Annotated in this window: 51 protein-coding genes (1 of these 51 running past the window's edge); 30 read left to right on the forward strand and 21 right to left on the reverse strand. The window is 68.9% G+C overall.

Annotated features, from left to right (window positions below; genetic code table 11):
• Positions 1-275 precede the first annotated feature (275 nt).
• Positions 276-728 (forward strand): DUF192 domain-containing protein, encoded by a 453-nt coding sequence (locus J7I44_RS13205; RefSeq protein WP_209621661.1) that lies wholly within the window; start codon positions 276-278, stop codon positions 726-728.
• A 204-nt stretch (positions 729-932) separates the two neighbouring features.
• Here the strand turns inward: J7I44_RS13205 and J7I44_RS13210 are convergent, their stop codons facing one another.
• A complete protein-coding gene (locus tag J7I44_RS13210) occupies positions 933-1,127 on the reverse strand; it encodes a rubredoxin (protein WP_209621664.1) in 195 nt (64 codons plus the stop codon).
• A gap of 89 nt (positions 1,128-1,216) precedes the next feature.
• On the opposite strand from J7I44_RS13210, the gene thiE reads away from it, so the two are divergent.
• Both thiE and hemL read left to right on the forward strand, forming a co-directional pair.
• The gene (gene thiE, locus J7I44_RS13215) at positions 1,217-1,855 is read left to right on the forward strand and encodes a thiamine phosphate synthase (RefSeq protein ID WP_209621667.1); all 639 of its coding nucleotides are present in this window, start codon (positions 1,217-1,219) and stop codon (positions 1,853-1,855) included.
• Positions 1,852-3,141 carry a glutamate-1-semialdehyde 2,1-aminomutase gene (hemL, locus tag J7I44_RS13220; RefSeq protein WP_209621670.1) on the forward strand — a complete coding sequence of 430 codons (1,290 nt, stop codon included), beginning with the start codon at positions 1,852-1,854 and terminating at the stop codon, positions 3,139-3,141. Before thiE ends, hemL begins: the two co-directional genes overlap by 4 nt.
• A gap of 169 nt (positions 3,142-3,310) precedes the next feature.
• Here the strand turns inward: hemL and J7I44_RS13225 are convergent, their stop codons facing one another.
• Complete coding sequence (locus J7I44_RS13225) at positions 3,311-3,730, reverse strand: VOC family protein (RefSeq protein ID WP_209621673.1); 420 nt, start codon at positions 3,728-3,730, stop codon at positions 3,311-3,313.
• Complete coding sequence (locus tag J7I44_RS13230; protein ID WP_209621676.1) at positions 3,727-4,971, reverse strand: acetylornithine/succinylornithine family transaminase; 1,245 nt, start codon at positions 4,969-4,971, stop codon at positions 3,727-3,729. The genes J7I44_RS13225 and J7I44_RS13230 overlap by 4 nt, the downstream gene beginning before the upstream one ends.
• Before the next feature lie 338 nt (positions 4,972-5,309).
• On the opposite strand from J7I44_RS13230, the gene J7I44_RS13235 reads away from it, so the two are divergent.
• The 6 genes from J7I44_RS13235 (at position 5,310) to J7I44_RS13260 (ending at position 10,444) form a co-directional block, all read left to right on the forward strand.
• Complete coding sequence (locus J7I44_RS13235; RefSeq protein WP_209621679.1) at positions 5,310-5,807, forward strand: hypothetical protein; 498 nt, start codon at positions 5,310-5,312, stop codon at positions 5,805-5,807.
• A 5-nt stretch (positions 5,808-5,812) separates the two neighbouring features.
• The gene (locus tag J7I44_RS13240) at positions 5,813-6,445 is read left to right on the forward strand and encodes a hypothetical protein (RefSeq protein ID WP_209621682.1); all 633 of its coding nucleotides are present in this window, start codon (positions 5,813-5,815) and stop codon (positions 6,443-6,445) included.
• Between the two features lie 28 nt (positions 6,446-6,473).
• Positions 6,474-7,469 carry a hypothetical protein gene (locus J7I44_RS13245; protein WP_209621685.1) on the forward strand — a complete coding sequence of 332 codons (996 nt, stop codon included), beginning with the start codon at positions 6,474-6,476 and terminating at the stop codon, positions 7,467-7,469.
• 119 nt (positions 7,470-7,588) lie between these two features.
• Positions 7,589-8,290, forward strand: coding sequence for a C39 family peptidase (locus tag J7I44_RS13250; RefSeq protein ID WP_209621688.1), 702 nt, complete (start codon positions 7,589-7,591; stop codon positions 8,288-8,290).
• Between the two features lie 13 nt (positions 8,291-8,303).
• Entirely contained in the window at positions 8,304-9,077 is a 774-nt protein-coding gene (locus J7I44_RS13255; protein WP_209621691.1) for a hypothetical protein, read from the forward strand.
• 47 nt (positions 9,078-9,124) lie between these two features.
• Entirely contained in the window at positions 9,125-10,444 is a 1,320-nt protein-coding gene (locus J7I44_RS13260) for a transporter family protein (RefSeq protein ID WP_209621694.1), read from the forward strand.
• A gap of 41 nt (positions 10,445-10,485) precedes the next feature.
• Here J7I44_RS13260 and J7I44_RS13265 read toward each other — a convergent pair whose 3' ends face one another.
• Complete coding sequence (locus J7I44_RS13265) at positions 10,486-11,832, reverse strand: sigma-54 dependent transcriptional regulator (RefSeq protein ID WP_245188179.1); 1,347 nt, start codon at positions 11,830-11,832, stop codon at positions 10,486-10,488.
• 143 nt (positions 11,833-11,975) lie between these two features.
• Entirely contained in the window at positions 11,976-12,797 is an 822-nt protein-coding gene (locus tag J7I44_RS13270; RefSeq protein ID WP_209621699.1) for an SDR family oxidoreductase, read from the reverse strand.
• 128 nt (positions 12,798-12,925) lie between these two features.
• Between J7I44_RS13270 and J7I44_RS13275 the strand changes: the two genes are divergently transcribed.
• The gene (locus J7I44_RS13275; protein WP_209621702.1) at positions 12,926-13,849 is read left to right on the forward strand and encodes an ABC transporter ATP-binding protein; all 924 of its coding nucleotides are present in this window, start codon (positions 12,926-12,928) and stop codon (positions 13,847-13,849) included.
• A complete protein-coding gene (locus tag J7I44_RS13280) occupies positions 13,846-15,249 on the forward strand; it encodes a hypothetical protein (RefSeq protein ID WP_209621705.1) in 1,404 nt (467 codons plus the stop codon). The genes J7I44_RS13275 and J7I44_RS13280 overlap by 4 nt, the downstream gene beginning before the upstream one ends.
• A 37-nt stretch (positions 15,250-15,286) precedes the next feature.
• On the opposite strand, the gene mpl is transcribed toward J7I44_RS13280, so the two are convergent.
• Positions 15,287-16,642, reverse strand: coding sequence for a UDP-N-acetylmuramate:L-alanyl-gamma-D-glutamyl-meso-diaminopimelate ligase (mpl, locus tag J7I44_RS13285; protein ID WP_209621708.1), 1,356 nt, complete (start codon positions 16,640-16,642; stop codon positions 15,287-15,289).
• A 155-nt stretch (positions 16,643-16,797) separates the two neighbouring features.
• A complete protein-coding gene (locus J7I44_RS13290) occupies positions 16,798-17,382 on the reverse strand; it encodes an adenylate kinase (protein ID WP_209621711.1) in 585 nt (194 codons plus the stop codon).
• Positions 17,383-17,554: 172 nt separating this feature from the next.
• Here J7I44_RS13290 and J7I44_RS13295 point away from each other — a divergent pair, with 172 nt between their 5' ends.
• From J7I44_RS13295 to ppa, 6 genes are all read left to right on the forward strand, one after another.
• Positions 17,555-18,817 (forward strand): 6-phosphofructokinase, encoded by a 1,263-nt coding sequence (locus tag J7I44_RS13295; RefSeq protein ID WP_209621713.1) that lies wholly within the window; start codon positions 17,555-17,557, stop codon positions 18,815-18,817.
• Between the two features lie 129 nt (positions 18,818-18,946).
• Entirely contained in the window at positions 18,947-19,258 is a 312-nt protein-coding gene (locus J7I44_RS13300) for an RcnB family protein (protein WP_209621716.1), read from the forward strand.
• A 361-nt stretch (positions 19,259-19,619) separates the two neighbouring features.
• On the forward strand, positions 19,620-21,644 hold the full coding sequence (locus tag J7I44_RS13305; protein ID WP_245188182.1) for a sodium-translocating pyrophosphatase: 2,025 nt from the start codon (positions 19,620-19,622) through the stop codon (positions 21,642-21,644).
• Between the two features lie 303 nt (positions 21,645-21,947).
• On the forward strand, positions 21,948-24,062 hold the full coding sequence (locus tag J7I44_RS13310) for a prolyl oligopeptidase family serine peptidase (protein ID WP_209621722.1): 2,115 nt from the start codon (positions 21,948-21,950) through the stop codon (positions 24,060-24,062).
• A 46-nt stretch (positions 24,063-24,108) separates the two neighbouring features.
• Positions 24,109-24,939 carry a 2OG-Fe(II) oxygenase gene (locus J7I44_RS13315; RefSeq protein WP_209621725.1) on the forward strand — a complete coding sequence of 277 codons (831 nt, stop codon included), beginning with the start codon at positions 24,109-24,111 and terminating at the stop codon, positions 24,937-24,939.
• 306 nt (positions 24,940-25,245) lie between these two features.
• Positions 25,246-25,779, forward strand: coding sequence for an inorganic diphosphatase (gene ppa, locus J7I44_RS13320; protein ID WP_209621728.1), 534 nt, complete (start codon positions 25,246-25,248; stop codon positions 25,777-25,779).
• A 187-nt stretch (positions 25,780-25,966) separates the two neighbouring features.
• Here the strand turns inward: ppa and J7I44_RS13325 are convergent, their stop codons facing one another.
• The gene (locus J7I44_RS13325) at positions 25,967-26,584 is read right to left on the reverse strand and encodes a ferritin-like domain-containing protein (RefSeq protein ID WP_209621731.1); all 618 of its coding nucleotides are present in this window, start codon (positions 26,582-26,584) and stop codon (positions 25,967-25,969) included.
• A 93-nt stretch (positions 26,585-26,677) separates the two neighbouring features.
• Positions 26,678-27,328, reverse strand: coding sequence for a TetR/AcrR family transcriptional regulator (locus tag J7I44_RS13330; protein ID WP_209621733.1), 651 nt, complete (start codon positions 27,326-27,328; stop codon positions 26,678-26,680).
• 353 nt (positions 27,329-27,681) lie between these two features.
• Between J7I44_RS13330 and J7I44_RS13335 the strand changes: the two genes are divergently transcribed.
• Positions 27,682-28,341: a protein-L-isoaspartate O-methyltransferase family protein gene (locus J7I44_RS13335; RefSeq protein ID WP_209621736.1), complete on the forward strand. Its 660-nt coding sequence runs from the start codon at positions 27,682-27,684 to the stop codon at positions 28,339-28,341.
• Positions 28,342-28,370: 29 nt separating this feature from the next.
• Positions 28,371-29,711, forward strand: a complete 1,341-nt coding sequence (locus J7I44_RS13340) for a TolC family outer membrane protein (RefSeq protein ID WP_209621738.1) — start codon at positions 28,371-28,373, stop codon at positions 29,709-29,711.
• 50 nt (positions 29,712-29,761) lie between these two features.
• On the opposite strand, the gene waaA is transcribed toward J7I44_RS13340, so the two are convergent.
• Positions 29,762-31,024 (reverse strand): lipid IV(A) 3-deoxy-D-manno-octulosonic acid transferase, encoded by a 1,263-nt coding sequence (gene waaA, locus J7I44_RS13345; RefSeq protein WP_209621740.1) that lies wholly within the window; start codon positions 31,022-31,024, stop codon positions 29,762-29,764.
• Between the two features lie 407 nt (positions 31,025-31,431).
• On the opposite strand from waaA, the gene lpxL reads away from it, so the two are divergent.
• Positions 31,432-32,343, forward strand: coding sequence for an LpxL/LpxP family Kdo(2)-lipid IV(A) lauroyl/palmitoleoyl acyltransferase (gene lpxL, locus J7I44_RS13350; protein WP_209621742.1), 912 nt, complete (start codon positions 31,432-31,434; stop codon positions 32,341-32,343).
• Here the strand turns inward: lpxL and J7I44_RS13355 are convergent.
• The 4 genes from J7I44_RS13355 to J7I44_RS13370 all read right to left on the reverse strand — a co-directional run bounded on the left by J7I44_RS13355 (position 32,334) and on the right by J7I44_RS13370 (position 35,894).
• On the reverse strand, positions 32,334-33,113 hold the full coding sequence (locus tag J7I44_RS13355; protein WP_209621744.1) for a glycosyltransferase family 2 protein: 780 nt from the start codon (positions 33,111-33,113) through the stop codon (positions 32,334-32,336). The two genes, lpxL and J7I44_RS13355, sit on opposite strands and share 10 nt — an antisense overlap.
• Positions 33,106-34,392 carry an O-antigen ligase family protein gene (locus J7I44_RS13360; protein ID WP_209621745.1) on the reverse strand — a complete coding sequence of 429 codons (1,287 nt, stop codon included), beginning with the start codon at positions 34,390-34,392 and terminating at the stop codon, positions 33,106-33,108. The genes J7I44_RS13355 and J7I44_RS13360 overlap by 8 nt, the downstream gene beginning before the upstream one ends.
• 83 nt (positions 34,393-34,475) lie before the next feature.
• Positions 34,476-35,600 carry a glycosyltransferase gene (locus J7I44_RS13365; RefSeq protein ID WP_209621748.1) on the reverse strand — a complete coding sequence of 375 codons (1,125 nt, stop codon included), beginning with the start codon at positions 35,598-35,600 and terminating at the stop codon, positions 34,476-34,478.
• Between the two features lie 87 nt (positions 35,601-35,687).
• Positions 35,688-35,894: a zinc-finger domain-containing protein gene (locus J7I44_RS13370; RefSeq protein ID WP_209621752.1), complete on the reverse strand. Its 207-nt coding sequence runs from the start codon at positions 35,892-35,894 to the stop codon at positions 35,688-35,690.
• A gap of 253 nt (positions 35,895-36,147) precedes the next feature.
• On the opposite strand from J7I44_RS13370, the gene J7I44_RS13375 reads away from it, so the two are divergent.
• On the forward strand, positions 36,148-37,410 hold the full coding sequence (locus J7I44_RS13375; RefSeq protein WP_209621754.1) for a Yip1 family protein: 1,263 nt from the start codon (positions 36,148-36,150) through the stop codon (positions 37,408-37,410).
• Between the two features lie 121 nt (positions 37,411-37,531).
• Here the strand turns inward: J7I44_RS13375 and J7I44_RS13380 are convergent, their stop codons facing one another.
• Positions 37,532-38,110, reverse strand: coding sequence for a YceI family protein (locus J7I44_RS13380; RefSeq protein WP_209621757.1), 579 nt, complete (start codon positions 38,108-38,110; stop codon positions 37,532-37,534).
• Positions 38,111-38,133: 23 nt separating this feature from the next.
• Positions 38,134-38,739 carry a malonic semialdehyde reductase gene (locus J7I44_RS13385; protein WP_209621759.1) on the reverse strand — a complete coding sequence of 202 codons (606 nt, stop codon included), beginning with the start codon at positions 38,737-38,739 and terminating at the stop codon, positions 38,134-38,136.
• A gap of 136 nt (positions 38,740-38,875) precedes the next feature.
• On the opposite strand from J7I44_RS13385, the gene J7I44_RS13390 reads away from it, so the two are divergent.
• The gene (locus J7I44_RS13390; RefSeq protein ID WP_209621764.1) at positions 38,876-39,841 is read left to right on the forward strand and encodes a mitochondrial fission ELM1 family protein; all 966 of its coding nucleotides are present in this window, start codon (positions 38,876-38,878) and stop codon (positions 39,839-39,841) included.
• Between the two features lie 217 nt (positions 39,842-40,058).
• Here J7I44_RS13390 and glnE read toward each other — a convergent pair whose 3' ends face one another.
• A complete protein-coding gene (gene glnE / locus J7I44_RS13395) occupies positions 40,059-42,902 on the reverse strand; it encodes a bifunctional [glutamate--ammonia ligase]-adenylyl-L-tyrosine phosphorylase/[glutamate--ammonia-ligase] adenylyltransferase (protein WP_209621766.1) in 2,844 nt (947 codons plus the stop codon).
• A gap of 129 nt (positions 42,903-43,031) precedes the next feature.
• Here glnE and J7I44_RS13400 point away from each other — a divergent pair, with 129 nt between their 5' ends.
• From J7I44_RS13400 to J7I44_RS13410, 3 genes are all read left to right on the forward strand, one after another.
• Positions 43,032-44,921 (forward strand): LTA synthase family protein, encoded by a 1,890-nt coding sequence (locus J7I44_RS13400; RefSeq protein ID WP_209621769.1) that lies wholly within the window; start codon positions 43,032-43,034, stop codon positions 44,919-44,921.
• A gap of 160 nt (positions 44,922-45,081) precedes the next feature.
• Entirely contained in the window at positions 45,082-45,624 is a 543-nt protein-coding gene (locus tag J7I44_RS13405) for a hypothetical protein (protein ID WP_209621773.1), read from the forward strand.
• Positions 45,625-45,832: 208 nt separating this feature from the next.
• Positions 45,833-46,168, forward strand: a complete 336-nt coding sequence (locus tag J7I44_RS13410; protein WP_209621776.1) for a hypothetical protein — start codon at positions 45,833-45,835, stop codon at positions 46,166-46,168.
• Between the two features lie 38 nt (positions 46,169-46,206).
• On the opposite strand, the gene J7I44_RS13415 is transcribed toward J7I44_RS13410, so the two are convergent.
• Together J7I44_RS13415 and J7I44_RS13420 are read right to left on the reverse strand one after the other, a co-directional pair.
• Entirely contained in the window at positions 46,207-48,051 is a 1,845-nt protein-coding gene (locus J7I44_RS13415) for an ABC transporter ATP-binding protein (protein ID WP_209621778.1), read from the reverse strand.
• 186 nt (positions 48,052-48,237) lie between these two features.
• Positions 48,238-48,564: a YciI family protein gene (locus tag J7I44_RS13420; RefSeq protein ID WP_209621780.1), complete on the reverse strand. Its 327-nt coding sequence runs from the start codon at positions 48,562-48,564 to the stop codon at positions 48,238-48,240.
• 178 nt (positions 48,565-48,742) lie between these two features.
• Between J7I44_RS13420 and J7I44_RS13425 the strand changes: the two genes are divergently transcribed.
• A complete protein-coding gene (locus tag J7I44_RS13425) occupies positions 48,743-49,372 on the forward strand; it encodes a LysE family translocator (RefSeq protein WP_209621783.1) in 630 nt (209 codons plus the stop codon).
• Positions 49,373-49,389: 17 nt separating this feature from the next.
• Positions 49,390-50,727 carry an aminotransferase-like domain-containing protein gene (locus J7I44_RS13430; RefSeq protein ID WP_209621786.1) on the forward strand — a complete coding sequence of 446 codons (1,338 nt, stop codon included), beginning with the start codon at positions 49,390-49,392 and terminating at the stop codon, positions 50,725-50,727.
• 159 nt (positions 50,728-50,886) lie between these two features.
• Here the strand turns inward: J7I44_RS13430 and groL are convergent, their stop codons facing one another.
• Positions 50,887-52,539 carry a chaperonin GroEL gene (groL, locus tag J7I44_RS13435; RefSeq protein WP_209621789.1) on the reverse strand — a complete coding sequence of 551 codons (1,653 nt, stop codon included), beginning with the start codon at positions 52,537-52,539 and terminating at the stop codon, positions 50,887-50,889.
• Between the two features lie 122 nt (positions 52,540-52,661).
• On the reverse strand, positions 52,662-52,955 hold the full coding sequence (groES, locus tag J7I44_RS13440; RefSeq protein ID WP_049623107.1) for a co-chaperone GroES: 294 nt from the start codon (positions 52,953-52,955) through the stop codon (positions 52,662-52,664).
• Positions 52,956-53,445: 490 nt separating this feature from the next.
• Here groES and cutA point away from each other — a divergent pair, with 490 nt between their 5' ends.
• From cutA to J7I44_RS13455, 3 genes are all read left to right on the forward strand, one after another.
• Positions 53,446-53,790 carry a divalent-cation tolerance protein CutA gene (cutA, locus tag J7I44_RS13445; RefSeq protein WP_209621792.1) on the forward strand — a complete coding sequence of 115 codons (345 nt, stop codon included), beginning with the start codon at positions 53,446-53,448 and terminating at the stop codon, positions 53,788-53,790.
• 59 nt (positions 53,791-53,849) lie between these two features.
• Positions 53,850-54,746 carry a DMT family transporter gene (locus J7I44_RS13450; RefSeq protein ID WP_209621795.1) on the forward strand — a complete coding sequence of 299 codons (897 nt, stop codon included), beginning with the start codon at positions 53,850-53,852 and terminating at the stop codon, positions 54,744-54,746.
• Positions 54,747-54,819: 73 nt separating this feature from the next.
• A protein-coding gene (locus tag J7I44_RS13455) for a protein-disulfide reductase DsbD family protein (protein WP_209621799.1) crosses the window boundary here: on the forward strand, positions 54,820-56,366 show its 5' portion. It continues 643 nt past the right edge of the window; the window shows 1,547 of its 2,190 coding nt (coding positions 1-1,547); it begins with the start codon at positions 54,820-54,822; its stop codon lies beyond the right edge, outside the window.

Genomic DNA, 56,366 nt, shown 5'->3' on the forward strand with positions numbered 1-56,366 from the left:
CACTTGCGACCGATTCCTCGAATCGCCCCGAGACGTTTCGTCCCGGGTGAGCCGCCCATTCTACATTTGTTTCCCTTTCCGTCAACACCCTGTGAGAAGAAATTTCGTCGCAGGCGAGAGGGAGGAGAACTCTTCGCGAGGGCGGCCTCGTCGAAGGGGTGAGAATCATAGCGCCGCTCGCGAGCGCTGTGAAGGGGGCGTGGAGCTTTTTTTGGATCCGTTCGGCTTTGGTTCAACCGCTACACTCGAACGCTCAATCCATTCCGGACCGAGCCATGAAACGACTGCCCCTGGTGTTCCTGCTGCTCACTGCCTCCGGCTGCGCGACAGCGGTACCCAAGAACGCTGCCCCCGCGGTCCAGCTGCATGGGCACCGCTTCAGCACGGAACTGGCAACGGACGATGCCAGTCGCGAACACGGCTTGATGATGCGCACGGAGCTGCCAGCGGATCACAGCATGCTGTTCGTGTTCCCGGACACCCAGCCACGCTGGTTCTGGATGAAGAACACGCTGATACCGCTGGACATCCTCTACTTCGATGCCGACCGCCAGTTGGTATCCATGCAACTGGATGTGCCACCGTGCAAGGCCGATCCCTGCCCGAGCTATCCCAGCGATGCGCCTGCGCGCTACGTGCTCGAACTGCCCGCCGGCACGGCCCGTCGCATTGGCGTCGAGCAGGGCGACGAACTGACGGTCGATGGCGACATCGGCGCGGTGCGCTGACCGGCACCCCGCTGGCAGGGCAGGCCTGCCTGGTAGGGAACCAGCCGCGACGGGTCGAGCCGTTCAAGCATGTCCCACTCGTCTTCGAACGGAATGAACTGTTTCATGCGTGCCTCCGGCGTCGGTGACGGAGACAGGAAAACAGACGGCCCGGTCCGCACGATGACGGGACCGGGCCGTTTGATGACAGGCGCGAGGCGCGTGTCAGTCTGTCTCGACCATCTCGAAGTCGTCCTTGGTCGCGCCGCAGTCGGGGCAGGTCCAGGTGTCGGGCACGTCTTCCCAGCGGGTGCCCGGTTCGATGCCCTCTTCGGGCACGCCTAGCGCTTCGTCATAGATGAAGCCGCATACCACGCACATCCACTTGCGCGTCGCGGGGGGTTTGGCGTCGGTGCTCATCGGATCGTGTCTTCGTCTGCAGTTGAATGGGCCATTCTCGCAACTCCCCCGCCGGAGCGAAAGCCGGCGACCTGACACAAGGAACCCCGATGCATCCGTTCCCCTCGCGCGGCGTGTACGCGATCACCAATGGCCCCCGCAATGATCTGCTGGATGTGACGCGCGAGGCGCTGGCCGGCGGCGCACGAATGCTGCAATACCGCGACCTGGGTCATGACCATGCCCGCCGGCATGCCGAGGCCCACGCGCTCAAGCGACTGTGCGACGAATACGGCATACCGCTGCTGATCAACGGCGACGCGGCACTCGCGCAGGCAGTCGGCGCCGCCGGCGTACACATAGGCGAAACCGCTGAAGAACTGGCCGGTGCGCGCGAACGGCTCGGCCCGCAGGCAGTCATCGGCGTGTCCTGCTTCGACTCGCTCGAACGTGCGCAGTCGATGGCGAAGGCGGGCGCCGATTACGTTTCGTTCGGCGCCTTCTTCCCGTCACCGACGCTGCCCCACGCCCGCATGGCGCCGCTGGAACTGCTGAGGCAGAGCGCCGCATTGGGGGTTCCCCGGGTGGCGATCGGCGGCATCACCCCCGAGAATGGCGTCGCGCTGGTCGCCGCCGGCGCCGACCACCTGGCGGCCATCTCGGCCGTATTCGACGCGGCCGACGTGCGCGCGGCAACCCGTCGCCTTGGCGACCTCTACCGTTTCCTTTCCGACGAGTCCCATCCATGACCACGAACCACGAACTTTTCCAACGCGCACAGCGGTTGATGCCCGGTGGCGTCAATTCGCCGGTGCGCGCCTTCAAGTCGGTCGGCGGCGAGCCGTTCTTCACCGCGCGCGCCGAGGGTGCCTACCTGTGGGACGTCGAGGGCACGCGCTACATCGACTACGTCGGTTCGTGGGGCCCGATGATCGCTGGACACAATCACCCGCATGTGCGCGAGGCCGTGGAGCGGGCGGTGCGTGATGGCCTGTCCTTCGGCACGCCCTCGCCGGCCGAGGTCACCATGGCCGAGACGATCACGCGCCTGGTGCCCTCGGTGGAAATGGTCCGCATGGTCAACTCCGGCACTGAGGCGACGATGTCGGCGATCCGGTTGGCGCGCGGCGCCACCGGACGCAGCAAGATCGTGAAGTTCGAGGGCTGCTACCACGGCCACGGCGACAGCTTCCTGGTCAAGGCCGGCTCCGGCGCGCTGACCTTCGGCGTGCCGACCTCGCCGGGCGTGCCCAAGGCCGCCGCCGATCTGACCCTCACTCTGCCCTACAACGACCTGCCGGCAGCCGAGGCCCTGTTCGCCGAGCACGGAGCCGACATCGCCGGCCTGATCATCGAGCCGGTCGCCGGCAACATGAACTGCATCCCGCCAAAGGACGGCTACCTGCCGGGGCTGCGCGAGCTGTGCACGCGCCACGGCGCACTGCTGATCTTCGATGAGGTGATGACCGGCTTCCGCGTGGCGCTTGGCGGCGCACAGGCGCATTACGGCGTGGCACCGGACCTGACCACCTTCGGCAAGGTCATCGGCGGTGGCATGCCGGTGGGTGCGTACGGCGGGCGCCGCGATCTGATGGAACAGATCGCGCCGGCTGGCCCGATCTACCAGGCGGGCACGCTGTCGGGCAATCCGGTCGCCATGGCCGCCGGGCTGGCGATGCTGGAGCTGATCCAGGCGCCCGGCTTTTACGACAATCTCGCGGCACGCACGCGGTTGCTGTGCGACGGCCTGCAGGCCGTCGCCGATGCCGAAGGCGTGCCGTTCAGCACCAACCGCGTCGGCGGCATGTTCGGCCTGTTCTTCACGGCCGAACAGGTGGCGAGCTACGCGCAGGCCACTGCGGCCGACGCGGCGCTGTTCAACCGCTTCTTCCACGGCATGCTCAAGCGCGGCGTGTACCTGGCGCCGAGCGCGTTCGAGGCGGGCTTCCTGTCCAGCGCCCACAGCGAACAGGACATTGCCGACACGCTGGAAGCCGCCCGCGGCGCGTTGCGCGAGGCCCGGCAGCACGCGTGAGCGCGGCCATCCGCTGCGTGCCGTGCGATCTGCACGGCGCGCTCGCCGATCACGATCACGGCGCTCGGATGGAGCTCCCCCGCCACATGGGGCCTGAGGTCGGCGCGCGGCGTGAAGTTGCTGACGTTGCGCCAGCCGCCGCGAACCTGCAGCCCCGCCAGAGACGCCTCTACCAGACGCCGGTGTTGGGCATCGAAACCCAGGGCTCCCGCGGCGGCAGGTGGCCTTCCTGCAGCAGCTCGATCGAGATCAGGTCAGGCGAGCGCACGAACGCCATGTGTCCGTCGCGCGGCGGGCGGTGGATCGTGTAGCCCATGTTCCTGAGGCGCTCGCAGGTGGCATAGATGTCGTCCACGCGGAATGCCAGGTGGCCAAAATTGCGCGCCGAACCGTAGTCCTCTTCCGAACCCCAGTTGAAGGTGAGCTCGATCTCGGACTCGGGACTCTCCGGCGCGGCCAGGAAGACGAGGGTGTACTTGCCTTCCGGCACCTCCTTGCGGCGCACCTCGCGCAGGCCCAGGCCCTCGCAGTAGAAGCGCAGCGACGCGTCCAGGTCGCGCACGCGGATCATGGTGTGCAGGTACTTCATGGTGTCTCTCCGGCAGGGGTGGCGAGGAAGGCGGTCAAAGCCACGCGCAGGCGCTCCAGCCCCTCCGCCAGCTCCTCGTCGGTAATGGTCAGTGGCGGCAGCAGGCGCAACACGTCCGGACCCGCCTGCAGCAACAGCACGCCATTCTCCGCGGCCATGTCGAGCATGGCCGCGGCCTTGCCACGATGCGGCTGTGCCAGCGCCGCGCCCAGCATCAGGCCGCGCCCGCGTACTTCCTCGAACAGGCCCAGATCGGCATCGATGGCCGCGAGGCCAGCACGCAGTTCGTTCGTTTGGCGCTCCACGTTCAGCAGCACCGCGGGCGAACCGAGCTTGGCCAGCGCTACGCGCGCCACGGCCGCGGCCAGCGGATTGCCGCCAAAGGTCGAGCCGTGCGCGCCCACCTGCATGACCTCGGCGACCCTGGGTCCGGCCAGCATCGCGCCGATCGGGAAGCCTGCGCCGAGCGCCTTGGCCAGGGTCACGATGTCCGGCACCACGTTGTCCTGCACGTGCGCGAACAGCGTGCCAGTGCGGCCCATGCCGCACTGGATTTCGTCCAGCACCAGCAGCGCACCATGACGGTCGCACAGTTCGCGCGCGTGCCTGAGGAAGCCGGGCGCCGCCGGGCGCACACCGCCCTCGCCCTGCACGGGTTCGACCATCACCGCGGCCACGTCACCCTGTACGAAGGCCGCCTCGAGCGCAGCCACGTCGTTGAAGTCGATGTAGCGGAAGCCTTGCGGCAGCGGCTCGTAGCCTTCCTGGTACTTCGGTTGCGCGGTCGCCGTCACGGTGGCGAGCGTGCGCCCGTGGAAGGAGCCGCGGAAGGTGACGATGGTGCGTTGCCCGGGGTCGCGTCCCTGCGCGGCCGCCCAGCGGCGGACCAGCTTGATCGCCGCTTCATTCGCCTCGGCGCCCGAGTTGCACAGGAACACCCGTTCGGCGAAGCCGGACGCCTCGACCAGCTCCTGCGCGAGCTTCAGCGGCGGCTCGGTGTAGAACACGTTGCTGCTGTGCCACAGCTTGTGCGCCTGCGCAGTGAGTGCGGCGAGCAGATCGGGATCCTGGTGACCCAGCCCATTGACCGCGATGCCGGCGCCGAAATCCACGTAGTCGCGCCCCTGCGTATCCCACAGCCGCGCGCCACGGCCATGGTCGAGCACGAGCTCGCGCGGGCGGTACACCGGCAACCAGTAGCGCCGGGCCAGATCGATCAGGGGAGCGTCGTGCGTGGACATGGCCTCTCCGGCGGCGCATGGGCGCCGTCGCAACATGCGTGGGGTGCGACCGGGGCGTCGCCCGCACATGCTAGCACTGCGGCCTTCTCGCCCTGGGCGCCTCCGCTGTAACAGCCGCACAAGGTGTATCAGTCCTGTTACACCCCGCGCGAAGCCCGGTGCGACGCGGGTTGCGCCGAACGGGGCGGCCCGGTCGCGCCGGCCGCTGTAACACCCGGCGCAGGAGCGCGCCGCAGCATGGGTGCCCGCAAACCGCACCGTAGCGCGGTTTGGCGGCGTTCCGATGGTTTGGCACGGCGCTTGCCACCAAGGCACTCACCGAAGGAACGAGCCGTGCCATGGAATCCGCAGTCGCCCCTCTCTCCCGCCTTCTCGTGCTCCGGCCGCTTGCAGCCGTGCTCGCGCTGGTCGGCCTGCCTTCGCCCAGTCAAGCGGCGGACGCGCACCGGGCGGTCGTTGCCAAGCCAGGCGACATCGTACTGATGCGCAACGTATCCACGCGCGCGGCAGTCCGCGCGGCGCCGCCGGGCATGGCCCTGATGGTGTCGCCCTCGCCGCAACCGGAGATCCTCGCCTCGCTCGGCAGCGGCGAACTTTCCGACGACGACATCGCGCAGCTGGGCGCCTCGCCCGCGCCCATCGCACAACTGCAGACGACCGTGGGCCGCGCGCTCGACGGCATGCTGGTCCGCAACGGCGGTAGCACCACGGTGGCTGGCAACGGCGTGAGCAACACCGTAGCGACTCCGATCGGCGCCGTCGGCAACGCGACCCGCGGCATCGGCGACCAGGTGCAGGGTGCGCTCGCGCAGCTGCCCTTCGGCAACGGGCATTGAGCGTCATGCGCCGTTCGACCGTGCTCGGTTTCCTTGCCGCGCTGGCGATGCTCAGCACCGGCGTCAACGCCGGTGACGACGACTACGCCGCCATGCTTGGCTACCTCACCCGCAGCAGCCTGGATGGAAACGTCCTGCAGGGCGCGCAGGGCAGCGTCGCGGTGAACCTGGCCGCGGGCGATCTCAACAGCCAGGCCAACCTGCGCGCCTTCGCCACCGGCAAGGACGCACAGGCATGGGTCGACGCGAGCCAGCGCACGCTCGGCAACCAGGCCAGTGCTCCGACGCAGGCGCAGGCCACCATCGCCGGCGACGTCCTCGCCGGCGCGCACGGACTCGTATCGATCAACCAGGCCAGCGGGACGGCGAACACGCAGCTCAATGCGGTCGCCGCGGCGCTGGCCAGCCAGGGCATACGCGAAACGACGGACGGCTCGCTGTCCGCCGTCGTTTCGGCGTCGGCAGAAGTGCAGCCGGGAACGGGCGCCGGCGTACCGGGCGAAGGCACGCGCAGCGTGTCGGTCGCCGCGGGCGCCATGCAGGGCTTCCGTGGCGTGCTGCAGCTCAACCAGACCGCGGGATCGGGCAATGCCACGGGCAACATTCTGTCGCTGTCCGTGTCGGAGCTACCGCGGTGACCACCATAAGAATCGGAGTGAGGACACCATGAACGCATCCAAGAAGACCCTGATCGCCCTGGCCGTCGCCACGCTGTTCGGCAGCCCGATGGCTTTCGCGAACAACCACGACCAGCACCATGCGCCGTTCGATTCGGCGGCGGTCGCCACGGTCGACAACAACCAGTCGGTGACCGGCAACGTCACTGCCAACGACAAGCTGAAGAACACCAGCGCCATCGATGACCGTGCGGCCGCCCAGGCCTCGGGCAACATCGGCATGAACGTGGCCTCCGGCGACAACAACGCGCAGGACAACGCTGCCGCGCTGGCAGCCACGGATGCCGACTTTGCCTTCGGCCTGGCCGATTCCGAAATCGACGTCGGCCAGACCGGCATGGGCAACGTCACCGTGAACGAGGGCGTCAAGAACGATGCCTACGTCACCGACAACGCCTTCCGCTGGGCCTCGGGCAACATTGGCGTGAACGTCGCCTCGGGCAACAACAACCAGCAGAAGAACGCGCTGGCCGCCTCGGTCGCGACCACCAAGTTCGCCCATGCCGGCGTGAGCGTCGACCAGGCCTCCTCGGGCAACATCGTCAGCAACGCCGGCCGCGTGGAGAAGTACTACGACACCACCACGGTGCACATGAGCGGCACGGTGCAGGGCTACTCGCTGGGCCTGGGCCTTGGCGGCTATGCCGGTACCACCCAGGGCGTGTCGCACGGCTACCAGGCCGGCGGCGTCGACGTGCTCGGCTATCCCATCGGCGGCTACGAAGGCGGCAGCGTGGACTTCTCGCACGGCTCCGAGCAGGGCGCGCTGGGCTTCGTCGAGGTTTCCGCCAGCGACCTGCTGGCCGACCTGTGCGGCACCGTGCAGACCGCGCGCTACGTGGTGGTCAACGCCACCAACGACGCCAGCCTGTCGGGCAACGCGTTCCAGCACGCCACCGGCAACATCGGCCTGAACGTGGCCTCCGGCACCGGCAACCTGCAGGCCAACACCCTGTCGCTCGCCGTCGCGCAGCCGAGCCCGTAACCACTTCGGCCAAGGCAGGCCAACGAGGGCGGTACCCGGCTGTCCGCAGCCGGGTTCCTATGGAACCCCCCGGTCCGTCCCCTGCGGACCGGGGGGACTTCCTCCCACTGGTGATACTCATGCGACTGACGACCCGAACCCTTCTGCTTTGCAGCCTTGCGATCGGCGCGCTGGCCTCGGCGCGCGCCGGCGAGGTGCGCTTTGGCGGCGTGCTGCCCAACGGCGGGCTGTACGTGCATCCGGTGGAGAGCATGCAGGAGGCGCGCTTCCGCAACCTGGTACGGCAGCAGACCGACTACAGCTGCGGCGCCGCCGCGCTGGCCACGATCCTGCGCTACGCCTACCACCTGGACGTGGACGAAGCGGTGGTGATCCAGGGCATGCTCGGCCTGTCCGACGAGAATCTGGTCGAGCAGCGCGGCTTCTCGCTGCTGGACATCAAGCATTACGTGGAAGCGCTGGGCATGCGCGGCCGCGGCTACCGCGTCGACGAATCGCGCCTGCGCAGCCTGCGCGTACCCGGCCTGGTGCTGATGGACGTGCGCGGCTTCCGCCATTTCGTGGTGCTCAAGCAGGTCCAGGGCGACACCGTGGAACTGGCCGACCCGATGCTCGGCAACCGCAGCCTTTCTATCGCCGACTTTCTCCAGGCGTGGCCGTCGCGGGCCGTGTTCGTGGTGATCGGCAATGACTTCGACCGCAACACGGTGCTGCTCCAGCCCGAGGGCAAGGCCAGCGCCCGCGCGCTCTACGCCCGGCAGGGACCGATCACCGACGCCGAGCTGCTGGACTTCGGCTTCAGCAACGCCGACCTGTTCTAGAGAGGCTCAAGCCATGCTTCGCCGTACCTTTCCCCTTCTCGCCACCGCGCTGCTGCTCGCTCCCGCGTTGGGCGCGCGCGCGACCGACCGTACACCGGGCGCCGGCCTGCACGAGCTGGCCGACACCGAACTGAACGCCATGCGTGGCCGCTTCACCGTCGACGACCACACCGTGGCCTGGTTCGGGGTGACCATGATTTCGACCTGGCAGACCGCCAGTGGCCAGCTGCTGCAGGGGACGTTGGCCTTTGGCATGGATTTCGGCAACGGCAAGGGCCAGCCCACGCTCACCTTCACACCCAGCGTGACCCTCACCAGGGCCGACGCACCGGTGCCGATGCCGGCCACCGGCAGCCGCAGCGTCGACGGCAGCGGGCTGGCGAACGTGGGCGGCCTGCTGCAGAGCGTGCAGGTGGCCGGCGATGGCAACCTCGCCAGCAACGTGACCCGCCTGACCCTCCGCGATGGCCACGCACCCACCGTCAGCGGCACCGGCACCGGCACCGGCACCGGCGGCGTCAGTCTCAGTGATGGCGACGCCAGTGTCGCCGTTGGCCTTGACGGCCAGTCCGCCGGCGTGCGGCTGTCCGTCGAGGGCCAGGGCACGGTGCAGCAATGGATCCGCAACGGCAGCCTCGGCCAGAGCGTGCAGCTCGCCGCGGATAGCCAGAGCGTGAGCAATCGGCTGGAGATCGACCTGGTCCGCCAGGTGTCCGCGGCCAACACGCCGCTTGCGCTGAACGTGGCGCAGGCGATCGGCCTCACCCGAGGCATCGCAGGGAACTGAAACGCGCGCCACCGCCCGGCACGCCTTCGGTCCAGGGGAGCAAACACATGCACAAGACCTTGTTAGCCACCGCGGTGGCCTGCGGGCTGTTGATCAGCCTGCCCTTCGATCTCGCCGCGCAGGAGGCACCCACGCCGCAGGACGAAGCGCAGGTGCAGACTCTGCTGGCCCAGCTGCAGGCGTTGAAAGCCAGCTACGCGCAGCAGGTACGCCAGCTGCGCGAGCTGGACATGCAGGTGCAGGCGCTGCAGGCGAAACTGGCCGGCAAGACCGCGCCCGCCGCCCTGCCCGCGCCGGGTGGCACGCCGCCGCCTGCCCAGATCGCGCAGGCCGCTACGCCGCCGCCCGACGAGGGTACCCGCGCCGGCAGCGCCGCCGAGGCCGAAGCCGCCCGCCAGGAGGCGCCCACGCGCAGCCTCAAGGACGCGCTGCAGCAGGAGCACGCGCTGTTCGACCGCAAGTTCACGCTGGAGAACAGCGTCAGCTACGCCCGCTACGACCGCAGCCAGATCACCCTCAACGGCTTCCTGGCGCTGGACGCGATCTTCCTGGGCAACATCGCCATCGAGGACGTCAAGTCCGACTCGCTCACCTACAACCTGGCCGCCCGCTACGGCGTGAGCCCCCGCCTGACGCTGAACCTGGACGTGCCCTACCTCTACCGCAAGACGGTCTATCAGAAGGGTGGCGCCGGCGGTTCGGCCGCGGCCATCGCCGAAGAGGACACCACCGGCGCGGGCCTGGGCGACCTCGGGCTGAGCGCCAACTACAAGCTGTTCGACGAAACCGGCTCGCGGCCGGATACCGTACTGACCGTCGGCATCACCGCGCCGACCGGGCAATCGCCCTACGGCATCGACTGGAAGGTGCTGCAGCGCGGGGACGACCAGTACATCAGCTTCGCCGTGCCGGAGAAGCAGCCGACCGGCAACGGCGTGTGGCAGGCCAACTTGGGACTGTCGGCGGTCAAGACCATGGACCCTGCGATCGTATTCGCCAACCTCGGCTACATCTATTCCCGGCCGCGCGACTTCGGCGACATCAACACCGATCCGGAAACCCGCAATCCGGGTTCGGTGAAGCTCGGCAATACCTACTACTTCGGCGCGGGCGTGGCGTTCGCGTTCAACGAGCGCACCAGCCTGAGCCTGTCCTTTGCCGACAAGCTCAGCGCCAAGGCCTCGCTGCGTTACAAGGGTGCGCCGTGGTCCAAGGTCATCGGTTCGGACGCCCACGCCGCGACTTTCAACATGGGCGTGACCCATGCGCTGAGCCAGCACACCACGCTGGTCACCCTGCTGGGCATCGGCCTGACGCCGGACGCACCGGACTTCAGCCTGAGCTTCAAGGTGCCGTACATGTTCTAGCCGTGGGGGGCCGGGGTCGCGCGCGACCCCGGCCAGAACACTCAGGCGCTCGAATGCGCCAGTTCGTCCAGCGCCAAGCCGTGCTTCTTGCACAGGCGATAGACCGTGACCCGCGCGATGCCGAGCCGGCGCGCGCATTCGCTGACGTTGAAACGGGTCTCGCGCAGGCATGCGACCAGCGCGTCGCGTTCGGCCGACACGCGCACGCGATCCAGCGCGGCCGGCGCATGGCCGGGTCGCCCAGGCAGGTCCAGGTCATACACGCTGATCAGGGAATCTTCGGCGACCACCGCGGCCCGCTGCACGCGATTGACCAGCTCACGCACGTTGCCCGGCCACTGGAATGCGCGCAGCGCGCGGCGGGCGGCTGCGCTGAAGGCCAGCGCACGGCAGTCGTGTTGCTGGCGGAAGGTGTCCAGGAAGTGCTGCGCCAGCAGCTCCACGTCGCTTCCGCGATCGCGCAGCGCAGGCATCTGCACGCGCAGCACGTTGAGTCGGTAGTAGAGATCCTGGCGGAAGCGGCCGGCGGCGACCGCCTTTTCCATGTCCACGTGGGTGGCGGCCAGCACGCGCACGTCCGCACGCAGGCTCTGGCTGCTGCCAACCCGCACGATCGTGCCCTCCTGCAGGAAGCGCAGCAGGCTGGTCTGTGCGTCCAGCGGCAGGTCGCCGATTTCGTCCAGAAATACGGTGCCGCCGCTGGCGCTCTCGATGTGGCCGATGCGGCGGGTGGTGGCGCCCGTGAAGGCGCCGCGTTCGTGGCCGAACAGTTCCGATTGCACCAGGTTGCCGGGCAATGCTCCGCAGTTGATTGCCACGAACGGCTGCGCCGCCCGGGGCGACAACTGGTGGATGACGCGCGCGGCCACTTCCTTGCCGGTGCCGGTCTCGCCGGTGACCAGCACCGGCAGGTCCACGGGTGCGTATTTGCGCAGGCTGATGCGCAAGGCACGCATCGCATCGCTGCTGCCGACCAGGCCGGGCATGTCCGGTTCGCTGCGCGCAGGCACACCGCCCTGGGCCAGGCGGTCAAGCGCTTCGTACAGGCGCGGGAAATCGATGGGGCTGGTGAACACCGCCATGCAGTCGCGCAGGAGCGAAGTCACGCGTGGTTCGTGGGCGGGCGTCTCCGGCGAAACCAGCGCGATCCAGGGCACGCCCGGATGCTCGGCGACCATGCCTTCCATCGCCTGGAGCGTGTCCAGGCCTCCCTGGCGCAAGTCGGCCAGTGCCACCACCACATCGCCATGGCGGGCGCCTACGCCGCTGGCCTGTACGTCGGCTACGCGCACCGGCCAGCCTGAACGAGCCAGTCCCTTGCGTTCGTCGCCGTCAGGCGTCCCAAACCAGACGACACAGCGCCTGGGTGATGCCAATGCCGCGATCATCGCCACCTCCGCCCCTGAACGGATGTCCTGTGTCGATCAGCCGGCCCCTGCCGACTGGGATGCCGCCCGTCCGGGACGGCGGACTGTGATGGATATCACAAAACCGGGTGTAAGACCTAACGACAGATGTTGTGAAGGCGAGGTCAACCCAGGAACAGGTCCGGCAGCAGCGCTGCGCCCGGCTGGACGGCATACCGGTCGAAATCGACCACGCCCTGCGCTCGCAGCACGTCTTCGTCGAGGTCGAAATGGCCACTGTACGCCCGCGCCGGACGCGTCAGGATGGCGTGGGCCGCGTCGGCGACGATGTCTGGCGTACGGCACTGCTCCGGCCGCACGCCCTCGATCATGCCGATGGCAGCGGTAGCGATCACCGTGCGCGGCCACAATGCATTGACCGCGATGCCGAGCGGGGCGAACTCCCCGCTCATGCCCAGCACACACAGGCTCATGCCCATCTTGGCGATGGTGTAGGCGGTATGCGGGGCAAACCACTTCGGATCCAGGCTCGGCGGCGGTGCCAGCATCAGCACATGCGGGTTGGCTGCGCGCTTGAGCAACGGCAGGCAGGCCTGGGTGACCAGGAACGTACCGCGCGTGTTGACCTGGTGCATCAGGTCGAAGCGCTTCATCGGCGTATCTTCCACGCCGGCCAGCCAGATCGCGCTGGCGTTGTTGACCAGGATGTCGATGCCGCCGAAGCGTTCGGCCGCCTGCGCCACTGCCGACCGCACCTGCTCTTCCTCGCGGATGTCCACCTTGAGCGCCAGCGCCTTGCCACCGGCTTCCTCCACGGCCGCCGCCGCGGTGTGGATGGTGCCTGGCAGCCGCGGGCTGGGCACCCCGCTCTTGGCGGCGATCACGATGTTGGCGCCGTCCCGCGCCGCGCGCAGCGCAATGGCCAGGCCGATGCCGCGCGAGGCGCCGGTAATGAAGAGGGTCTTGCCGGCCAGCGAGTCGTCCATAGCGGGGCGTGCCTGGTGGGGAAGCGGCAGGATACTCCGCCGGCCGCACGGGCCCGGATGACAACCATCACTGGACGGGCGAAACGCAGCCCCCCACAGTGCTCCGGTCTGGACCGGGATGATCGCCGATGGCCACGCTACTGCCTTTTCCCTCCCCTCCCACGGCGGCCACCACCCCTGCCGAGCCGGTCCTGCGTGTGCACGGCGTGCGCAAGGCCTTCGAAGGACGCGAGGTGTTGCGCGGGGTCGACTGGCAGGTGCCGGCCGGGCGCGTGATCGGCCTGCTTGGCCGCAACGGCGCCGGCAAAACCACCTTGTTGCGCTGCCTGCTCGGCCTGGCGCCGATCGACGCCGGCGCGATCGAGCTGTTCGGCGCACCGATGACCGAGCCGGGCGGCGAACGCCTGCACCGGGTCGGCTTCGTCCCGCAGAATTTCGAGCTGTTCCCGTGGATGAAGGTGCGCGCCTACCTGGACTTCACAGCCGCCTTCTACGCGCGATGGAACCACGCGCTGGCCGCACGCCTGCTGCAGGAGTGGGAGCTCGATCCGAAGCAGAAGATCGGTCGGCTGTCGCAGGGACAACGGCAGAAACTGGCCATCGTGCGCGCGATCGCGCCGGAACCGGACCTGCTGGTGCTGGACGAGCCGGTCGCCAGTCTCGACCCGCAGGCGCGGCGCGCCTTCATGGCCGAGTTGCTTGCGCTGATGCGTGGGCCGGGCAAGACGGTGATCTTCTCGACCCACATCACCGCCGACCTGGAGCGCGCCGACGCCGATATCGCGCTGCTGCGCGACGGCCACATCCAGTTCACCCGACCGCTGGCCGAGCTGAAGGCGCGCCTGTCCCATGCGGTGCTCAATCGCCCGGCCGGCTGGCCGACGGCGCCAGCGCTGCCCGGCGTGATCAAGTCACGCATCGCCGGCGCCAGCCTGCACCTGCTGCTGGAAGACGTGCCGGCCGAGCGACTGCACCAGCTTGCCAAGGACGAGGACGCCAGCCTGCGCATCGAGATGCCCACGCTGGAAGACTTGTTCGTGGAACTGGCATGAGGGCGATCGCCCAGCTCTGGCTGCTGCCGAGCCGGCAGATGCCGCTGCTGGGCGTCCTCGCCCACCTTTTGTGGCTGACGGCGATCGGCTGCCTGGTGTGGATCACGCCACATGCCGACGGTGCAGCGCTGGGCGCCGGCGTGCTGGCGATGGGCAGCTGGTTCTGGCACCTGGGACTGGCCACCACGCTGCGCGGCGCCTGCCAGCCGGAGACCTTCCTGCTGCCTGCCTTCCGCCGCCGGCTGGCGGCCTTCGGCCTGCTCGACGCGGTGACCTGGGTCGGGCTACCCGCGCTGCTGGCGCTGGCCCTGGGCGTGCCGCACGTCCCGCTGGGCGGCGCGCTGCTGCTGCTCGCCGCGGTGATGGGCTTCGCGATGGGCGTGGAACGCTGGGTGAGCCTGCTGTTCTGGCCGCTGCTGGTGCTGGCCGGCTGGATGCCGGGCCTGGCCGCAGCGATCGTGCAGGACGCGCTGCACTCCCCGCTGACGCTGCCTCTGCTGCTGCTCCTGGCCCTACTGCTGCTGCGGCTCGCGCTGCATCCGATGCTGCGCGTGGTCGACCGGCCCGCGGATACCTCGCCGCTGGAAGGGCTGAGCCTCGGACGTAGCGCCAGCGCCGACACGGCGCCGCGGCGCAGTGCGCTCGGCCGGCGCTTCGAGGGCTGGTTCGATGCGATCGCGCAGCAGGCGATGGAACGTGCGCTGGCCCGTTACCGCGAGCGGCCATCCGCCGCTCGACGCCGCACACTCGTGCGCCGCCTGCTGCTGCCGCACGACAACGCCGCGGCGATCGGACTGCGCATCACGGTCATGGCGGTGTTCGCCACGCTGTACGTGGTGGTGGCGCTGCACCGGAAGCATTTCAATGCGACCGTCGTCGGCGCCTATGCCGTGCTGATCGCGCTGGCCCGCTTCCCGCAGATCGGTCGTGGCATGCAGCGCATGCGCCCGAACCTCGCCGACCTCTATCTGACGCTGGCGCCGGCCACGCGCGCCGAGTACCAGCAGACGCTGGCCGACGCCCTGCTGGTGCTGGTGCCGATCGGGACCGTGACCGCCCTGGCCTACACCGTCCTGGGCATCGTGCTGACCCATGCCGCGCAACCGGGCCTGATGCTGCTGGTCACGCTCGTGGTGGCGACCGGCGGCGGCCTGGTGGCATTGGCGGTGCACCTGATTGGGCCGCAAAACACGGTGGGGCGGCAGCTGGTCAACGCCGCCGTGCTGATCGGCACGATGGCGACGTACTGGGCCGGCGTCTGGCTGGTCGGTGCCCTGGGCTATGTCTTCGGCGGGGGGCTGCTCGCGCTGCTCACGCTCGGCTTCGGACTGGGAACGTGGTTGGCCGCGCAGCGCGAGTATCGGCGGCGCGCGCCGTTATTCGATGCACCGCTAGCGTGACGACTTGCCCTCTGCCGGAGGAGAGGGGAGCAAGGCGTCAAACCAGCGCTTTGACGAAGCGGCGCGGCGCGTTCTCGAAACCGCCGTTGGACATGAACACCACGTGGTCGCCCGGCCGCGCCTGGGCACGCAGCGCTTCGATCAGCGCATCGACCGTCGGCGCGGTGCGGCCCCGGCCCTGCAGCGCCTCGGTCACCCGCGCGGCGTCCCATGGCAGCTCCGGGCGGTGCAGGAACACCACCGCGTCCGCGTCCGCCAGCGATGGCGCCAGGCCTGCCGCGTGCGCGCCCAGGCGCATGGAGTTGGAACGCGGCTCCAGTGCCACCAGGATGCGCGCCTTGCCTACTTTGGCCCGCAGGCCGGCGAGGGTAGTGGCGATCGCGGTGGGGTGGTGCGCGAAGTCGTCGTAGACGCACACCTCGTTCACCTCGCCCACCTGTTCCATGCGCCGCTTGACGCTCTGGAAGCTGCCGAATGCCGGCAGCAGGACGCGCGGATCGGCACCGGCCGCGCTGGCGGCAGCCAGGGCCGCCAGCGCGTTGAGCACGCTGTGGTTACCCAGCAGCGACCAGCGCACTTCGCCGATCGCCTCGCCCCAGTGTTGCACGACGAAGGCCGAACCGTCGGGTTCGACCAGCCGCGCCTGCCAGTCGCCCCGGCCGATGCCAAAGGTTTCCACGGGCGTCCAGCAGCCCATCGTGAGCACTTCGGCAAGGTTGTCGTCATGGGCATTGACGATCAGCCGGCCGTTGCCCGGCACGGTGCGGACCAGGTGATGGAACTGGCGCTGGATCGCGGCCAGGTCAGGGAAGATGTCCGCGTGGTCGTACTCGAGGTTGTTGAGGATGGCGATCCGCGGGCGGTAATGGACGAACTTCGAGCGCTTGTCGAAGAACGCCGTGTCGTACTCGTCGGCCTCGATCACGAACGGCGCGGACTTGGCGCCCAGTCGCGCGGAAACGCCGAAGTTGCCCGGTACGCCGCCAACCAGGAAGCCGGGGGCCCTGCCGGCGCTCTCGAGCAGGTGCGAGAGCAGACTGGTGGTGGTGGTCTTGCCGTGGGTACCGGCCACTGCCAGCACCTCGCGTCCGGCCAGCACGGTCTCGCCCAGCCACTGCGGGCCCGACACGTAACGCAGGCGCGCATCGAGCATGTGCTCGACTGCCGGATTGCCCCGCGTCATCGCGTTGCCCACCACGACCAGGTCCGGCGCAGGGGTCAGGTGTGCGGCCGTATAGCCGTCCATCAGGCGGATGCCCAGCGCTTCGAGCTGGGTGCTCATCGGCGGGTAGACGGCGGCGTCGGAGCCTTCGACGGTCAGGCCCAGTTCGCGCGCGAGGGCGGCGACGCCGCCCATGAAGGTGCCGCAGATGCCGAGGATGTGCAGGCGCATGTGTTCCGAAACCCTCCCTCTCGCCGGATGGGACTCCCCTCTCCCGCCGGGAGAGGGGCTGGGGGTGAGGGTACGGGGCTTGCGGGTGGGAGATTACGCTCCGGGCGCCCCCTCACCCCGGCCCTCTCCCCGGAGGGGAGAGGGAGCAGATTCCGTCAGCCGTTGGCCGCGGCCGACTCGCTTTCCAGCGCGCGCTTGATGCGGGCGGTCACGTCGTCCAGTTCGCCGACGCCATCGACGACCTGCAGTTTGCCGCGCTTGGCGTAGAAGTCTGCCACCGGGGCGGTCTGTTCGGCATACACGCCCAGGCGCTTGCGCACCGTGTCGGGGTTGTCGTCGGCGCGCTTCTCGGCCTGGAAGCGGATCTGGCAGCGGCCCACGATCGCCTCGTTGGGCACTTCGAGCTTGACCACCGCGTCCAGCGGCTGGCCGATGCGCGAGAGCAGGTGATCCAGCGCGTCGGCCTGCGCCAGGTTGCGCGGATAACCGTCCAGGATGAAGCCGTTGCGCGCGTCGTCCTGTGCCAGGCGCTCTTCGAGCATGCCCAGCAGGATGTCGTCGGAGACCAGCTGGCCGGCATCCATCACCGCCTTGGCCTTCACGCCCAGCGGCGTACCGGCGGCCACCGCGGCGCGCAGCATGTCGCCGGTGGAGATGTGCGGTACGTTGAGGTCGGCCTTCAGCCGCGCGGCCTGCGTGCCTTTGCCCGAACCGGGCGCACCGAGTAGGACGAGTCGCATAATGCTCCAGGGCGTGTGGTCCGCACGCACGCTGCGGCGGTTCGTCAGATTTCACCCAAGGGGCGTCAAAGTACCGTCTGGGACCCGGCAGCGTCAAACCGAGCCGCACCCGGATGCGCGCCAAGTCGCTGTTTCGCAAGGGCACGTGCCCGTGCCTGCCAAGGAGATCGTCATGAGTCCTGCTTCCCGTTCCGGCCGCCTGCTCTACGCCCAGTCCGGGGGCGTCACCGCGGTGATCAATGCCACCGCCGCCGGCGTGATCGAAACGGCGCGCGCGAAGGGCGTGCCCGTTTACGCGGCGCGCAACGGCATCCTGGGGGCGCTGCGCGAGGACCTGATCGACACCACGAAGGAATCGAAATCCGCGATCGCCGCCCTTCGGCATACGCCGGGGGGCGCGTTTGGCTCCTGCCGCTACAAGCTCAAGTCGCTGGAGGACAACCGCGCCGAGTACGAGCGCCTGATCGAGGTGCTGCGGGCGCACGATATTCGCTGGTTCCTCTACAACGGCGGCAACGACTCGGCCGACACCGCGCTGAAGATCTCCCAGCTGGGCAAGGCGATGGGCTACGACATCCACTGCATCGGCGTGCCCAAGACGGTGGACAACGACCTGGCGGTGACGGACTGCTGCCCCGGCTTCGGCTCGGTGGCCAAGTACACGGCGGTGTCGGTACTGGAGGCCAGCCTGGACGTCGCCTCGATGGCCGACACCTCGACCAAGGTGTTCGTGCTGGAGGTGATGGGCCGCCACGCCGGCTGGATCGCCGCCGCCGCGGGCCTGGCCGGCGAGGGCCCGGACGCGCCCCCGCACGTCATCCTGTTTCCGGAGAACGTGTTTGACGAGGCGGCGTTCCTGGCCAAGGTGAAGGCCACGGTCGAGCGCGTGGGCTGGTGCACGGTGGTCGCCTCCGAGGGCGTGCGCGACGCCGCCGGGCGCTTCCTTGCCGAAGGCGGCACGCGCGACGCCTTCGGCCACGCGCAACTGGGCGGCGCCGCGTCGGTGCTGGCGCAACTGGTCAAGGACAAGCTCAAGTACAAGGTGCACTGGGCGCTGCCGGACTACCTGCAACGCTCGGCCCGCCACCTCGCCTCGGCCACCGACGCCTTGCAGGCCTACGCGGTGGGCCGCGCGGCGGTGGAGTTCGCGCTGGCCGGCATGAACGCGGTGATGCCGGTGATCGTGCGCACCTCCGAGGCGCCCTACCGCTGGAAGATCGAACCGGCGGAGCTGAAGAAGATCGCCAATCGCGAAAAGAAGCTGCCCAAGGGCTTCATCCGCCGCGATGGCTTTGGCATCACCGAGGCCGCGCGCCGCTACCTGTCGCCGCTGATCCGCGGCGAGGCGCCGCCACCCTATGGCAAGGACGGCCTGCCCGCCTATGTCGCCCTGCGCAACATGGCGGTAGCCAGGCGCCTGCCTGCCTTCCCCTGAGACGGCAGGCGCCCGTTTCCTTGCTGAGCGTCACGTGAAGGCGGTGTGCAGGCGGCTACCATGCGTTCAGTCGCAGATTCCTACGCTGCAAACCACCCGGGCCCGCGCCCGGCCAAGGGAGAGACACGAATGAAGATCCTGCTGAGCGCCCTGTTCGCCCTGCCCCTGCTTGCCGCCAGCGGCGCGGCGCTGGCCGATCATGACCGCGGCCACGGGCGCGGTCACGACAAGCACGGCCACGACGAGGGCTGGCACGGCCACCGCCACCATCGCTGGGAGCGCGGGCACCGCTACGACGGCCGGGTCATCGTCGTGCACGACTACGAGCGCGTGCGCCTGCGCCCGCCGCCGCGCGGCTACCACTGGGTTCGCGACGACAACAACGACTACGTGCTGGTCGCCATCGCCACCGGGATCATCCTGGACTACGTGCTCAACTGAGGTACGCGGTTCGATCTCGCGGCCGGGGCGGCAACGCTCCGGCCGCGTGCTTTTCCGGTCATCCGAAAGCTGCAGGCCGCAGGTCCCGCCGGCGGCGCCCTGACCTGGGGGCGGGCGCGCCGTCGCGGGGATGCGGCTGAAACGGGACGTAAGCCGAAGGCCTCCCCACCATTTCCCCCGGCGGTGCCCGGGGGAGCGGGTGCCCGTGCCCGTTGCGGCGCACAACAATCAATCACACAACCCCTGCCTATACTCGCCGAGGCCGCTGTTTCAGCGGACTGGGGCGAGCTGCCCGTGAGGCAACCCGCCTGTGGCGGTATTCACTCACCTGGGGAGGCACCGAATGCAGCAGCAGGACGGTATGTGGTTGTGGATCGCGCTGGGGTGCGCGGTTCTGGCGATACTCTACGGTTTGGTCTCGGTACGCTGGGTTGTCAGCCGTTCGGCCGGCAACGAACGCATGCAGGCGATTGCCGCGGCCATCCAGGAAGGCGCACGCGCCTACCTCAACCGCCAGTACGGCACCATCGCGCTGGCGGGCATCATCCTGCTGGCACTGATCTGGTTCTTCCTCGGCTGGCCTACGGCGGTGGGCTTCCTCATCGGCGCGGTGCTTTCGGGCGCCACCGGCTATATCGGCATGAACGTTTCGGTACGCGCCAACGTACGCACCGCCGAGGCGGCGCGCCACGGCATGCGCGCGGCGATGGACGTGGCGTTCCGCGGCGGCGCGATCACCGGCATGCTGGTGGTCGGTCTGGCGCTGCTGGGCGTGACCGGCTACTGGATGGTCCTCAACCACCTGGGCGTGCCTGACCCGCTGCACCCGCTGGTCGGCCTGGCCTTCGGCAGCTCGCTGATCTCGATCTTCGCGCGTCTGGGTGGCGGCATCTTCACCAAGGGTGCGGACGTGGGCGCCGATCTGGTCGGCAAGGTCGAGGCCGGCATTCCCGAGGACGATCCTCGCAACCCTGCGGTGATCGCCGACAACGTGGGCGACAACGTGGGCGACTGCGCCGGCATGGCCGCCGACCTGTTCGAAACCTACGCGGTGACGGTGATCGCCACCATGTTGCTCGGCGGCCTCATGTTCACCGCCGACCCCCACGCCGTGCTCTATCCGCTGGTGCTCGGTGGCGTATCGATCATCGCGTCGATCATCGCCACCTTCTTCGTCAAGGTGCGCGAAGGCGGCTCGATCATGGGCGCGCTGTACAAGGGCGTGATCGTCTCGGCGGTGCTCTCGGCGGTGGGCTTCTGGTTCGTCACGCGCAAATTGCTCCCGCAGGGCCTGCCGACCGCCAACGGCGGCATCGACAGCATGGCGATCTTCTGGTGCGCGCTGATCGGGCTGGTGCTGACCGGCCTGATCGTGTGGATCACCGAGTACTACACCGGCACGCAGTACAAGCCGGTGCGCCACATCGCCCAAGCCTCCACCACCGGCCACGGCACCAACATCATCGCGGGGCTGGGTGTCTCGATGAAGGCCACCGCGTGGCCGGTGATCGTGGTCTGTCTGGCGATCTGGGGGGCCTTCCACCTGGCCGGCCTGTACGGGATTGCGATCGCGGCCACCTCGATGCTGTCGATGGCCGGCATGATCGTGGCGCTGGACGCCTACGGCCCGATCACCGACAACGCCGGCGGCATCGCCGAGATGGCCGACCTGCCGCCTGAGGTACGCGGCATCACCGACCCGCTGGACGCCGTGGGCAACACCACCAAGGCGGTGACCAAGGGCTACGCGATCGGTTCGGCGGCGCTCGCGGCACTGGTGCTGTTCGCCGACTACACGCACAACCTGGCGGTGAACAACGCCGGCCAGACCTTCACCTTCGACCTGTCCGACCACATGGTGATCATCGGCCTGCTGATCGGCGGCCTGATCCCCTACCTTTTCAGCGCCATGGCGATGGAGGCGGTAGGCCGCGCGGCAGGCGCAGTGGTGGAAGAGGTGCGCCGGCAGTTCCGCACCATCCCGGGGATCATGGAGGGCACCGGCAAGCCGCAGTACGACAAGGCGGTGGACATGCTCACCCGCTCGGCCATCCGCGAGATGATCGTGCCATCGCTGCTACCGGTAGTGGTGCCGATCGTGATCGGCCTGTTGCTGGGACCGAAGGCGCTCGGCGGCGTGCTGATCGGCACCATCGTCACCGGCCTGTTCGTGGCCATCTCGATGACCACCGGCGGTGGCGCATGGGACAACGCCAAGAAATACATCGAGGACGGCAACCACGGCGGCAAGGGTTCGGAAGCGCACAAGGCGGCGGTCACCGGGGACACCGTGGGCGATCCGTACAAGGACACGGCCGGGCCGGCGGTCAATCCGCTGATCAAGATTATCAACATCGTGGCGCTTTTATTGATCCCGTTGTTGTGATCGCGGAAAGCCCACGGTCGCTACACCACCCAACAGGCGAACCCGCATAGCACGTTCGCTCCCTCTCCCCTCCGGGGAGAGGGTTGGGGTGAGGGGCCACTCTTGCGGTAAATCACCTACCCGAAGGCCCCTTGCGGGCCTTCCCTTTGTCCAAGGCATGCGCGAAGTTCCCGCGAGCCCCGACCCCTCACCCCGTCCCTCTCCCCTGAGGGGAGAGGGAGCAGAGCGCACGCCCTGACTTTGCTCACAGGCACTCCACCACCCCACCAGCCACACTCACCGGTTCCACAGGGGATACCGAACATGACCCACACCACCCGCTGGCTCACCCTCGCACTGGGCCTCACACTGGCAGGCATGACACACGCACAGACCTCCGCGCCGGCCGGCGCGCACGCCCCCGACGACGCTTACCTCTGGCTCGAAGACATCGACGGAACCCGCGCCATGGACTGGGTCAAGCAGCAGGACGCGGCCACTGTCGCCGACTACGCCCAGTCCAGCGAATTCAAGCGGCTCGACGCCCGCCTGCTCGAAGTGCTGGATTCGAACGAGCGGATCCCGTTCGTGCAGAAGCTGGGTGACCACTACTACAACTTCTGGCGCGACAAGGCCCATCCCAAGGGCCTGTGGCGGCGCACCACCCTGGCCGAATACCGCAAGGCGGAACCGGCCTGGGAAACGGTGCTCGACCTGGACGCGCTCGCTGCGGCCGAACACGAGAACTGGGTCTGGCACGGCGCGCAGTGCCTCAAGCCGGACTACCGCCGCTGCCTGCTTTCGCTCTCGCGCGGCGGCGCCGATGCCGAGGTGGTGCGCGAGTTCGACCTCCACGACAAAGCCTTTGTCGAAGGCGGCTTCAAGCTGCCCGAGGCCAAGACCCAGGTGGCCTGGGCCGACCAGGACCACATCTTCGTCGGTACCGACTTCGGCCCCGGCTCGATGACCGAGTCGAGCTATCCGCGCATCGCCAAGCTGTGGGCGCGCGGAACCCCGCTCGCCGAAGCGAAGACGATCTACGAAGGCAAGCCCGAGGACCTCGCCGTCAGCGCGTACCGCGACCTCACGCCCGGCTACGAACGCAGCTTCGTGCAGCGCGCGCTGGCCTTCTACGACAGCGAGAGCTACCTGCTGGGCAAGGACGGCAAGCTCGTCCGCATCGACGTACCCACCGACGCCGAGACCAGCGTCGAGCGCGAGTGGCTGCTGATCGAACCGCGGAGCGACTGGACCGTCGGCGGCCACACCTACAAGGCCGGCTCGCTACTCGCGACGAACTTCGACGACTTCATGGCGGGCAAGCGTGACATCACGGTGCTTTTCGAACCGACCGACACCACCGCGCTGGACGGCTATTCCTGGACGCGCCACCATCTGATCCTCAACGTGATGGACGACGTGGTGAACCGGCTCGAAGTACTCACCCCGCAGCCGGGCGCGTGGAAGCGCCAGCCACTGCGCGGCGCGCCGGCGCTCTCCTCGATCGATGCCGCGGGCATCGACGAGGACGCCAGCGACGACTACTTCCTCACCGTCACCGGCTTCCTGCAGCCGACCACGCTCTACTACGGCACGCTCGGCCAGGGTGACGCCGAGGCGATCAAGCACAGCCCGGAGTTCTTCGACGGCTCCAGGTACCAGGTCAGCCAGCACTTCGTGCACTCGAAGGACGGCACCCGCGTGCCGTATTTCGAGATCGCGCCGAAGGACATCAGGCTCGACGGCAGCAACCCGACGCTGCAGTACGGCTACGGCGGCTTCGAGATCTCGCTGCAACCGAGCTACAGCGGCAGCATCGGCCGCGCCTGGCTGGAACACGGCGGCGTCTACGTGATCGCCAACATCCGCGGCGGCGGCGAGTATGGCCCGCGCTGGCACAAGGCCGCGCTCAAGGCCAACCGCCTGCGCGCCTACGAGGACTTCGCGGCGGTGTCGGACGACCTGATCAAGCGCAAGGTCACCTCGCCGGCGCACCTGGCCGCGATGGGCGGCAGCAACGGCGGCCTGCTGATGGGCAACATGCTCACGCTCTATCCGCAGCTCTATGGGGCGATCGTCAGCCAGGTCGCGCTGCTGGACATGAAGCGCTACACGCACCTGTCCGCCGGTGCCTCCTGGATGGCCGAGTACGGCGATCCGGACAAGCCGGCCGAGTGGGCCTGGATCAAGACCTTCTCGCCCTACCAGAACGCCCAGCCGGGCAAGCACTACCCGCCGGTGCTCTTCACCACCTCCACGCGCGACGACCGCGTCGGTCCCGCGCACGCGCGCAAGATGGCCGCGAAGATGCAGGCGATGGGCTACGACGCGGACTTCTACGAGAACATCGAGGGCGGCCATGGTGGCGCGGCGGACAACAAGCAGTCGGCCTTCATGCACGCGCTCGAATACACCTGGCTGTGGCAGCACGTAAAATGAGGCTTCCGGCGGCCACCCGGCCGCCGCAGACTTCCACGCCCGACGCATGAGAGCTTCTTCCGGCAGCATCACCCCCCAGTTGCGCGAATGGATCCTGGCGACCGCGCGCGCGGGCCACGGCGTGCCGGACGTGCTCAAGCTGCTCAAGGAGGCCGGTTATCCGCCGGCCCAATGCCGCAGCGCGGTCGCCGAGGTGCTGAAGATTCCACTGAGCTCGATCAACGCCAGCGCACCGAACGGCCGGCGCACCACCGCACCGGCCGCCCCGCGGATAACCGTCGGCGCGCGCGAGGTACGCGTGAGCACCTCGATGGAAGCACCCATCGTGCGCGTACTCGACGGGTTGCTCGACCTCGACGAATGCGCGGCGCTTATCGAAGCCGCCCGGCCGCGGCTGGACCGCGCCAGGACCGTGGCCGAGGACGGCAAGCACCAGGTCGACGAACGCCGTACCAGCGCGGGGATGTTCTTCAAGCTGGGGGAGACGCCGTTGGTGCGCGACATCGAGGCGCGCCTGGCAAAGCTGCTCGATCTGCCGGTGGAACACGGCGAAGGCCTGCAGGTGTTGCATTACCTGCCCGGCCAGGAGTACGAGCCGCATTACGACTGGTTCGATCCCACCCAGGCGGGTTACGCGGCGGTCACCGCGCGCGGCGGCCAGCGCATCGCCAGCGTGGTGATGTACCTGAACACGCCCGAGGAAGGCGGCGGCACCGCGTTTCCAAACGTCGGGCTGACGGTCACGGCCCTGGCCGGTTCGGCCGTCTATTTCGCGTACGAGGGTGGCGACACCAGCTCGCTGCACGCGGGTCTGCCGGTGATCCGCGGCGAGAAGTGGATCGCCACCAAGTGGCTGCGCGAGCGACCGCTGCGCTGACAGCCTGCCGCTCGGGATCGCCGATCCGATCGCGCCGAGCGTAGGCCGGTGGTACTCGAGTCGAGCCGGCGAACTCCAGCTCATCCGCTGGATCCGCTTCGGGAGCACGTGCTTGCGCTGCGGCGGACCTTCGATTTCGTTCGTTTCGCTTAGGGCGAACGGCGTTTCGCAAACGGCTTCGTTGTATTGCAGGAAGCGCCTCCGGATAGCCGCCCGCTAAACACCGACCACCCCTTCGCTGCATTGCAGCAGCGTTTGCCGTATCCTTTCGCGCCTCGCTTTTTTCGTTCCCTCCGAAGGATTCCCATGGGTCTGCACCACGTCCCCGCCGGCCGCAACGTGCCGGATGAAATCAACATCGTCATCGAAATCCCCAAGGATGCCGAGCCGGTCAAGTACGAAGTGGACAAGGAGAGCGACGCGATCTTCGTCGACCGCATCCTGTCCACGCCGATGCGCTACCCGTGCAATTACGGCTACGTGCCGGGCACGCTGGGAGGCGACGGGGATCCGCTGGACGCGCTGGTGATCCTTCCGCTGCCGCTGATTCCGGCCTCGGTGATCCGCTGCATTCCGGTCGGCATGCTGAAGATGTCGGACGAAGCCGGCAGCGACGAGAAGCTGGTCGTCATTCCCGCGCCGAAGATCTTCCCCGGCTACGCGCACATCAGCGACATCAAGGGTGTCTCGCCGCACTGGCTCGAGCGCATCGGCCACTTCTTCGAGCACTACAAGGACCTGGAGAAGGGCAAGTGGGTGAAGGTCGACGGCTGGGTCGGCGCCGACGAGGCCAAGGCCGAGATCCTGGCTGGCGTCGAGCGCTACAAGGCAGCCAAGTAAGCCACTCCAGACAAAAGCGCGCCGCCATCCCTGGCGGCGCGCTTTTTGTGTTGGTCGATTGACTTTCCGTAGGCGTCCGGTTGCGGGCGATGCTCTTCGCGCACCTCGGGAAAAAACACGCCCGCAAGCGGGTTCCTGCAAAGTGCGCCAGTCAATCCGGGGCCCTTCGCACGGGGCCGGCAATCTTTCAGTGCTGCCAGCCAGAGCCGGCGTTGGATGATGGCTGCGCGGCCGGCTGGGCCTGCGCCGGACGGGCCGGCTCGCCCTTTTCGCCCAGCTGCGCCAGCAGGGTCGCCATGTCCTCGGCGTGTTCCTCTTCCTGTGCCAGCACCTCTTCCATGATGCGGCGGGTCGTCGGGTCATCGCTGCCGATGTACTCGATGATCGCGCGGTAGGTGTCGATGGCGATGCGTTCGGCGATCAGGTCTTCCTTGATCATGTCGAGCAGGTCGGCGCCCTCGGCGTAGTCGGCGTGCGCGCGGCTGAGCAGACCGTCGGGATTGAAGTTCGGCTTGCCGTCGAGCTGCGTGATGCGTTCGGCGATGCGGTCGGCGTGCTCCTGTTCCTGCTGCGCATGCTCGAGGAACTCGGCCTTGACCGCCTGCGAGTGGATGCCCGAGGCCATGTAGTAGTGGTACTTGTAGCGCAGCGTGCAGACGATCTCGGTGGCCAGCGCTTCGTTGAGCAGCTTGATCACGGTCTCGCGATCGGCGGTGTAGCCCGCAGTGATCGCACCCTGGTCGATGTGCTCGCGGGCACGCTTGCGGATGGCCTCGATGTCGGTCAGGAACGGCTTGCTTGCCATGTCTGTCCCTCGGATGGTGGATATCCGCGACAGGCTAGTGGAGGGGGCGCGAAACGCTGGTGAAGCGGCGCCGCGAAGGGTGGACTTGACGCCTCAGCGCGGCAAATAGGCGCGCAGGAACATCTGCACGCCGGCGCGTGCGGTCGCCTCGATCTCCGCGGCATAGCTGTCCGGGCATTCGCAGCAGCCGAACATCTGCCGCATCATCAGGTTGCCCTTGATCAGCGTGAGAAACTGCACGCAGGCGCGCGGCACGTCGTCGATCTGCAGCTTGCCGGCGTCAACCGCCTGTTGCAGCAGGCGTTCCATCAGGCCATGCGTGCGCGTGGCGCCCTCTTCCCACATCAGCCGACCGTAGCGGGGGTTGCCCTGGCGGCAGTCGGAGAGGATCGCGCGGAAGGTACCGACCGTTTCGGCGTTGCAGTCGAGTTTTGCGTGGGTCAACGCGACGCGCAGCAGCGTCTCGGCGATGTCCTCGCGCGGATCGAAGTGGTAGGTCTCCTCCGGCAGCAGGTCCTGCACGCGGGCGCGGATCACTTCGCGGAAGAGATTGTCCTTGTCGCCGAAATGGCTGTAGACGGTCAGCTTGGACACGCCCGCCTCGGCCGCCACGGCGTCCATGCTGGTGCCGGCGAAGGCATTGCGGATGAACAGCGCCTTGGCCGCCTCCAGGATCGCCGCGCGCTTCTCCATGTCCTTGGGGCGACCGGGGCCGGCAGTCTTGGCGTGGGCGGGACAATTCATGGTGACACCTTGGGCGGGAGCAGCTTCACAAGCACGGACAAGCACTTTATTATACGGATCGGTTTACTTATTTCCAGTTTCCATGGACGCAGTCAGGCGCTGGACTGCCGATCGTCCCTGTGCGCAGTGTACCGCCATGCAGGTCCCATGCCGGTTGACGAACGTCAATGCGCATGCCCGCACTGGGGGCCACTGTCCGCGGACACCGCGCCGGGCATGACTTCCGTCAATTCGGCGCGGTGACTTCCGGCACTTCGGACACCCGCCGCCAGGCCGCACGCTAACCCTCACTGTCGCGACGGCCTCCGAACGCTTATCCTTTTGATCTTTTTGATTCTTGCGGACGTAAGACCATGGCGATGAATTTCGAACAGGCACGGCAGAACATGGTCGAGAACCAGGTGCGACCCTGGGACGTGCTCGACACGCGCGTGCTCGATGCGCTGGCGCAGGTGCGCCGCGAGGATTTCGTGGCCCCGCAACACCGCCAGCTCGCCTTCGCCGACCTGTGCCTGCCGATCGGACATGGGCAGGTGATGATGAAGCCGGTGATCGAGGGCCGCGTGCTGCAGGCGCTGGAGTTGCAGCCGACCGACCGCGTGCTGGAGATCGGCACCGGCTCGGGCTTCCTGACCGCCTGCATGGCCAAGCTGTCCGCACACGTGACCAGCGTCGACGTGCATGGCGACTTCACCGCCACCGCGCAGTCGCGCCTGGCCGCGGCCGGCATCGCCAACGCCACCCTGGTGACCGCCGACGCGGTGCAGGAGTGGCAGCCGCAGGAGACGTTCGACGCCATCGTGGTGACTGGCGCCGTGTGGCAGGTCCCGCCGCGGTTCCTGGGTTGGCTCAAGCCGGGCGGGCGCCTGCTGGCGATCCGCGGCGAGTCGCCGGTGCAGCAGGCCGTGTTGCTGACCCAGGCCGGCGCCGGCGGCTTCCGCGAGGAGTACCTGTTCGAGACCGACCTGCCGTATCTGGCTCACGCCGAGCCGCCCCGACGTTTCGTTTTCTGACTTCCTATCGATTGCATGAGGCAACCCCGATGCGCTTGAAGCTGCTGACCCTCGCCCTGGCCATGTCGGCGATCTCGCTGCCCGGTCACGGCGAGGACCTGATGGACGCCTACCGCCAAGCGCGCGCCAATGACCCGGTGCTCTCCCAGGCCGAGGCGCAGCGCCTGTCGGTGGGCGAGAACGTGACCCAGAGCCGCGCCCTGCTGCTGCCGCAGCTGTCCGGCCGCGCCACCTTCAGCCAGTCCAGCGGCGCCAACGCGCAGACCGTTACCGAGGGTGGCGCACCGATCAACGCCGGTCACCTGCGCAGCCGCGACGAGTCGCTGGAGCTGAGCCAGACCATCCTCGATCTGAGCAAGATCGCCGACCTGCATGCCGCCGAGTCGCAGGCCGATTCGCAGGGCGCGCAGTACGACGCGGCGCTGCAGGAACTGCTGGTGCGCGTGACCGCCGCCTACTTCGGCGTGCTGACCAGCCAGGACGAACTGGCGTACGCCAAGGCCAACGAGGATGCCTTCCGGCAGTCCTACGAACAGGCCGAGCAGCGCTTCAACGTGGGCTTGTCGGCCGTCACCGACGTGTACCAGGCCAAGTCGTACTACGAGCTGGCCAAGGCGCAGACGGTTGCCGCCAACAATGCGCTGAACGATGCCCGCGAAGCGCTCGCCCAGATCACCGGCAAGCCGGTCGGCGACCTCAAGCAGCTGCGCGATGACCTGCCGATGGTGCCGCCCAACCCGGCCGATCCGAACGCCTGGGTGCAGCAGGCGCAGAAGAAGAACCCGAGCGTGATCGCCCAGCAGTACAACGTCGAAGCGGCTTCCCACGCGGTGAACTCCGCCCGCGCCGGCCACCTGCCGACGATCAACGCATCGGTCAGCCGCGGCACGTCGGCCAACTGGCTGGAGAACATGCGCGGCGCTTTTGCCGACCGCAACGGCCGCTACGGCACCACGGTAGGCATCACGCTCAACGTACCGATCTTTTCCGGTTTCGCCACGCAGTCGCGCGTGCGCCAGTCGATCTACCAGCGCGATGCCGCCGAGGATTCGCTGGAAGCCCAGCGGCGCCAGGTGACCCGTGACACGCTCAACTTCTACCGCTCGGTGATCGCCGGCATCAGCCAGGTGGAGGCCAACAAGGCCTCGGTCGAATCCGGCCAGAAGGCGCTCGAAGCCACCCGCGCCGGCTTCGACGTCGGCACGCAGACGATGCTCAACGTGCTCAACGCGATCCAGACGCTGACCCAGGCCGAGAGCAGCTACTCGCAGTCGCGACATGCGCTGATCCTGGACCAGCTGCAGCTCAAGCAGGCCGCCGGCACCATCGACGTGAAGGACATCGAGGCGGTCAACTCGCTGCTTCAGTAATGTGATCGCCCTCCCCGGCCGCGCCGGGGAGGGTGATGCCTGCCGCCGGACTATTCCCCCAGCACGCGGTTGATCAGCTCCATCACCCGCGCCACGGCGCCGCGCTCGCTGTCGAACACGCGTCGTGCCTGGCAGCCCATCTGCGTACGCCGACGTTCGTCGCGCAACAGTTCGAGCACGTGGCGGCCCAGCTGATCGACGTGCTCGACGCGGTCGGCACCGCCCTCGCGGATCAGCGTGAGAGTGATCTCCTCGAAGTTGAAGGTATGCGGGCCGACCAGTACCGGTCGCGCCAACGCCGCCGGTTCAAGCACGTTGTGCCCGCCGATCGGCACCAGGCTGCCGCCGACGAAGGCCAGGTCCGCAGCCGCATAGAACGGCATCAACTCGCCCATCGCATCGATCACGAACACCTGGTGCGCACCGGGCACGCGCTCGACGCTGCGCGTGGCGACGCTGAATCCCAGGCTGCGCGCCGAGTGCTCGACCAGCTTGAAACGCTCCGGATGGCGCGGCGCGATCAGCAGCAAGGCATCGGGCAGGCGGCGCAACACGTCCAGGTGCGCTTCCAGCACTGCCAGCTCCTCGCCCTCGTGCGTGCTGGCGGCAATCCACACCGGGCGCCGTGCCCCCCATTGCGCGCGCAGGGCCGCCCCCTCGTCCACCGCACCATCGGGGACGGGCATGTCGAACTTCAGGTTGCCGCTGACCATCACTTTGGCCTGGTCCGCGCCAAGCAGCCGGTAGCGCGCCGCGTCGGTGCGCGACTGCGCCGCGATCTGCCTGACCGTGCGCAACGCCGGTCGCACCAGCGAGAGCAGCGGCCGGTAGCCGCGCATCGAGCGCTCGGACAGCCGCGCGTTGACGATCATCAGCGGAATGCCGCGACGTCGGCAGGCGAAGTAGAGATTGGGCCAGATTTCCGTCTCCACGATCAGCGCCAGTCGCGGACGCACGCGCTTCAGGAAGCGATGCACCGCAAAGGGCAGGTCGTAAGGCAGGTAGACGTGGAACACGCTGTCGCCAAACAGCTGATGCACGCGGGCCGACCCGGTCGGTGTCACCGTAGTGACCACCAGCGGCGCGTTGGGGTAGTCGTGCCTGAGCGCCTTGATCAGCGGCTCGGCCGCGTTGACCTCGCCAACCGATACCGCGTGCACCCACAGGCTGCCGGTGAACTGCGGGCGCTGGAACAAGCCGAAGCGCTCGGGCCAGCGCCGGTGGTAGTTGCCGTAGCGCGCGCCACGGATCCACAGGCGAAGCATGATCAACGGCGTCGCCAGGTACATCACGAAGGTATAGAAGTAGCGCAACGGCAGGCCTGACGGTCGGGATGGCGCGATTATAGGCGGTGCCCTGCGCGCGCTCTGCTGCGGGCCCGATGGGCGCCGCGTAATCCGGCCTCCTCAACGCTGCCGGCGGCATGGCCGCGACGGCGGGAATCGGTCGCTCTGACGAGCGAACCAGGATGGGAGAACCCGCACTCGCTGTTGAAAAGCGCCTCCTGCTCTCGCGGGGACACGTCGCCGGTGGAGACAGTCGAAGCTCTCCTCCGAAACTCCTCGATGATCGGACTCAACACTGTTCGGGCCTTCCGGAAGAGGCCGTGGTGAGCAACCAGGCTCGAGGGAGCGCCGTTGGGGCTTGGCGCGGCGCGACTGCATCGGCCCTCCCCCGAATGAATCAGGGCTTCGACGCTACAATCCCCCGGATGCCCGGCATGCCCCGCCCCTCCTTCGACCCCGCCCTGCTTGCACCGCGCCACTGGCTCGCCTGGCTGGGCGTGGGCGTGATCTGGCTGATCGCCCGCCTGCCCTACCGATGGCTGCTGGGGCTGGGCCGCACGCTCGGTGCGTTGATCCGGCACGTGCCCTCGCGCCGGCGACGGATCGCCCAGACCAACATCGCACTGTGCTTTCCCGAACTGGACGCCGGCCAGCAAGATGCGCTGGTCGAGGCGCACCTGACCGACATCGGCCTGATGCTGGTCGAGTTCGCACTCGGCTGGATGGGTTCCGACCGCGCGATCGCGCGTATCCCCACCCGCATCGAGGGCCTGGAACACCTGGAAGCGGCGCGTGCGCAAGGCCATGGCGTGCTGCTGGTGGGCGGGCATTTCTCGCACCTGGAACTCTGCGCACGCCTGATCTCGCAACGCATCCCGATCGCCGGCATGTATCGCCGGATGGACTCGGCCGTTTTCGAGTGGACCGTGCTGCGCGCGCGACTGCATTACGCGGCAGCCATGTTCGAAAAGGACGACATCCGCGGCACCGTGAAGTACCTGCGTGGCGGCGGCACGATCTGGTACGCCCCCGACCAGGACATGCGCAGCAAGGACAGCGTGTTCGTGCCGTTCTTCGGCGTGCCCGCAGCGACCATCACGGCCACCACGCACCTGGCTCGGATGGGCCAGGCCCAGGTGATCCCGTTCTTCCACCATCGCCTGCCCGAAGGCGGCTATGCCATGCGGCTGGGCGCGCCACTGCCAATGGACGGCGATGCAGCCGCCGACACGGCGCGCGTCAACACCAGCATCGAGCAGATGGTGCGCGCCGCCCCCGAGCAGTACCTGTGGGTGCACAAGCGTTTCAAGACCCGCCCGCCGGGCGCGCCGCCGGTCTATCGCTGACGCGGGTGGCGTACCGCGCCAGGCGCGTTGCGCACGCGCGATTCGTACAGCTTGGCGTACTTGAGAAACGCATAGAAGGCATGCACCCGCGCAGCGATGAAGCCTGCCCAGCCGGCGCGCCAGTGGCCGCGCAGCAGGTAGTAACGCAGGAACGCGATCGTCGGATAGGCGATCAGCCGCCAGCCCAGCCAGGCGCGCTGGCGCCGGGCGTCCTCATTCGCCTGCAGCGTGGAGTAGCGGTTGGCCTTGTCCACGCGTCCGGCAATGTCCGGTTCGCCGAAGTGGTCCAGCACGACGTCGAGCCTGTCGACCGGCCCGTCCACCTCGACCGCTTCGTGCACGCTGTGTCCGCTCATGCGCGCGCGCCCGCGATCGAAGAGCCGCACGTAATGATTCAGCCGCGCGCGCGGCGATTGCCAGCGCCAGAACACCCACTCGCGCCGCCACAATTGATAGCCCGCGCAGGCCGGCGCCTCCAGCGCGCGCTGCACGCGCGCTGCGGCATCCGGCGGAAGCGCCTCGTCCGAATCCAGCAGCAATACCCAGCGATGCCTGGCGAGGTCGATCGCGGCCTGCTTCTGCGCGCTGTAGCCAGCGAACGGCTGCTCGTGCCATTGCGCCCCGTGGCGCCGGGCAATCGCGGCAGTGGCGTCGGTCGAGCCGGAGTCAAGCACGACGATCTCTTCGGCCCATGCCACCGAACCCAGGCACGCCTCCAGCGTCTGCGCGCTGTTGTAGGTCGTCACCACGACCGACAGCGGCTCACGCATCGCGCGCGTCCATCACAGCGTCCGTCTCGACGACGTTTTCTTCCAGGAACAGCGCCGCGCACCACAATCCCAGCAGCCAGGCGAACAGCAGTCCCCACCAGGCTGAATAGAAGGCCAGGTGCGTGTTGAGCGGGAACAGCATCACCGCCAACGCCACCGTCACCGGGAACGCCCGTGCGCGCGCCGCCGGGCCCTGCCGGCGCCACGCGCGAAGCGCCAGGAAAGTTGCGCCCAGCCAGAGCACCAAACCGGCCACGCCGGTCTCGCTCAGCACTTCCAGCACCACCTGGTGCGCGTGGCAGGCTCCCTCGCCCACGCCGCAGGCTTCCTCGACCACGAAATGGTCGTTGGCCGGTGCGTAGTCAGGATAGGCATAGCGAAAGCCGCGCACGCCCACGCCGTTCCAGGGATGGTCGGCCAGCATTCGCACGCTGGCGCGCCAGATCGCCGGCCGGCCGGTGAGCGCCTCGTCCAGGCCCTGCGGTTCGTCGGCGAACACGGCCAGAGTCCGCTCCATGCGGTCCTGGAAGCGACCGGACGTGCGCCAGGCCAACGTGCCGGCGAGCCCCACCAGCACCAGGCCCAGGCCGCACCAGAGCGCGAACCGGTGCGCCGAGCCGGCCTCGCGCCAGGCAAACGCCAGCGCGACCAGGCCGTAGCAGAGCCAGCCCGCGCGCGAACCGGCCAGCAGCACCGGCCCCAGCAGCAGCAGGAACGCCAGCACCAGGCCAGTGCGCCCCCAGCGATCGCGCGCCGCCCACAGGGCGAACGGCGCGAGCACGGACAGGGTGGGGCCGAGTTTGAGGTTGTCCGCGCCAAAAATGCCCGAGACACGTTCGGCGTCGGCGTGTCCGCCCAGGCTGAAGCCGGTGAACGCCTGCACCCACGCATCGGCAACCCAGAACGCGACGACCACCGCGACCGCGAACAGGAGCGCACGCAGTCGCTCGGCGCGGCGGATCGCGAAGCAGGCATACAACCCCAGCGGCACGTAGCGCAGCAGGCCCGCGGTGGTACCCCAGCTCTTGCCGGGCGCCACCGCATCGAACGAGGACAGCAGCGCCGCACCGACATAACAGGCCAGCAGGGCCAGCAGCAGGCGCGCCCCGGCGTGCCCGCGCAGTGCTCGCGGGTGACGTACGAACAGGAGGATCGCGCCGATCAGGCACAGCAGCGTGCCCAGTTCCGAGCTGCGCCCGACCGGCAGCAGCGCGATCACCAGCCAGAACGGCAGCAGTGGCGAGCGCAGGGCGGCGGCAATCGGCTGGGTCGAGGGCATCGGCCGATTGTAGAGGACGGCGAGCTTGCCACCCGCACACCGCGCGATGCCTGGCGGGCGGGCTCGCCCACCCTGCAACCATCTCAGCCGGCGACTTCCCCGTACAACGCCAGCACCGCCTGCTGCATGTCCGACAGCCGGTAGCTCTGCAGCATCGGGATCGGCGGGGCCACCCGCAGCAACTCGGCGGCACGCTCGACCAGCTTCTGGCGGTCGCCCAGCGGCACGCGGCCGGCCGGATACAGCTCGGCCAGCAGTTCGCCGACGCCGCCGTGGGCGTAGCCGAGCACCGGACGGCACAGCGAAAGTGCCTCGACCACCGTGCGCCCGAACGATTCGGGCTTGGTCGACAATTGCAGGATCAGCGCGGACACCGCGTAGATATCGCGCACGTCGGCGCGTGGCGGCGTCAGCACGACCTGCCCGTCCATGCCACGCTCGCGGATCAGCTGGCGGAGCTCTTCCACGTAGGCTTCGCGACCCGGTTCGATCACGCCCAGCAGCAACAGGCGCGCCTCGATGCCGCGGCGCTTGAGCTCGGCCACCAGCTCGATCGCCTCGTGATGGCCCTTCAGGCGCGTGCCGCGGCCCGGCAGGGTCAGCAACGGCGCGCCGGCCAGCTGCGGGTACTCGGCGAAGAAGGCCTTCTGCCAGGCGTCGTCCGGGCGATGACCATAAGGGAAGGCGTCAGGATCGATGCCACGCGGAATCACCTTCACGCGTGCCGGGTCCAGCCACGGATAGTGGCTCAGGGCATAGTCGCGCATGGTCTGCGACACCGCGATGACGCGCTCGCCGCGCAGCAGGATCGAGCTGTAGCGACCGGGCGAATTGAGCCCGTGCACGGTAGTGACGAAATGCGGGCGCGGGTTCATGCCACGCAGCGCCCACCAGCCCAGCCAGCCGGGCAGGCGCGAACGGGCATGCACGATGTCGGGCCTGAGTTCACGCAACCGCCGGCGCAGCGCGCCGAGGCGGAACAGTGTGCGCGGCGACTTGCTGCCGATGTCCAGCGTGATGTGCTCGCTGCCCTCGGCCTCCAGTTGCGCCACCAGGCGACCGCCGGAGGAGATCACGATCGAGCGGTGCCCCGCCTCCACCAGCGCCCGGCCCACCTCAAGCGTCGAACGCTCCGCCCCGCCCGTGTGCAGCGCCGGGATCAGCTGGACGACAACCAGACGCCGGGTGGGAGTGACGACGGCAGACATGAGGGGTTGTTGGGTGGCCTTCATCCGCCTAGGCAAGCAGCGATCGTGCCGAATGCCGCCGTTCAGGAACCGCTGGGGCCGGGCGGTTCAGTCCCGCAGGACGTAATGCGCGCCGCAGTAGGGACAGACGGACTCCCCGCCATCCTCGACGATCGGCAGATAGACCTTCGGATGCGAGTTCCACAGGGACATGGCCGGCATCGGACAGGACAACGGCAGGTCGTTGCGCGTCACTTCGTAACGATTTTCGGCATTCGCCGGGACCGGCGCGGCCTCGGACAGGGGGCGCGACATGGCAGGCTCCAGGGAGAGGACTTCGAGCCGCACATGGTAGCAGGCACACGCCCCGGCCACGCGTGGGCCGCCGCCCACGGCGGCTGCACTGGACTTCGCCGCACCGTTGCCCTCAACTGTGCCCCGGTGCCGCCCGAAGGGACGGTCGGCGCCTCGAGGGGAGGACGACCGTGGATGGGCAGGCGGCCTGCAGGGCTGCGGCCCGGCCGACGGCCATCCGTCGCCGCATTCATTCGTCGCAAGGGGAAAAACCATGGATTTCGGAAAAGCCATCGCGCGTGCCAAGGCCATCCTGGCCACGCCCAGGACCGAGTGGCCGGTCGCGGCCGCCGAACCGGCCAGCATCGGCGGGCTGTACACCACCTACATCGTCTGGATCGCCGCGCTTCCGGCGATCGCCGGCTTCATCAGGAACAGCCTGATCGGCACCAGCTTCCTGGGCATGCACGTGCGCACGCCGATCGGCGCAGGCATCGGCGGCATGGTGCTGCAATACCTGCTGTCGCTGGTGGTCGCCTACGTCATGGCGCTGGTGATCAATGCCCTGGCCGGCACCTTCAACGGCCAGAAGGACATGGTGCAGGCGCTCAAGACGGTCGCCTATTCCTGGACCGCCTCCTGGGTCGCCGGCATCGCCGTGATCATCCCCTGGATCGGGTGGCTGATCGCGATCGCCGGTGCCATCTACGGCATCTACCTGCTCTACCTGGGCCTGCCCTTCACCATGAAGTGCCCACCGGAGAAGGCCGGTGGCTACACCGCGCTGTCGGTCATCATCGCCATCGTGCTCAGCTGGATCGTCGGGCTGATCGTGGCCGGCGTGATCGGCACCGCCGCCTACACCGGCGCGGCCATGACCGGCACGCACCTGGGCAACACCAGTGACAACGTCACCGTCGATCCTGACAGCGCGCTGGGCAAGCTGGCGGCCATGGGCGAGCGTGCCGAGCAGGCCAGCAAGGAACTGGAAGCGGCGCAGAAGTCCGGCGACAGCGCCGCGCAGCAGGCCGCGATGAACAAGATGATGGGCGCGGCGATGGGCAACGACAGCGACGTGCAGGCGCTGTCCACCGAGCAGGTCAAGGCGCTCCTGCCCGAGACCCTGCTCGGGCTGAAGCGCACCAGCAGCTCCGCGCAGCGCAGCAACGCGATGGGCATGCAGGTCACCGAGGCGCATGCCGAATATGGCGACGACAACGGCCGCATGGTCACGCTGGAAGTCACCGACATGGGTACCGCGAAAGGGCTGATGGCGATGGCCGGCGCGATGGCGCCGGAAGAAGAACGCAGCACCGACCACGGTTACGAGAAGACCTACACCGCCGATGGCCGCCTGACCCACGAGGCGTGGGACCATGAGTCGGGCAACGGCGAGTACAGCGTCGTGGTGGGCCAGCGCTTCACGGTCAAGGCGCAGGGTGATGCCGGCAGCATCGACGACCTGAAGGAAGCGGTGGCCAGCGTGGACCTGGACAAGCTCGAAGCGCTGCGCGAAGAAGGCGTGACGCGGCACTGACCGCAAGAACGGGGTTCAGCACAGCGCCTCGGTATCGAGGTGGCTGAAGCCCACCCTGCAAAAGCGAAGCCCGCGCCGTGACGACGCGGGCTTCGTTTTTGTCCCGCGGGGACCGCCGCCGTTACTTGCCCGCCGAACCCTCGGTCGTGATGTGCAGGGTGATCTCGTCGCTCACGTTGGGCACGTACGCCGATACGCCGAAGTCCGAGCGCTTGAGCGTGCCGGTTGCGTCGAAGCCGATCGACGGATCGCCGCTCATCGGATGCTTGCCGATCCGGTTGAGCGTGGCATCGAGCACCACCGGCTTCGTCACGCCGTGCACGGTCAGGTCGCCGGTGATGCGGAAGTGGTTCTTGCCCAGCGGCTCGACCTTCGTGCTCTTGTAGGTCACGGTCGGGTACTTGGCCGCGTCGAGGAAATCAGGCTTGGCCAGGTGCTCATCGAGCGCCGGCACGTGCGTATCCAGCCCGGTCATCGGCAGGGTCACCTGCACGCTGGCCTGCTCCGGGTGATCCGGATCGAACACCAGCGTCCCCTGCCCCAGCCCCAGCTCCGCGGTCGGGTGCGAGAAGCCGAAGTGACTCCAGCTGAACAGCACCATCGTGTGGTGCGGGTCGAGCTGGTAGGTGACCGGGGCGGCCTGGGCGAGCGCCGCGGCGCCGAACAGGCCGGCGAAAAGAACCGTTTTGAACATGCGCATGCGTGACTCCTGCGTTGGGGTGTTCAGAGGATGCGGCAGGCTTCGTCGAACGCGAAGCGATCCTCGCGCGGACGCAGCACGGCAGGGTTGCCGTAGCCGATGTTGATCAGGAAGTTGGAGCGGACCTGCGTGCCGGCGAAGAACGTCTCGTCCACCAGCGCGTTCCTGAAACCGGACATCGGGCCGCAATCGAGCCCGATCGCGCGGGCGGCCATGATCAGGTAGGCGCCCTGCAGGCTGGAGTTGCGGAAGGCGGTCGCCTCGATCGCGGCCGGCTTGCCGGCGAACCAGCCGGTCGCGTCGGGCGATTCCTTGTAGAGCCGCGGCAGGTGTTCGTAGAAGGCGTGATCGGCCGCCACGATCACGGTGACCGGCGCGGCCATGGTCTGGTCGCGGTTGCCCGGATCCAGCGCCGGCTCGAGCTTCGCCTTGGCCTCCGGCGAGCGAACGAACACGAAGCGCGCGGGCGAGGCGTTGGCGCTGGTCGGCGCGAGCTTGGCGAGATCGTAGATCGCGTGCAGCTGTGCGTCGGTGACCGGCTTGTCCAGCCACGCATCGGCCGAGCGGCGATAGGTACGCGCGGTGCGGAACAACTGGTCGAGGGCGGCCTCGGAAAGCACTTCGCTCATGGGTATCCTTTGCTTCATGGCGCGCCGTCCGGCGCGGGCGATCTTCAAGTGTAAGCCCTGCGGCACGATTGGTCGGGTGAGGAACGGGGAACCCAGCGTGCAGAATCCGTCAACAATCGGCCCGGTCGCCGCCCCCATGAGCGGGCTGCGCGAGGAGTGCTGGGCGATCACCGACACCGCCGCCGGCAATCAGCGCCAGGCCCTGGCGCTGGCCGAGCGGCTCGGTCTGCCGGTGCGCCCGCTGGTGCTGGAGCCGCGCGGGCCTTGGGCGTGGCTGGCGCCGCGCCTGACGCTGGGCGCCGCTGTCGCGCTGCCGCCCGATGAGCGCGCGCGGTTCGGGCCTCCCTGGCCGCGCGTCGCGGTCGGCTGCGGGCGCGCCGCGGCATTGTTCACGCGTCTGCTGCGCCCATGGTCCGGCGGCCGTTGCCAGGCCGTGCAGATTCTCGATCCGCGCGTCGCCGCGACGCATTGGGACATCGTCGTCGCGCCGCGCCATGACGGCCTGACCGGCCCCAACGTGCTCACGCCACTGGGCTCGCTCAACCCCATCGACGACGAATGGCTGGCCGATGCACGCGACGCCTGGCCGCATCTGGCCGACCTGCCGGCGCCACGCATCGGCGTACTGCTCGGCGGCCCGCGCCGCGGCATTGCGCTCGATCACGCCTGGGCGCGTGCCTTCATCGACGGCCTGCGTGCCCTGCATGAGCGCGACGGCGGCAGCCTGCTGGTGCTTGCTTCGCGGCGCACGCCGCCCGCGCTGGCGGCGGCGCTGCGAGATGCGTTCGGCCACCTTCCCGGTCTGCACTGGCAAGGAGAAGCGGATGGTCCGAATCCCTATCCTGGCGTCATGGCCTGGGCCGACCGCCTGGTGGTCACACCCGACTCGGTCAACATGCTCTCCGAGGCCTGCGCCGTCGGCTGCTCCGTGCACACCCTCGCGCCCGCGCCACTGCCGGAGAAGCTCGCCCATTTCCATCGCGCACTGCGCGAGGGCGGGCTGCTGCACGATCTCCAGGTCGACGCGCCCGCACGTCAGCCGCCGTTGCGCGAGACAGAACGCATCGCCGCAAGGGTTCGCCGACAATTCGGGTTGCGCTGAGCCACATCGCGGCGAGCCCACCCCGACCACCCTGGCGCGCCCTGACTGGCGTCCAGTCCCGAGGGAGAGACTCGACCCATCACGCGGGCGTCCTTCCCGCGCATGCGGGAGGCGCTTTTCAACCGCGTAGGCTGGTCAACTTTTTGGCTTCGGCTGCCCGGCGCCAGATGGATTCCACCTTTGGGGGAATAACGTCCGGAAACCGGAAAGTCCCGGATCAGCCGAAATCGAACCCCAAGGCCTTCGTTACCGCGCGAACCTCCGCGCACATCGTTTCGAGCGAAGGCTCACGCGGCGCGATGCGCGAGCGCAAATCCAGCGTGCAGGTCAGCGCCCGCTGCAACAGATCTCCATGCACGCGCGCAAGCGTTTGCGCCTGCACCTCGTTGAGCAGCCCGACGCGCCAGCATGCGTCGATCATCGACGCGTTCGCGGTGTTGCCCAGCAGTTGCGGATACATCGCGGCGTGAGCAAGCACCAATCCCTGCAGCGCGAACTCGATGTCGAGCAGTGCGCCATGCCCCTGCTTCAGATCCAGCCGCGCCTCGTCCGAACGATCCCGCTCCGTCCGCCAGCGTTGACGCATCTGGCTGACGTCGGCGAGCACCGCGTCCCGCTCGCGGGAGACCGCCAACACCTCGCGCCTTACTTCGCCCAGGGCTTGTCCCAGGATCGCGTCACCGGCCACCGCCCGCGCGCGCAACAAGGCTTGATGCTCCCAGGTCCAAGCCCGGCTGCGCTGGTAGGCGTCGAACGCCTCCAGGCTGCTCACCAGCAGGCCCTTCGAGCCGTCCGGGCGCAGCCGCGTGTCCACCTCGTAGAGGCGCCCCGCGCGGGTCAGCAGCGAAAGCCAGTTCATCACCCGCTGGGCCAGGCGCTGGTACCAGCGTGCGCCATCGATCGGGCGCGCACCGTCGCTGGTGAGCGGGGCGCGCGCACCGTCGAACACAAATACCAGGTCCAGGTCCGAGGCGAATCCCAGTTCCTCGCCACCCAGGCTGCCGTAGCCGAGCACGGCGAAGCCCGAACCTTCCCCGGGCAGCCGTCCGTGCTGCGCGGCGAGTTCACGCTCGGCCAGGGCGGTGACCGCTTCGACGACCGAGGCGGCCAGCGCCGCCAGGCGTCGCGAGGTGGCCACGGCGTCGGCACGGCCGTCGTTGAAGGCCAGGCCGAGGCGGAAGGCGATGCTCGCCTTGAACTCGTTGATGCGCTCGAGCTCCGCCTCCGCCTCGCGCTCGTCCAGCGTGCCGAGCACACGGCTGATCTCGGCGCTGATGTCGGCACGCTTGAGCGGCAGTTGATCGATCCGCGGATCGAGCACGTCGTCGAGCAGCAGGGGCTGGGCGATCACCCGTTCGGCAAGGAAGGCGCTGTCGGCGAACAGCCGCGCCAGGCGAGTGCGCGCGGCGGGCTGTTCCTGGAGCAGCGCGAGGTAGGCCGAGCGGCGCGCCACCGCCTGCACCAGCCGGCACAGGCGCAGAAGGCACGGCAGCGGCGCGGTGCTGGCGCGCGCTGCGCCGATCAGGTGCGGCATCAGGTGATCGAGCCGCTCGCGCGAGCGCGGCGACATCGCGCGCACCGAGGCCGCCTGAGGCAATTTGGCCAGCGCCTCGGCCGCATCGATGCCGGGCACGAAGCCGGCCGCCTCCAGCGCGCCGGGCTCGGGCGTACCGTGGCAGGCCTGCTGCCACAGCGTGGTATCGGCGACCGCCACCTGCGCGGTGCGCCCGCCGGCGGGCATCAGCACGCTGGCGAAGTCTTCGCTGACGATCGCGCGGTGATGCGCCAGTTCGGCCTCCAGCGAGGCCCAGTCACCGTGGCCCAGGCCGCGGGCCAGCCGCTCGCGGCTCAACGCATCCTCGGGCAGGTCATGGGTCTGCGCGTCGCGCAGCATCTGCACGCGGTTTTCGACGCGGCGCAGGCAGCGGTAGGCCTCGCGCAACGCCCTGGCGCGCGCCGCGCCGATGTGCCCGCGCGCCTCGCAGGCGGCCAGCGCCGGCAACAGGCCGCGTACGCGCAGGGACGGCTCGCGCCCGCCGCGGATCAGCTGCTCCAGCTGCACGATGAACTCGATCTCGCGGATGCCGCCGGGGCCAAGCTTGAGGTTGTCGGCCAGGTCCTTGCGCGCGACCTCGGCGTCGATCAGCGCCTTCATCTCGCGCAGGCCGGCGAAGGCGGTGTAGTCGAGATACTTGCGGTAGACGAACGGCCGCAGGAGGTCCTGCAGTTGCTTGCCGGCGGCGCGGTCGCCGGCCACCGGGCGCGCCTTGATCCAGGCGTAGCGCTCCCAGTCGCGACCCTCGCTCTGGTAGTACTGCTCCATCGCCGCGAAGGAAAGCGCCAGCCGCCCGGCGTTGCCGAAGGGGCGCAGGCGCAGGTCCACCCGCGCGCAGATGCCGTCGTCGGTCGGCTCGTTGAGCAGACGCACCAGCTGACGGCCCAGCCGCACGAAGTACTCGCTGTTATCCAGCGAACGCGCACCGTCGCTCTGGCCGGCCTGCGGGTAGGCGAGTACCAGGTCGATGTCGGAAGAGAAGTTGAGTTCGGCCCCGCCGAGCTTGCCGAAGCCGATCACCACCAGCCGCTGCAGCGCGCCGCCGTCGCTGCGCGCGTGGCCGTAGCGCGCCGCCAGCGCGCGCTCGGACCAGCCCAGCGCCGCGCCCAGCAGCGCCTCATACAGTACGCTGGTCGCCGAGAGCGTCTCGGCCAGGTCGTCCAGCCCGTTGACGTCGCGGAACACCAGCCGCAACGCCTCGGCATGACGGAACCGGCGCAGCGCGGCCAGCGTGGCGATCTCGTCCTCGGGCAGGGCCAGCGCGCCGATGCGGGTGCCGGCATCGCCGGCGGCGCGCAGGCGGTCCAGGCCGGCCGGGGCCAGCAGCTGCGGCTGCCGGCGCCAGACCTCGAAGGCGAAATCGCTCGCCGCCAGCGTGCGCCGGATGCGCTCGGCCACGCCGGCATCATCGTGCAGCGCCACGCCGGCGGCGCGGCAGCGGGCGGCCAGTTCGGCGTAGCGGTCGTCGATCAGCGCGCGCAGCGCGGAGCTTTCGGGGGCGCTCATCCGGCCATTGTGCCGCAGCCGGGCACGCATGAACCGCCAGCAACCGCCCGCCACGGGCGAACATCGGGTTCATTGCGGCACGATTACAGTCACCTTCTCTCCACGTAGCGTCAGCGGACTCTGCCTGCCATGTTCCTTCCCGACCACTCCACCACGCACTGGCGCCCGCTTGCTTCGCGCGTCCTGGCCGTGGTGCTGATGAGCCTGGCCTTCGTGCTGCTGACCGGCCTGATGGATGGCGGCGTGGGCGTGGGTCCGCTGCGCCTCTTCATCCAGCCGAGCTACCCCCTGGCCAACGCCCTGCCCGGGCTGCTGGCGGCGTGGGCGCTGTTGGCCTTCACCCGGCGGCTGGTGTTCTCGTTCGGGCTGGTGTTCCTGTTCGAAGCACTGCTCTACCAGATCAATGCGTTAAAGGTGGCCAACCTGGGCAACCCGCTGATGCCGGCCGATTTCCTGATGGTCGACCAGCTCAGCAAGGGTGGCGCGCACCTGCTGGTGGGCTACCTGCCGCACAGCCCATGGCCGTACCTGGGCCTGCTCGCCGGGATCGCCCTGATCGTGGCGATGTGGCGGCTGGAGCCGCCGCTGTTCCCGCGGCGCAATTACGGCAAGCGCCTGCTCGGCGGTGCCGTCGCGGTGGTGCTGCTGGGCAGCCTGCTCGGCGGGGTGGCGGCGTGGGGCAAGCTCTACAACCAGCGCGTGCTGTGGCTGGAACCGTGGTCGCCCACCGTGACCGCCAACCACTCCGGCCTGGTCAGCTCGCTGCTGCTGTTCCACCAGCAGTACGGCCACGGCGGGCACAAGGCCGACCCGGGCGCCGCCAAGGCGCTGATCGCGCAGACCCGCCAGGCGCTGGAGGCACGACTGTCCGCTGCATCGTCGAGTGGCGAACGACCGGACATCGTGGTGGTGCAGAGCGAGTCGTTCTTCGACCCGAGCATCATGCGCGGCTACGAGGACAGCCACTTCACGCCCAACCTGCACCGACTGGAGAAGCGCGGCACCAGCGGACCGCTGCACGTACCGACCTTCGGCGGCGGCACCATCCGCACCGAATTCGAGGTGCTCACCGGCCTGTCGCTGCGCTACTTCGACGAGCTGCAGTTCCCCTACCTCACGCTCGACCAGAAGGTGGTGCCCAGCCTGGTGCGCACGCTGCGCGCGCACGGCTACAGCACCACCGCGATCCACGGCAACGATCCGGCGTTCTGGAACCGCGCCGCGGCCTTTCGCAAGATCGGCTTCGACCAGTTCCTCTCGCAGTCCTCGTTCCCGAAGGACTCGCCCAACGACGGCAAGTACATGGCCGACAGCGCGATGACCGACGAGATCATGCGCCAGCTCAAGGACAATGGCCCGCCGCAGTTCCTGTTCGCGATCAGCATCGAGGCGCACGGCCCCTACGATGTGCCGCCGGCGGACGTGGCCGCGCGCGACGCCATCCCGGTTCCGCCTGGCATCAGCGGCCGCGACAAGCAGGAACTGCAGACCTACCTCTACCACGCCGAACACGCCGACGCGGAACTGGGCCGGTTGGCCAGACTGCTGGCCAAGCGGGATCGCCCGACCTTGCTGCTGTTCTACGGCGACCACCTGCCGGCGCTGACCAACAGCTACAACGTCACCGGCTTCGTCGACGGTGGCGACATGCTGAGCGAGCCGGGCGTATGGCTGCTGCTCGACCCGCGCAACGCGGCGCCAGCCAAACGCGAGAGCCTGGCTGCCTGGATGCTGCCGGGCAAGCTGCTGGATGCGGCGGGCATCCACGGCGACCCCTACTTCGCGCTGACCCAGGTGCTGGCACCGCAGCTGGCCGAGCTGACCCGCGCACCCGGCGCGCCGCAGCCGGAAATGACCGCCGAGCAGAAGGTGATCGACCGCGACATGGCCAGCGTCGCGATGCTGCGGCTGAAGGGCAGGCTCGATGCGCTGCTGCCGCCGCAACTGGCCGCCGCGAGCCCAACGTCGCCGCGCGCGCAGCCGCCGGCGCGGTCAGGCGCCTATGGCGCGCACCCGTGACGGCGGCGTCTGCTTCATCCGGCATGGACAGGTGAGCATTCAGCCATCTGTCCGCTCGCTTAAGCGGACGCGGGCATATTCAGAATGAAGTCGGGAACGCACACCTAGGGTCGTCGCTGCCGCGGGACATGCCGCGGCTTCCCACGACTGGAGGTGTTCCATGCGCAAGACCCTGCTTGCAGCTGTGATGGGTGCCGGCGTGTTCGCCATCCTGCCTGCCCTGGCGCAGGTCAGCCTCGGCGGTGCCGGCCGGGTCGGTGCCGGCGTAACGGCCGGCGCCAACGGCGCCCTGACGGGCGCACCCGGGCGCCTGGGTACCCAGGCAGGTCAGACCATGCAGCGCGCCGATCGCCATGCGCGCCACGTGACCGATCAGACCCGCCGAACACTGGATCGCCACGACCGCGTGGAGGTAGACACCACGGCCCGCGGTTCGGCCGGCGTGCGCGCGGGCGATCAACACACTGCGGCAAACGCCGGCATCCACGCCGGCGCAGCGGTGGATACCGGCGCAGCGACGGCCCGGGCCCGAGGCACCGCGCGCGGCGTCGGTGGCCCGGTCAGCGACCGCGCCCATGCAGCCGTCGACAGCACGCAGCGTACGGCCGGTTCGGTCGGCGAGGCCGCGCGCCGCACCGCGACTGGAACCTCGACAGGTGCCGATGCCAAGGTAAGCGGCAGGGCCGACACGCATGGCCACTGACCATCGCAGGGTGGGCTTCGGTCACCGCCCTTCCCGCGGGTGCCTGTAGACCCGAGCGGGCCGATGGACGAGGTCGCACGCCGCCGCCGTTCAGCCATCTGTCTGCCCGCTTAAGCGGCACCAGGCCGGTTCAGAGCCCGTCATGACGAGCCGGTCTAGTGTCCCGCCCACCGCAGGTTCTGCGGCGACACTTCCGAAGGAGGATCCCATGCACAAGACTCTGCTAGCCGCTTTCATCGGCGCCAGCGTGTTCGCCGCTCCCGCGTTCGCGCAGGTCATCCCCGCCGGCGGCGGTCAGGCGACAGCGCACGGTTCGGCGCAGGCCGGCGCTACCGCGCCGGGCCTGAGCGCGAATGCCGGCATCGGTACCGGTGCCGCGCCGACGACCGGCACTTCGGGCACGCAACCGCTTGGCCTCGGCGGCCTGCTCAAGCAGACGCAGGCGGCCGATGCGGCAGCCACTACGCCCGGCGAGGGCGCCGGCCCGACCGGCGGCCTCAACGCGAAAGCCCGCGAGAAGCTGCGCGCCGCGCGTGGGCACTGAGTCCCCGGCAGGCAACCCCGCACCACGGGGTTGCCTGCTCAGGCGAGCGCATCTTCCGCGGCGACGAAGCCGCCGGTCTGGCGCTCCCACAGCCGCGCGTACAGGCCGCCCTGCGCGATCAGTTGCGCATGCGTGCCGCTCTCCACGATACGGCCCTTGTCCAGCACCACCAGGCGGTCCATGCGCGCAATCGTCGACAGCCGGTGCGCGATGGCGATCACCGTCTTGCCCTGCATGAGCAGGTCCAGGCTCTCCTGGATCGCCGCCTCGGCCTCCGAATCCAGGGCGCTGGTGGCCTCGTCGAGGATGAGGATCGGCGCGTCCTTGAGCAGCACGCGCGCGATCGCGATGCGCTGGCGCTGGCCACCGGAAAGCTTCACGCCACGCTCGCCGACGTAGGCGTCGTAGCCGCGCCGCCCCTCGCCGTCGGAGAGCGTCGGGATGAACTCGTCCGCACGCGCCTTGCGCACCGCTTCGGCCACTTGCGCCTCGCTCGCGTCCGGGCGGCCGTAGAGCAGGTTGTCGCGAATCGATCGATGCAACAGCGAGGTGTCCTGGGTCACCACGCCGATCTGCGAGCGCAGGCTTTCCTGGGTGACGCGCGCGACGTCCTGGCCGTCGATCAGGATTCGCCCGCCTTCCAGGTCGTACAGCCGCAGCAGCACGTTGACCAGGGTCGACTTGCCCGCGCCGGAGGGGCCGACCAGGCCGATCTTCTCGCCCGCCTGCACGGTCAGATCCAGGCCCGCGATGACGCCGCCGGCCTTGCCGTAGTGGAAGTGGATGTCTTCGAAGCGCACCTCGCCGCGGGTCACTCCCAGCGGCATCGCGCCGGGTGCATCCTGCACCGTGCGCGGCTGTGCGATGGTCGCCATGCCGTCCTGCACCGTACCGATGTTCTCGAAGATGCCGTTGACCACCCACATGATCCAGCCGGACATGTTGTTGATGCGGATCACCAGGCCGGTGGAGAGTGCGATCGCACCGACCGTCACCTGGCCGTGGCTCCACAGCCACAACGCGAGGCCGGAGGTGCCCACGATCAGGAAGCCGTTGAGCGTGGTGATGGTGGCATCCATGGCGGTGGTCTGGCGCGTCATCGCACGCGTCCTGTCGACCTGTTCGTGCAGCGCGTCGGCCACGTAGGCTTCCTCGCGCCGGGTGTGCGCGAAGAGCTTGAGCGTGAGCACGTTGCTGTAACCGTCGACAATGCGTCCCATCAATTTCGAGCGCGCCTCGGACGCCTTCCACGAACGCTGCCGCGTGCGCGGGATGAAGAACGCCAGCGTGGCGACGTAGAGCAGCAGCCAGACCACCAGCGGTGCCGCCAGCCAGGCGTCGGCCTGGGCGAACATCACGATGGCGCTGCCGGTGTAGATCGCCACGTACCAGATCGCATCGACGATCTGCACCGCCGACTCGCGCAGCGAACTGCCGGTCTGCATGATGCGGTTGGCGATGCGCCCGGCGAAATCGTTCTGGAAAAACGCCAGGCTCTGGCGGATCACGTAGCGGTGGTTCTGCCAGCGGATGCGCGCGGTCACGTTGGGCACGATCGCCTGGTTCACCAGCAGGTCGTGCAGGGCGTTGAACACGGGCCGCGCGACGAGCGCCACGAACGCCATCCAGAGCAGCTCACGGCCATGCTGCCGGAAGAACGCGGCGCCCTCGGCGACCTTGGCCATGTCCACCAGCCGGCCGATGAAGGCGAACAGCGACACCTCGATGACCGAGACGAAGAAGCCCACCACCAGCACTGCGGCGAACATCGGCCACACCTGGCGCAGGTAGAACAGGTAGAAGCGCCCGGGCGAAGCGGGCGGCATCACGTCCACCGGATCCTTGAACGGATCGATCAGCGATTCGAACCAGCGGAAGAGCATTGGCGCATCCGGGGGAGAGGGGCCGGACATTCTGGCGCATGCGCGCGCGGCCTGCGGTGAATGCACGATCCGACACCGTTCCACGCGCCCGCGCCAGCCGCACGTTGGTCTCCAGCGTAGGCGCGGGCCCCGGCGGCGAAGAACCCTTCCGCCGCGAGCCGCGCCCTGTCGTCAATCCGGCCGCGCCTAGCCCAGCACGGGCTCGAACCGGCATACGCGCGCCCGCTCGATGCCCTCGCGCACCACCGGGTCGTCCGCCACGAACGCCGCCACGGCCGCCAGGTCGAGCCCGCGGAAGACCACCATCCCGCCTTGTGGCCGGCCGTCGCGCCCACTCGCCGGTCCGCCCAGCAGGATCTCGCCCCGCGCGGCCGCTTCGCCCAGCCGCGCCATGTGCACGGCCATCTCAGGCATGGCCGCCAGCGCCTGGGCCACTTGGGTGGGCGTACCGCACGGATAGCGTTCGGCCGGCTCGTAGATCACCAGGACGTGGGGAAGGTCGAGATCGGACATCGGCGACTCCGTGGGTTGCAGAGGCCGACCATCCTGCCGGCTGCGCCCTCGGGCGGCGCGCCCGTCCCGGGCAAACCGCGCAAAGTGTCCTGGGACACTTCGTGCTTTCTCCACCACGCCCCGCGCGCGGCCGGGAGGCGCCCACGACCATGCGCATGTTTCCTCCGAGGCCACGTTGATGCATCACGAGAAGCTGCTCGCCTTCGCCCTGCTGCAGGGCCTGTTCGCAATCACCCCCGGGCCGGCGGTACTGCTCACCGCCTCGCACGCCATGGCGCGCGGCACCCTGGCTGGGTTGCGCGTGGCGCTCGGCATCCAGCTCGCGAACGTGGGCTACCTCGCCCTGTCGGCGCTGGGCGTGGGCCTGCTGCTGCGCGCCTCGCCGGTCGCGTTCCACGCACTGAAGCTGGTCGGTGCCGCCTACCTCGCCTGGCGCGGGCTCGCCGCCATCCATGACGCCTGGACTGCCAGCGACAGTGCGCCCCCGGGCAAAGCCGCCGACACTGTTCGGCCGTTCACCGAAGGCCTCATCGGGCAGCTGGCCAATCCCAAGTCGATCATCTTCTTCGGCGCGCTGCTGCCCTTGTTCGTCACGCCGGGCCACGCGCTGGTTCCGCAGTACGCGCTGCTCGCCGCGCTGTGCGTGGCGATCGAGCTGCCGGTACTGGGCGCCTATGCCGCCATGGCCTCGGCGGCCGGGCGGCTGGCGCATTCGGCACGCGCCGTGCGTCTGCGCCAGGCTGGCTCCGGCGCCTGCCTGGTGGCCGTCGCGGTGCTGCTCGCGCTGGTGCCGCTGGCGGACCGCTGAACTGCGAAAATGGCGGCATGACCGTCCCGACCTGGCAACAGTTGCTGCGCACGCTCGAGAGCGAGATTGCCAGCGGCACGCTGCAACCCGGCCAGCCGGCGCCCTCGCAGCGCGCGGCGGCGCGACGCTGGGGCGTGTCGGTCGCGACCGTGACGCGGGTCTACGCCGAAGCCACGCGGCGCGGCTGGCTGCACGCCCGGGTGGGCAGCGGGACGGTCGTGGCACGGCCAGCCGCGCCATCGAGCCCACCGCCGGCCGCGGGCCTGCACGACCTGGCGATGAACGCACCGCGGGTGCCGCGCCATCTGAACGCGTCCGCACTGCTGCGCGATGCCTTCGCGCGACTGGCCAACGGACGCGCGCACGCCCTGCTCGACCGCGCCGGCCAGGCCAGCGAGGCGCCGCAGCACGTCGAGGCGGCGGCGCAATGGCTGTCCACGCTGGGCATCGACGCGCAGCCGTGCCGCACGTTCGTCACTCCCGGAGCGCAGGCGGGGCTGCTGGTCGCCTTGCGCAGCGCCGTTGGCGAGGGCGGCGGCATGGCCTGTGAGCCGCTGGTCAACCCCGGTCTGGTGGCGGCGGCCGAGTTCGTGGGGGCACGTCTGCTACCGGTCGCCGTGGACGCTGAAGGCCCAAAGCCGGAGGCGGTCGAGGCACTGGCTGTCACGCGTGGACTGCGCGCGTTGTACGCCTCGCCCAGCTGCTCCAACCCGCTGGCCTTGCACTGGAGCGCAAGGCGCCGGCAGGCGCTGGCAGCCGTGGCGGAGAAGCACGACTTGTGGGTGATCGAAGATGACGACCTGCTTCCGATGGACCCCGCAACCTTGCCGCTGTGCGCGCTGGCGCCCGAGCGCACGCTGTTGATCGTGGGCCTGTCCAAACTGGCCGGCTTCGCCCTGCGCACGGGTTTCGTGCACGTGCCGCGCGCGCTGGTGGATGCCTACCGGCGGCACCTGCGCGCTGCCGTGTGGATGGCTTCGCCGGTCCTGGCCGAGATCGCCGCGCATTGGCTGGGCACCGGCCTGATGGACGAACTGGTTCAGGCGCGCCGGCAGGATGCGATGCAGCACCAGGCGATCGCAGCGGCGTTGCTGGGTGGCCACGGCTACCGCGCGCCGGCATTCGGAACGCATGGCTGGCTGCCGCTGGCAAAACCGTGGGATGCCGAGCGCTTCGCCTTCCACGCCCGCCGGCACGGCGTGGCGGTGGCAGCGGATGGCGAGTTCCGCCTTGCCGGCGTGCGCGGATGGGCCGGCGTACGCCTTGCCCTGTCCTCGACCGCCTCCAGTGCCGAGCTGCGCGAGGCACTGGAGGCGCTGGCGCACCTGCTCGCGCACGGCCCCAAGACCGGTTAGCACACCGCGTAGGAGCCCGCTTGCGGGCGACGCTCCTGTCCTGGTGGCTATCCGAGCCAGGAACTTCGCCCGCGAGCGGGCTCCTACAAAAAGAACAGCAGGCAAAAGAAAACCCCGCGCGAGGCGGGGTTTTCTTCGATACAGCGGTAAGCGAAGGACTTAGAAGTCCATGCCGCCCATGCCACCCATGCCGCCGCCCATGCCACCGGCACCAGCACCGTGGCCTTCGTCCTTCTTCGGCAGCTCGGCCACGATCGCCTCGGTGGTGATCGCCAGGCCGGCGACCGAGGAGGCGTGCTGCAGCGCGGTGCGGGTCACCTTGGTCGGATCCAGGATACCCATCTGCACCATGTCACCGAACTCGCCGGTGGCCGCGTTGTAGCCGAAGTTGCCCTGGCCGTCCTTGACCTTGTTGAGGATCACGGAGGGCTCTTCGCCGGCGTTGGCGACGATCGCGCGCAGCGGCGCTTCCAGCGCGCGGCGGGTGATCGCGATGCCGAGGTTCTGGTCGGTGTTATCACCGGTCAGGCCCTCGACGGCCTTGAGCGCACGGATCAGGGCGACGCCGCCGCCCGGCACCACGCCTTCCTCGACCGCCGCACGGGTGGCGTGCAGGGCGTCTTCGACGCGGGCCTTCTTCTCCTTCATCTCGACCTCGGTGGCGGCACCGACCTTGATGACGGCCACGCCGCCGGCCAGCTTGGCCACGCGCTCCTGCAGCTTCTCGCGGTCGTAGTCGGAGGAGGTCTCCTCGATCTGCGCCTTGATCTGGCTGATGCGCGACTGGATGCGATCGGCTTCGCCCGCACCGTCGATGATGGTGGTGTTTTCCTTGGTGATCACCACGCGCTTGGCGCGGCCCAGGTCGTTGATGGTGGCCTTCTCCAGCTGCAGGCCCACTTCCTCGGAGATCACCTGGCCGTTGGTCAGGATCGCGATGTCTTCCAGGATGGCCTTGCGACGGTCACCGAAGCCCGGCGCCTTGACGGCGGCGACCTTGACGATGCCGCGGATGGTGTTGACCACCAGCGTGGCCAGCGCCTCGCCCTCGACTTCCTCGGCGACGATCAGCAGCGGCTTGCCGGCCTTGGCGACGCCTTCGAGGATCGGCAGCAGCTCGCGGACGTTGGAGATCTTCTTGTCGTGGATCAGGATGAACGGGTCGTCAAGTTCAACCTGCTGCGACTGCTGGTTGTTGATGAAGTACGGCGACAGGTAGCCGCGGTCGAACTGCATGCCCTCGACGACGTCGAGCTCGTTCTCCAGGCCCGAACCTTCCTCGACGGTGATCACGCCTTCCTTGCCGACCTTCTTCATCGCGGTGGCGATGATGTCGCCGATGTTGGAGTCGGAGTTGGCCGAGATGGTGCCCACCTGGGCGATCGCCTTGTCGTCGGCGGTCGGGTTGGAGAGCTTCTTCAGCTCGCCGACGGCCGCGGTCACGGCCTTGTCGATGCCGCGCTTCAGGTCCATCGGGTTCATGCCGGCGGCGACCGCCTTGAGGCCTTCCTGGATGAACGCCTGCGCCAGCACGGTGGCGGTGGTGGTGCCGTCACCGGCGACGTCGGAGGTCTTGGAAGCGGCTTCCTTGACGATCTGCGCGCCGAGGTTCTCGTACTTGTCGGCCAGCTCGATCTCCTTGGCGACGGACACGCCGTCCTTGGTGATCGTCGGGGCGCCGAAGCTCTTCTCGAGCACGACGTTGCGGCCCTTCGGGCCGAGGGTGACCTTGACCGCGTTGGCCAGGGTGTTCACGCCCTTGAGGATGCGCGAGCGGGCGTCTTCGCCGAAGCGGACTTCTTTGGCTGCCATAAATTTTTTGCCTCAAAAAATTTGAATAGGTACGGAAAATTCCGCGGGATGTTTCCAGAAGGAGCCGAAGGCGACTGGCGTGCGCGCTCTTGCTTCCACGCGCTCAGCCAACCGCCAGACGATCAACCCTCGATCACCGCCACGATGTCGTCTTCCTTCAGGAAGACCAGCTCTTCGCCGTCGATCTTGATTTCCTGGCCGGCGTACTTGCCGAACAGCACCACGTCGCCTTCCTTCAGGCTCATCGGACGGACGTTGCCGTCTTCCAGGATGCGGCCGGTGCCGGCGGCGATGACCTTGCCGCGGGTCGGCTTCTCGGTGGCGCTGTCGGGGATGACGATGCCGCCGGCGGAGACGCGCTCCTCTTCCAGGCGCTTGACGATGACGCGATCGTGCAGCGGACGCAGTTTGCTCATGGACGGAACTCCACTAGTTCGGGTTGAAAGGAGGTGAGGATCACCCTGAGGCTGTTAGCACTCGGTGACGGTGAGTGCCAATTCTAGCGACGCAAACGGCCCCTGCAAGAGGCCGCGACGTCGAATGGCTCAGCAGATGGGGGGACGCGACGTGTGATTCAAGGGGCGACGGCCGACGGGTCATGGCGGTCCTTCGACTCCGGCGCTGTGCGCCTACGCTCAGGACGAATGCTTTCCTTCCCGCGGATCAGGAGTCTTAGCCGCCCTGGCTTCGGCACTACTCTTGTTCCGCCAAGGACCCGGAGACTCCGTTCGCACTGAGCGTAGCCCGCAGGGCGAAGTCGAAGCGCCTGCCGCAAGCCCAAAGACGAATCCCCCACCCTCCGGGAGAGGTGCCCGAAGGCGGGTGAGGGTCCGGGCGGAGCGAGGCGATACCGAACCCTCTCCCCAGCTCCTTCTCCCGAGGGGAGAAGGGCTACCATCTCGCGCCATGGCCGATACTCGTCCCGTCCTGCTCTGCTACTGCACCTGTCCCGACACCGGCAGCGCCCGGCGCATCGCCGAGGCGCTGGTGGCCGAGCGCCTGGCCGCGTGCGTGAACCAGCTTCCCGGGATCGTCTCGACCTACCGCTGGCAAGGCGAAGTCACCACCGACAGCGAATGCCTGCTGCTGATCAAGACCACCGCCGCCCGCTTCGAGGCCTTGCGCACGCGCCTGCTGGCGCTGCATCCGTATGACCTGCCGGAGCTGATCGCCGTGCCGGTCGAGCACGCGCATCCTCCCTACCTGGCCTGGGTGCGCGAAGCGACAGCCGAGGCCCCGCAAGACTGCTGACAGCCGTTGTCAGTGGCGCTGCCGCACACTTGCGTCTCCCCGTTCCCGCCTGCCCCACGATGAAGAAGATCGACTACGCCGTCCTGCTCTCGCTGGGCGCCCTGTGGGGCGGCTCGTTCCTGTTCATGCGCATGGGCGCCGGGGCGTTCGGCGCGCTGCCGCTGGCCGGCCTGCGCGCCATCGGCGCGGCGCTGTGCTTCCTGCCGCTGCTGGCCTCGCGCCGCCGCCTGGCCGAATGGCGCGAGCACGGGTGGCCGATCGCCGTGGTCGGGGTGACCAACTCGGCGCTGCCCTTCCTGCTGTTCACCTTCGCCACGCGCAGCCTGCCGGCGGGCGTCGCCTCGATTGTTGACGGCATGACACCGATGTTTGCCGCGCTGATCGGCTGGCTGTGGCTGGGCCAGCGGCTGGACGGCTGGCGTGGGGCCGGGCTGGTGGCCGGTTTCGCGGGCATCCTCTGGCTGGTCGAAGGCGGCCTCAAGGTGGCCCCAGGCGCCGGCATGGGGTTGCTCGCCTGCGTGGCCGCCACCGTGCTCTACGGCTACGCCGTGCACTACTCGCACCTGCGCCTGGCAAGCGTCAGCCCGCTGGTGGTGACGATCGGCAGCCACATGGTGGCCGCCCTGGTGTTATTGCCGACGACCGTGCTGGCCTGGCCGACTCAGCCGCCGCCGATGCAGGCGTGGCTCGCGGCGGCGGGGCTGGCCGTGCTGTGCACCGCACTGGCCTACGTGCTGTTCTTCTGGGTGCTGGCACGCGTGGGCGCGCAGCGCATCATGGTCATTCCCTACCTGATCCCCGCTTTCGGCGTGCTGTGGGGCGCCCTGCTGCTGGGTGAGCCGGTGACGATGCGCATGCTCGGCGGTTGCGCAGTGATTCTGCTCGGCACGGCGCTCACCACCGGACGGGTGCGCCCGCGGCGCGCGCTGCGGCCGCTGGCGGTCGAGGAGACATAAGGCCGCAACCGACGGAGGCTCGCGGCGCGATGGGTCCATAATGGATCTCCCGCCCCGTGCCCCTGGAGACGCGATGCGCCCGATGATCGGCCGCCTGGCCGCCCGCCTGCCGTTGCTGATGCTGCTCGTGTGCCTGGCCGCACTGGCGCGTCCGTCGTACGCCCAGGAAGACGACGGCCTGCTGCCGGTCACCGAGGCCTACAAGCTCTCGGCCGACGCCTCTACCCTCGGCGTGCTCAAGCTGCACTGGGAGATCGCGCCGGACTACTACCTCTACCGCGGCCGGATGAAGTTGAAGCCGGCCGACGGCGTATCGCTGGGCGAGCCCACTTTCCCCGACGGCGAGAAGCACCACGACGAGTACCTGGGCGACGTGGAGATCTACCACCACGCGATCGACGCCAGCGTGCCGTACACGGTGGCGCCGGGCGCCACGCGGCTGCGCCTGGGCGTGCAGTTCCAGGGTTGCCACGAGGTCGATCCGAAGATCTGCTACCCGCCGCATACCGAGCAACTGGACCTGCCGCTGCCCGCGGCCGGCATCGCGACCACCGGTGGCGGATCGCTCGGTGCCGCCCTGCAGAGCCTGGGCGCGACCCACGGCTCCACCGGCAGCGACACCCCGCTCCCCGCCGGGCAGGCATTCAGGCTCGAGGCGGTGCCGCAGGACCGCCAGCACCTGCTGCTGCGCTGGACGATGCCGCCCGGCTATTACCTCTACCGCGACCAGACCCGGCTGCAGCTGCGCGACGGCGAGGGCCTGGCGCTGGTGCCGCAGTGGCCGGCCGGCACGCGCAAGGACGATCCGCACTTCGGCAACGTCACCGTCTACTTCAACGAGCTGGATTTGCCGGTGACCGTCACGGGCGACCTCGGCGGTCGCACGCGCCTGGCGTTGGAGGCCAGCTTCCAGGGCTGCCAGGACGGCGGCCTGTGCTACCCGATGATGACCCGCGTGCTGGACGTCGACCTGGCTAGCGTGGCCCCGACCACCGGCACGCCCGCCGCCACTGCGCCGGAAGCGCCGCCTGCCCCGGCCACGCAGGGCCCGCTGCAGACCAGCCTGTGGCTCGCCTTGCTGCTCGCCCTCGGCGGCGGCCTGGTGCTGAACCTGATGCCGTGCGTGCTGCCAGTGCTGTCGATCAAGGCGGTGGGCCTGCTGGAAAGCGGCGAGAGCCCGGCGCGCGCGCGGGCCCACGCGATCGCCTATACCGCTGGCGTGCTGGTGAGTTTCGTGGCGCTGGGGCTGGGCATCCTCGCCCTGCGCTCGGCCGGCCATGCGCTCGGCTGGGGCACGCAACTGCAACAGCCGTTGCTGGTCGGCGTGCTGGCGCTGGTGATGCTGGCCGTGGGCCTGTCGATGTCCGGGCTGGTGCAGTTCGGCGCCTCGCTGGGCAATACCGGCACCAGGCTCGCCTCGCGTGGCGGCATGGCCGGCGATTTCTTCACCGGCGTGCTGGCGGTGGTGGTGGCCAGTCCCTGCACGGCGCCCTTCATGGGTACGGCGCTGGCCTACGCCTTCGCCGCGCCCGCGGTATCTGCGTTGCTGGTGTTCGTGGTGCTCGGCCTGGGCCTGGCGTTGCCGTTCCTGGCGGTCGGCTTCGTGCCTGCGCTGGCGCG

The sequence above is a fragment of the Frateuria flava genome, assembly GCF_017837635.1.
Taxonomy (GTDB): domain Bacteria; phylum Pseudomonadota; class Gammaproteobacteria; order Xanthomonadales; family Rhodanobacteraceae; genus Frateuria_A; species Frateuria_A flava.

Coding starts and splice junctions, on each gene's coding strand:
- J7I44_RS13205 (WP_209621661.1), top strand. CDS start 276: ATGAAACGACTGCCCCTGGTGTTCCTGCTGCTCACTGCCTCCGGCTGC.
- J7I44_RS13210 (WP_209621664.1), bottom strand. CDS start 1,127: ATGAGCACCGACGCCAAACCCCCCGCGACGCGCAAGTGGATGTGCGTG.
- thiE (WP_209621667.1), top strand. CDS start 1,217: ATGCATCCGTTCCCCTCGCGCGGCGTGTACGCGATCACCAATGGCCCC.
- hemL (WP_209621670.1), top strand. CDS start 1,852: ATGACCACGAACCACGAACTTTTCCAACGCGCACAGCGGTTGATGCCC.
- J7I44_RS13225 (WP_209621673.1), bottom strand. CDS start 3,730: ATGAAGTACCTGCACACCATGATCCGCGTGCGCGACCTGGACGCGTCG.
- J7I44_RS13230 (WP_209621676.1), bottom strand. CDS start 4,971: ATGTCCACGCACGACGCTCCCCTGATCGATCTGGCCCGGCGCTACTGG.
- J7I44_RS13235 (WP_209621679.1), top strand. CDS start 5,310: ATGGAATCCGCAGTCGCCCCTCTCTCCCGCCTTCTCGTGCTCCGGCCG.
- J7I44_RS13240 (WP_209621682.1), top strand. CDS start 5,813: ATGCGCCGTTCGACCGTGCTCGGTTTCCTTGCCGCGCTGGCGATGCTC.
- J7I44_RS13245 (WP_209621685.1), top strand. CDS start 6,474: ATGAACGCATCCAAGAAGACCCTGATCGCCCTGGCCGTCGCCACGCTG.
- J7I44_RS13250 (WP_209621688.1), top strand. CDS start 7,589: ATGCGACTGACGACCCGAACCCTTCTGCTTTGCAGCCTTGCGATCGGC.
- J7I44_RS13255 (WP_209621691.1), top strand. CDS start 8,304: ATGCTTCGCCGTACCTTTCCCCTTCTCGCCACCGCGCTGCTGCTCGCT.
- J7I44_RS13260 (WP_209621694.1), top strand. CDS start 9,125: ATGCACAAGACCTTGTTAGCCACCGCGGTGGCCTGCGGGCTGTTGATC.
- J7I44_RS13265 (WP_245188179.1), bottom strand. CDS start 11,832: ATGATCGCGGCATTGGCATCACCCAGGCGCTGTGTCGTCTGGTTTGGG.
- J7I44_RS13270 (WP_209621699.1), bottom strand. CDS start 12,797: ATGGACGACTCGCTGGCCGGCAAGACCCTCTTCATTACCGGCGCCTCG.
- J7I44_RS13275 (WP_209621702.1), top strand. CDS start 12,926: ATGGCCACGCTACTGCCTTTTCCCTCCCCTCCCACGGCGGCCACCACC.
- J7I44_RS13280 (WP_209621705.1), top strand. CDS start 13,846: ATGAGGGCGATCGCCCAGCTCTGGCTGCTGCCGAGCCGGCAGATGCCG.
- mpl (WP_209621708.1), bottom strand. CDS start 16,642: ATGCGCCTGCACATCCTCGGCATCTGCGGCACCTTCATGGGCGGCGTC.
- J7I44_RS13290 (WP_209621711.1), bottom strand. CDS start 17,382: ATGCGACTCGTCCTACTCGGTGCGCCCGGTTCGGGCAAAGGCACGCAG.
- J7I44_RS13295 (WP_209621713.1), top strand. CDS start 17,555: ATGAGTCCTGCTTCCCGTTCCGGCCGCCTGCTCTACGCCCAGTCCGGG.
- J7I44_RS13300 (WP_209621716.1), top strand. CDS start 18,947: ATGAAGATCCTGCTGAGCGCCCTGTTCGCCCTGCCCCTGCTTGCCGCC.
- J7I44_RS13305 (WP_245188182.1), top strand. CDS start 19,620: ATGTGGTTGTGGATCGCGCTGGGGTGCGCGGTTCTGGCGATACTCTAC.
- J7I44_RS13310 (WP_209621722.1), top strand. CDS start 21,948: ATGACCCACACCACCCGCTGGCTCACCCTCGCACTGGGCCTCACACTG.
- J7I44_RS13315 (WP_209621725.1), top strand. CDS start 24,109: ATGAGAGCTTCTTCCGGCAGCATCACCCCCCAGTTGCGCGAATGGATC.
- ppa (WP_209621728.1), top strand. CDS start 25,246: ATGGGTCTGCACCACGTCCCCGCCGGCCGCAACGTGCCGGATGAAATC.
- J7I44_RS13325 (WP_209621731.1), bottom strand. CDS start 26,584: ATGGCAAGCAAGCCGTTCCTGACCGACATCGAGGCCATCCGCAAGCGT.
- J7I44_RS13330 (WP_209621733.1), bottom strand. CDS start 27,328: ATGAATTGTCCCGCCCACGCCAAGACTGCCGGCCCCGGTCGCCCCAAG.
- J7I44_RS13335 (WP_209621736.1), top strand. CDS start 27,682: ATGGCGATGAATTTCGAACAGGCACGGCAGAACATGGTCGAGAACCAG.
- J7I44_RS13340 (WP_209621738.1), top strand. CDS start 28,371: ATGCGCTTGAAGCTGCTGACCCTCGCCCTGGCCATGTCGGCGATCTCG.
- lpxL (WP_209621742.1), top strand. CDS start 31,432: ATGCCCCGCCCCTCCTTCGACCCCGCCCTGCTTGCACCGCGCCACTGG.
- J7I44_RS13355 (WP_209621744.1), bottom strand. CDS start 33,113: ATGCGTGAGCCGCTGTCGGTCGTGGTGACGACCTACAACAGCGCGCAG.
- J7I44_RS13360 (WP_209621745.1), bottom strand. CDS start 34,392: ATGCCCTCGACCCAGCCGATTGCCGCCGCCCTGCGCTCGCCACTGCTG.
- J7I44_RS13365 (WP_209621748.1), bottom strand. CDS start 35,600: ATGTCTGCCGTCGTCACTCCCACCCGGCGTCTGGTTGTCGTCCAGCTG.
- J7I44_RS13370 (WP_209621752.1), bottom strand. CDS start 35,894: ATGTCGCGCCCCCTGTCCGAGGCCGCGCCGGTCCCGGCGAATGCCGAA.
- J7I44_RS13375 (WP_209621754.1), top strand. CDS start 36,148: ATGGATTTCGGAAAAGCCATCGCGCGTGCCAAGGCCATCCTGGCCACG.
- J7I44_RS13380 (WP_209621757.1), bottom strand. CDS start 38,110: ATGCGCATGTTCAAAACGGTTCTTTTCGCCGGCCTGTTCGGCGCCGCG.
- J7I44_RS13385 (WP_209621759.1), bottom strand. CDS start 38,739: ATGAGCGAAGTGCTTTCCGAGGCCGCCCTCGACCAGTTGTTCCGCACC.
- J7I44_RS13390 (WP_209621764.1), top strand. CDS start 38,876: ATGAGCGGGCTGCGCGAGGAGTGCTGGGCGATCACCGACACCGCCGCC.
- glnE (WP_209621766.1), bottom strand. CDS start 42,902: ATGAGCGCCCCCGAAAGCTCCGCGCTGCGCGCGCTGATCGACGACCGC.
- J7I44_RS13400 (WP_209621769.1), top strand. CDS start 43,032: ATGTTCCTTCCCGACCACTCCACCACGCACTGGCGCCCGCTTGCTTCG.
- J7I44_RS13405 (WP_209621773.1), top strand. CDS start 45,082: ATGCGCAAGACCCTGCTTGCAGCTGTGATGGGTGCCGGCGTGTTCGCC.
- J7I44_RS13410 (WP_209621776.1), top strand. CDS start 45,833: ATGCACAAGACTCTGCTAGCCGCTTTCATCGGCGCCAGCGTGTTCGCC.
- J7I44_RS13415 (WP_209621778.1), bottom strand. CDS start 48,051: ATGCTCTTCCGCTGGTTCGAATCGCTGATCGATCCGTTCAAGGATCCG.
- J7I44_RS13420 (WP_209621780.1), bottom strand. CDS start 48,564: ATGTCCGATCTCGACCTTCCCCACGTCCTGGTGATCTACGAGCCGGCC.
- J7I44_RS13425 (WP_209621783.1), top strand. CDS start 48,743: ATGCATCACGAGAAGCTGCTCGCCTTCGCCCTGCTGCAGGGCCTGTTC.
- J7I44_RS13430 (WP_209621786.1), top strand. CDS start 49,390: ATGACCGTCCCGACCTGGCAACAGTTGCTGCGCACGCTCGAGAGCGAG.
- groL (WP_209621789.1), bottom strand. CDS start 52,539: ATGGCAGCCAAAGAAGTCCGCTTCGGCGAAGACGCCCGCTCGCGCATC.
- groES (WP_049623107.1), bottom strand. CDS start 52,955: ATGAGCAAACTGCGTCCGCTGCACGATCGCGTCATCGTCAAGCGCCTG.
- cutA (WP_209621792.1), top strand. CDS start 53,446: ATGGCCGATACTCGTCCCGTCCTGCTCTGCTACTGCACCTGTCCCGAC.
- J7I44_RS13450 (WP_209621795.1), top strand. CDS start 53,850: ATGAAGAAGATCGACTACGCCGTCCTGCTCTCGCTGGGCGCCCTGTGG.